This is a genomic window from Methylobacterium sp. E-046 (assembly GCF_022829625.1).
Classification (GTDB): Bacteria; Pseudomonadota; Alphaproteobacteria; order Rhizobiales; family Beijerinckiaceae; genus Methylobacterium; species Methylobacterium longum.
Genome location: NZ_JAKSYP010000281.1, coordinates 1 through 50716, shown reverse-complemented (window position 1 = coordinate 50716; position 50716 = coordinate 1). Strand labels below are relative to the sequence as shown.

The 50716-nt window shown below is 69.7% G+C and carries 56 protein-coding genes and 1 pseudogene; 22 read left to right on the top strand and 35 right to left on the bottom strand.

Features of this window, described 5'->3' with window-relative positions; genetic code table 11:
* The 3 genes from MKK82_RS30940 to MKK82_RS30930 all read left to right on the top strand — a co-directional run.
* A partial coding sequence (locus tag MKK82_RS30940) for a sugar transferase (protein ID WP_243984737.1) occupies positions 1 to 144 on the top strand: 144 nt, incomplete at its 5' end.
* A gap of 89 nt (positions 145 to 233) precedes the next feature.
* Complete coding sequence (locus MKK82_RS30935) at positions 234 to 467, top strand: hypothetical protein (RefSeq protein WP_243987887.1); 234 nt, start codon at positions 234 to 236, stop codon at positions 465 to 467.
* Positions 468 to 581: 114 nt separating this feature from the next.
* Positions 582 to 944, top strand: coding sequence for a hypothetical protein (locus tag MKK82_RS30930; RefSeq protein ID WP_243987885.1), 363 nt, complete (start codon positions 582 to 584; stop codon positions 942 to 944).
* Positions 945 to 1330: 386 nt separating this feature from the next.
* Here MKK82_RS30930 and MKK82_RS30925 read toward each other — a convergent pair whose 3' ends face one another.
* The 6 genes from MKK82_RS30925 to MKK82_RS30900 all read right to left on the bottom strand — a co-directional run bounded on the left by MKK82_RS30925 (position 1331) and on the right by MKK82_RS30900 (position 5267).
* Positions 1331 to 1726, bottom strand: coding sequence for a response regulator (locus MKK82_RS30925; RefSeq protein WP_238293548.1), 396 nt, complete (start codon positions 1724 to 1726; stop codon positions 1331 to 1333).
* 635 nt (positions 1727 to 2361) lie between these two features.
* Entirely contained in the window at positions 2362 to 3333 is a 972-nt protein-coding gene (locus MKK82_RS30920) for a thermonuclease family protein (protein ID WP_243987883.1), read from the bottom strand.
* Positions 3334 to 3336: 3 nt separating this feature from the next.
* On the bottom strand, positions 3337 to 3516 hold the full coding sequence (locus tag MKK82_RS30915; protein WP_238293542.1) for a hypothetical protein: 180 nt from the start codon (positions 3514 to 3516) through the stop codon (positions 3337 to 3339).
* Between the two features lie 534 nt (positions 3517 to 4050).
* Complete coding sequence (locus tag MKK82_RS30910) at positions 4051 to 4284, bottom strand: hypothetical protein (RefSeq protein WP_243987881.1); 234 nt, start codon at positions 4282 to 4284, stop codon at positions 4051 to 4053.
* 466 nt (positions 4285 to 4750) lie between these two features.
* The gene (locus tag MKK82_RS30905; protein ID WP_238293538.1) at positions 4751 to 5107 is read right to left on the bottom strand and encodes a hypothetical protein; all 357 of its coding nucleotides are present in this window, start codon (positions 5105 to 5107) and stop codon (positions 4751 to 4753) included.
* Positions 5100 to 5267, bottom strand: coding sequence for a hypothetical protein (locus MKK82_RS30900; protein ID WP_238293537.1), 168 nt, complete (start codon positions 5265 to 5267; stop codon positions 5100 to 5102). Before MKK82_RS30900 ends, MKK82_RS30905 begins: the two co-directional genes overlap by 8 nt.
* Positions 5268 to 6408: 1141 nt before the next feature.
* On the opposite strand from MKK82_RS30900, the gene MKK82_RS30895 reads away from it, so the two are divergent.
* The 5 genes from MKK82_RS30895 to MKK82_RS30875 all read left to right on the top strand — a co-directional run bounded on the left by MKK82_RS30895 (position 6409) and on the right by MKK82_RS30875 (position 9278).
* Positions 6409 to 6702, top strand: a complete 294-nt coding sequence (locus tag MKK82_RS30895) for a hypothetical protein (RefSeq protein ID WP_243987879.1) — start codon at positions 6409 to 6411, stop codon at positions 6700 to 6702.
* Between the two features lie 450 nt (positions 6703 to 7152).
* Positions 7153 to 7389: a hypothetical protein gene (locus MKK82_RS30890; RefSeq protein ID WP_238293533.1), complete on the top strand. Its 237-nt coding sequence runs from the start codon at positions 7153 to 7155 to the stop codon at positions 7387 to 7389.
* Between the two features lie 798 nt (positions 7390 to 8187).
* Positions 8188 to 8493: a hypothetical protein gene (locus tag MKK82_RS30885; protein WP_243987877.1), complete on the top strand. Its 306-nt coding sequence runs from the start codon at positions 8188 to 8190 to the stop codon at positions 8491 to 8493.
* A 99-nt stretch (positions 8494 to 8592) separates the two neighbouring features.
* A complete protein-coding gene (locus MKK82_RS30880) occupies positions 8593 to 8835 on the top strand; it encodes a DUF6522 family protein (protein WP_238293529.1) in 243 nt (80 codons plus the stop codon).
* A 74-nt stretch (positions 8836 to 8909) separates the two neighbouring features.
* Positions 8910 to 9278: a hypothetical protein gene (locus MKK82_RS30875; protein WP_238293528.1), complete on the top strand. Its 369-nt coding sequence runs from the start codon at positions 8910 to 8912 to the stop codon at positions 9276 to 9278.
* Positions 9279 to 9313: 35 nt separating this feature from the next.
* Here MKK82_RS30875 and MKK82_RS30870 read toward each other — a convergent pair whose 3' ends face one another.
* Positions 9314 to 9502, bottom strand: a complete 189-nt coding sequence (locus MKK82_RS30870; RefSeq protein WP_238293526.1) for a hypothetical protein — start codon at positions 9500 to 9502, stop codon at positions 9314 to 9316.
* 133 nt (positions 9503 to 9635) lie between these two features.
* Between MKK82_RS30870 and MKK82_RS30865 the strand changes: the two genes are divergently transcribed.
* The 6 genes from MKK82_RS30865 (at position 9636) to MKK82_RS30840 (ending at position 15781) form a co-directional block, all read left to right on the top strand.
* Positions 9636 to 9881 (top strand): hypothetical protein, encoded by a 246-nt coding sequence (locus MKK82_RS30865; protein ID WP_238293520.1) that lies wholly within the window; start codon positions 9636 to 9638, stop codon positions 9879 to 9881.
* 784 nt (positions 9882 to 10665) lie between these two features.
* The gene (locus MKK82_RS30860) at positions 10666 to 11754 is read left to right on the top strand and encodes a helix-turn-helix transcriptional regulator (RefSeq protein ID WP_243987876.1); all 1089 of its coding nucleotides are present in this window, start codon (positions 10666 to 10668) and stop codon (positions 11752 to 11754) included.
* 369 nt (positions 11755 to 12123) lie between these two features.
* Positions 12124 to 12318, top strand: coding sequence for a hypothetical protein (locus MKK82_RS30855; protein ID WP_243987875.1), 195 nt, complete (start codon positions 12124 to 12126; stop codon positions 12316 to 12318).
* A 1000-nt stretch (positions 12319 to 13318) separates the two neighbouring features.
* Positions 13319 to 14206, top strand: coding sequence for a hypothetical protein (locus MKK82_RS30850; RefSeq protein WP_243987874.1), 888 nt, complete (start codon positions 13319 to 13321; stop codon positions 14204 to 14206).
* Positions 14182 to 14745: a hypothetical protein gene (locus MKK82_RS30845; RefSeq protein WP_243987873.1), complete on the top strand. Its 564-nt coding sequence runs from the start codon at positions 14182 to 14184 to the stop codon at positions 14743 to 14745. The genes MKK82_RS30850 and MKK82_RS30845 overlap by 25 nt, the downstream gene beginning before the upstream one ends.
* A gap of 487 nt (positions 14746 to 15232) precedes the next feature.
* Positions 15233 to 15781, top strand: coding sequence for a hypothetical protein (locus tag MKK82_RS30840; protein ID WP_243987890.1), 549 nt, complete (start codon positions 15233 to 15235; stop codon positions 15779 to 15781).
* A gap of 36 nt (positions 15782 to 15817) precedes the next feature.
* Here MKK82_RS30840 and MKK82_RS30835 read toward each other — a convergent pair whose 3' ends face one another.
* Together MKK82_RS30835 and MKK82_RS30830 are read right to left on the bottom strand one after the other, a co-directional pair.
* A complete protein-coding gene (locus MKK82_RS30835; RefSeq protein ID WP_243987872.1) occupies positions 15818 to 16123 on the bottom strand; it encodes a hypothetical protein in 306 nt (101 codons plus the stop codon).
* 38 nt (positions 16124 to 16161) lie between these two features.
* Positions 16162 to 16830: a hypothetical protein gene (locus MKK82_RS30830; RefSeq protein WP_243987871.1), complete on the bottom strand. Its 669-nt coding sequence runs from the start codon at positions 16828 to 16830 to the stop codon at positions 16162 to 16164.
* A 199-nt stretch (positions 16831 to 17029) separates the two neighbouring features.
* On the opposite strand from MKK82_RS30830, the gene MKK82_RS30825 reads away from it, so the two are divergent.
* Complete coding sequence (locus tag MKK82_RS30825) at positions 17030 to 17386, top strand: hypothetical protein (RefSeq protein ID WP_243987870.1); 357 nt, start codon at positions 17030 to 17032, stop codon at positions 17384 to 17386.
* Here the strand turns inward: MKK82_RS30825 and MKK82_RS30820 are convergent.
* From MKK82_RS30820 to MKK82_RS30785, 9 genes are all read right to left on the bottom strand, one after another.
* Positions 17380 to 18363 (bottom strand): lytic transglycosylase domain-containing protein, encoded by a 984-nt coding sequence (locus MKK82_RS30820; RefSeq protein WP_243987869.1) that lies wholly within the window; start codon positions 18361 to 18363, stop codon positions 17380 to 17382. The two genes, MKK82_RS30825 and MKK82_RS30820, sit on opposite strands and share 7 nt — an antisense overlap.
* A 24-nt stretch (positions 18364 to 18387) precedes the next feature.
* On the bottom strand, positions 18388 to 19236 hold the full coding sequence (locus MKK82_RS30815) for a CsgG/HfaB family protein (protein WP_243987888.1): 849 nt from the start codon (positions 19234 to 19236) through the stop codon (positions 18388 to 18390).
* A 134-nt stretch (positions 19237 to 19370) separates the two neighbouring features.
* Positions 19371 to 19811, bottom strand: coding sequence for a curli assembly protein CsgF (locus MKK82_RS30810; RefSeq protein ID WP_243987868.1), 441 nt, complete (start codon positions 19809 to 19811; stop codon positions 19371 to 19373).
* Between the two features lie 24 nt (positions 19812 to 19835).
* Positions 19836 to 20375 carry a hypothetical protein gene (locus MKK82_RS30805; RefSeq protein WP_243987866.1) on the bottom strand — a complete coding sequence of 180 codons (540 nt, stop codon included), beginning with the start codon at positions 20373 to 20375 and terminating at the stop codon, positions 19836 to 19838.
* Positions 20362 to 20685 carry a curli-like amyloid fiber formation chaperone CsgH gene (gene csgH / locus MKK82_RS34500; protein WP_409566842.1) on the bottom strand — a complete coding sequence of 108 codons (324 nt, stop codon included), beginning with the start codon at positions 20683 to 20685 and terminating at the stop codon, positions 20362 to 20364. The genes MKK82_RS30805 and csgH overlap by 14 nt, the downstream gene beginning before the upstream one ends.
* A 97-nt stretch (positions 20686 to 20782) precedes the next feature.
* Complete coding sequence (locus tag MKK82_RS30800; RefSeq protein ID WP_243987864.1) at positions 20783 to 22783, bottom strand: beta strand repeat-containing protein; 2001 nt, start codon at positions 22781 to 22783, stop codon at positions 20783 to 20785.
* 929 nt (positions 22784 to 23712) lie between these two features.
* A complete protein-coding gene (locus tag MKK82_RS30795) occupies positions 23713 to 24606 on the bottom strand; it encodes a hypothetical protein (RefSeq protein WP_243987863.1) in 894 nt (297 codons plus the stop codon).
* Positions 24607 to 24617: 11 nt separating this feature from the next.
* Positions 24618 to 25604: an SPFH domain-containing protein gene (locus tag MKK82_RS30790; protein WP_238290945.1), complete on the bottom strand. Its 987-nt coding sequence runs from the start codon at positions 25602 to 25604 to the stop codon at positions 24618 to 24620.
* A 10-nt stretch (positions 25605 to 25614) separates the two neighbouring features.
* A complete protein-coding gene (locus MKK82_RS30785) occupies positions 25615 to 26343 on the bottom strand; it encodes an NUDIX hydrolase (protein WP_238290944.1) in 729 nt (242 codons plus the stop codon).
* A 251-nt stretch (positions 26344 to 26594) separates the two neighbouring features.
* Between MKK82_RS30785 and MKK82_RS30780 the strand changes: the two genes are divergently transcribed.
* From MKK82_RS30780 to MKK82_RS30770, 3 genes are all read left to right on the top strand, one after another.
* The gene (locus tag MKK82_RS30780; protein ID WP_243987862.1) at positions 26595 to 28754 is read left to right on the top strand and encodes a marine proteobacterial sortase target protein; all 2160 of its coding nucleotides are present in this window, start codon (positions 26595 to 26597) and stop codon (positions 28752 to 28754) included.
* Complete coding sequence (locus MKK82_RS30775) at positions 28751 to 29329, top strand: class GN sortase (protein ID WP_243987861.1); 579 nt, start codon at positions 28751 to 28753, stop codon at positions 29327 to 29329. Before MKK82_RS30780 ends, MKK82_RS30775 begins: the two co-directional genes overlap by 4 nt.
* Before the next feature lie 91 nt (positions 29330 to 29420).
* The gene (locus tag MKK82_RS30770) at positions 29421 to 30179 is read left to right on the top strand and encodes a multiprotein-bridging factor 1 family protein (RefSeq protein WP_238290938.1); all 759 of its coding nucleotides are present in this window, start codon (positions 29421 to 29423) and stop codon (positions 30177 to 30179) included.
* 70 nt (positions 30180 to 30249) lie between these two features.
* Here the strand turns inward: MKK82_RS30770 and uraD are convergent, their stop codons facing one another.
* From uraD to MKK82_RS30730, 8 genes and pseudogenes are all read right to left on the bottom strand, one after another.
* Positions 30250 to 30768, bottom strand: a complete 519-nt coding sequence (uraD, locus tag MKK82_RS30765) for a 2-oxo-4-hydroxy-4-carboxy-5-ureidoimidazoline decarboxylase (RefSeq protein WP_238290936.1) — start codon at positions 30766 to 30768, stop codon at positions 30250 to 30252.
* Positions 30768 to 31121 (bottom strand): hydroxyisourate hydrolase, encoded by a 354-nt coding sequence (gene uraH / locus MKK82_RS30760; protein ID WP_238290934.1) that lies wholly within the window; start codon positions 31119 to 31121, stop codon positions 30768 to 30770. Before uraH ends, uraD begins: the two co-directional genes overlap by 1 nt.
* A gap of 37 nt (positions 31122 to 31158) precedes the next feature.
* Entirely contained in the window at positions 31159 to 31689 is a 531-nt protein-coding gene (locus MKK82_RS30755; protein ID WP_238290933.1) for a hydroxyisourate hydrolase, read from the bottom strand.
* Between the two features lie 24 nt (positions 31690 to 31713).
* On the bottom strand, positions 31714 to 33081 hold the full coding sequence (locus tag MKK82_RS30750) for an MFS transporter (protein WP_238290931.1): 1368 nt from the start codon (positions 33079 to 33081) through the stop codon (positions 31714 to 31716).
* Positions 33082 to 33174: 93 nt separating this feature from the next.
* On the bottom strand, positions 33175 to 33924 hold the full coding sequence (locus MKK82_RS30745; RefSeq protein ID WP_238290930.1) for an aspartate/glutamate racemase family protein: 750 nt from the start codon (positions 33922 to 33924) through the stop codon (positions 33175 to 33177).
* Between the two features lie 85 nt (positions 33925 to 34009).
* Positions 34010 to 35509 (bottom strand): NCS1 family nucleobase:cation symporter-1, encoded by a 1500-nt coding sequence (locus tag MKK82_RS30740; RefSeq protein WP_238290929.1) that lies wholly within the window; start codon positions 35507 to 35509, stop codon positions 34010 to 34012.
* 216 nt (positions 35510 to 35725) lie between these two features.
* Positions 35726 to 36847 (bottom strand): annotated as a pseudogene (puuE, locus tag MKK82_RS30735) (allantoinase PuuE); the annotation flags it as partial.
* Between the two features lie 128 nt (positions 36848 to 36975).
* Complete coding sequence (locus MKK82_RS30730; protein WP_238290928.1) at positions 36976 to 37878, bottom strand: LysR family transcriptional regulator; 903 nt, start codon at positions 37876 to 37878, stop codon at positions 36976 to 36978.
* A gap of 201 nt (positions 37879 to 38079) precedes the next feature.
* On the opposite strand from MKK82_RS30730, the gene MKK82_RS30725 reads away from it, so the two are divergent.
* Together MKK82_RS30725 and MKK82_RS30720 are read left to right on the top strand one after the other, a co-directional pair.
* Positions 38080 to 38928 (top strand): bifunctional allantoicase/(S)-ureidoglycine aminohydrolase, encoded by an 849-nt coding sequence (locus MKK82_RS30725; protein ID WP_238290927.1) that lies wholly within the window; start codon positions 38080 to 38082, stop codon positions 38926 to 38928.
* Positions 38925 to 39434 (top strand): ureidoglycolate lyase, encoded by a 510-nt coding sequence (locus tag MKK82_RS30720; protein ID WP_238290926.1) that lies wholly within the window; start codon positions 38925 to 38927, stop codon positions 39432 to 39434. Before MKK82_RS30725 ends, MKK82_RS30720 begins: the two co-directional genes overlap by 4 nt.
* A 50-nt stretch (positions 39435 to 39484) precedes the next feature.
* On the opposite strand, the gene MKK82_RS34115 is transcribed toward MKK82_RS30720, so the two are convergent.
* Positions 39485 to 39610: a hypothetical protein gene (locus MKK82_RS34115; protein WP_279603371.1), complete on the bottom strand. Its 126-nt coding sequence runs from the start codon at positions 39608 to 39610 to the stop codon at positions 39485 to 39487.
* On the bottom strand, positions 39595 to 40032 hold the full coding sequence (locus MKK82_RS30715) for a PAS domain-containing protein (RefSeq protein ID WP_238290925.1): 438 nt from the start codon (positions 40030 to 40032) through the stop codon (positions 39595 to 39597). Before MKK82_RS30715 ends, MKK82_RS34115 begins: the two co-directional genes overlap by 16 nt.
* 190 nt (positions 40033 to 40222) lie before the next feature.
* Here MKK82_RS30715 and MKK82_RS30710 point away from each other — a divergent pair, with 190 nt between their 5' ends.
* The gene (locus MKK82_RS30710; RefSeq protein ID WP_243987860.1) at positions 40223 to 40480 is read left to right on the top strand and encodes a hypothetical protein; all 258 of its coding nucleotides are present in this window, start codon (positions 40223 to 40225) and stop codon (positions 40478 to 40480) included.
* 9 nt (positions 40481 to 40489) lie between these two features.
* Here MKK82_RS30710 and MKK82_RS30705 read toward each other — a convergent pair whose 3' ends face one another.
* Both MKK82_RS30705 and MKK82_RS30700 read right to left on the bottom strand, forming a co-directional pair.
* The gene (locus MKK82_RS30705) at positions 40490 to 40966 is read right to left on the bottom strand and encodes a PAS domain-containing protein (RefSeq protein WP_238290923.1); all 477 of its coding nucleotides are present in this window, start codon (positions 40964 to 40966) and stop codon (positions 40490 to 40492) included.
* A 778-nt stretch (positions 40967 to 41744) separates the two neighbouring features.
* Positions 41745 to 43397 carry a sensor histidine kinase gene (locus MKK82_RS30700; RefSeq protein ID WP_243987859.1) on the bottom strand — a complete coding sequence of 551 codons (1653 nt, stop codon included), beginning with the start codon at positions 43395 to 43397 and terminating at the stop codon, positions 41745 to 41747.
* Positions 43398 to 43583: 186 nt separating this feature from the next.
* Between MKK82_RS30700 and MKK82_RS30695 the strand changes: the two genes are divergently transcribed.
* On the top strand, positions 43584 to 43793 hold the full coding sequence (locus MKK82_RS30695) for a cold-shock protein (protein WP_238290921.1): 210 nt from the start codon (positions 43584 to 43586) through the stop codon (positions 43791 to 43793).
* 320 nt (positions 43794 to 44113) lie between these two features.
* Here the strand turns inward: MKK82_RS30695 and MKK82_RS30690 are convergent, their stop codons facing one another.
* The 5 genes from MKK82_RS30690 to MKK82_RS30670 form a co-directional block, all read right to left on the bottom strand.
* Complete coding sequence (locus MKK82_RS30690; protein ID WP_243987858.1) at positions 44114 to 44836, bottom strand: ABC transporter ATP-binding protein; 723 nt, start codon at positions 44834 to 44836, stop codon at positions 44114 to 44116.
* Positions 44829 to 46877 carry an ABC transporter permease subunit gene (locus tag MKK82_RS30685; protein ID WP_238290917.1) on the bottom strand — a complete coding sequence of 683 codons (2049 nt, stop codon included), beginning with the start codon at positions 46875 to 46877 and terminating at the stop codon, positions 44829 to 44831. Before MKK82_RS30685 ends, MKK82_RS30690 begins: the two co-directional genes overlap by 8 nt.
* Positions 46878 to 46915: 38 nt before the next feature.
* Entirely contained in the window at positions 46916 to 47788 is an 873-nt protein-coding gene (locus MKK82_RS30680) for a branched-chain amino acid ABC transporter permease (protein WP_238290915.1), read from the bottom strand.
* A 109-nt stretch (positions 47789 to 47897) separates the two neighbouring features.
* Positions 47898 to 49109 carry an ABC transporter substrate-binding protein gene (locus tag MKK82_RS30675; protein ID WP_238290914.1) on the bottom strand — a complete coding sequence of 404 codons (1212 nt, stop codon included), beginning with the start codon at positions 49107 to 49109 and terminating at the stop codon, positions 47898 to 47900.
* A 1354-nt stretch (positions 49110 to 50463) separates the two neighbouring features.
* Positions 50464 to 50716 (bottom strand): c-type cytochrome (locus MKK82_RS30670; RefSeq protein ID WP_243987856.1); only part of this gene is annotated, 253 nt, incomplete at its 5' end.

Below are 50716 nucleotides of genomic sequence, written 5' to 3'. Positions count from 1 at the left end.
CAGGTCTCGGGCCGCTCCGACACCACCTACGCCGAGCGCGTCGCCCTCGACCTCGACTACGCCACCCGCTGGAGCCTGCGCCGGGATCTCGCCATCCTCCTGCGCACAATCCCCGCCGTCCTCGCCCAGCGCGGAAGCCGCTGATGCACAGCGTTGTGCGGCCCTGAGCTGTCCTACGTAGTTTACTGAGAGGTATGGTTAAGCCTCATAGGACCGGACCCAGGGACGCGGCTATGAAAGGCCTTCTGCTGAACGCGCTGTTCGGGTTGATGCTGGGCCGGTTCGGTTCGGTGTGGGGGCTCGTTGTGTTTCTGCCGCTCGTGGCGGCCGAGCTGGCCTACGGTGTCTACGTCTATCACCTGGGCATGAACGCGGGCTTCGTACGGCGCGCCTTCGCTCTGACGGTATGCGGCCAGTTCGGCTTTCTGCTCGGGGCGCTTCTCCGTCCGATGCGGGGCGAAACGTAGACGCTGCCCGCACCCGGCCACCCCATCAACCCTGCTGCGCGGTTCCGGAACCCTGGAGGGTCCTGGGCCCGTCGGTGGCTCGTCGACCCGCGACGGCGGGTTGAGGCCCTGAACGTGTCTCAGACCATAAGCGGCGCGATCGAAGCCTTGCCGGTGCGGCTCACATCAGGGCGAAGACTGTTCGCGCGCATGGGCACGATCGCCATCTTGAGCGGCGTGCTGCTCGGGATGGTGGCCCGGATCGGTATGCTGCTCGGGGGACTGTTCTGGCTGTTCGGTTTGATCTCGCTCCAAGATGTGATCCTCAGGCATTACTGGCGCAGTGCGGCACAGACGCCAGAACGCGAGGTAACCCGTGATGTAGGCAGCAGTCACTGCAGCTACCCAATTCATGTCAAGACGCTACACATCAGCGGTGGGCGGCCACGAGAAAGGCAGTTTGTTTCTCCCCTTCAGGGTTTAAGCGGCAGATTATAAAACAGTCATTGATTTACGTTGTCTTATGGAAGGGGGAGCAATTTTCTGATGCCGCCCTTCGCGGTCCGGGCGCCGGATGTTCATTTGCCGATCCGCTTGCCGATCCGCGCGCCGATCACCGCCCGCTGCTGCCCCCAGTCGGCCGCGGCCTCGCGTAGGGCGCCTCATCCTGCCCGCCATCCGTGGCCGGGAGCCCGCTGACGCTCAGCAATCGGCCATCCGCAACCGAGCTCGACCTTGGGCGTTGGGAAAGCACAGCCGTATCGGCATCCCAACAAGGTCTTCACATGCTGCTGATCTCGTCCCTCGTGGCGGGCACGTTCGTGCTCGCCGGATCGTTCTCGCTCCTGGCCGCCCTGGCAGACTAGGGCCGTGGCGGGGGCGGCTCACACGCCGATCCCCCGCGCCGCCAGAACAGCGCCAAGGGCCGCGGCAAGCCCATCGGGCAGGAACGGTTTGCGCAGGAACCTCGCGCCCATGGGCATCTGATCCACGCCCGGCCACTCCACCCCCGACACGATAAGGATGGCGAGTTCCGGCCAGCGGGCGGCCACGGCTTTGGCCAGGGTGAAGCCGCTCAAGGGCTCGCCGGCTAGGTCCACGTCCGCAACCATGGCCACCAGTTCGGGGCGCGCCGCGAGATGGGCCTGCGCCGCTTCGACGGTTGCCGCCTCGGCGACCTCGTACCCCGCATCCCGCAGGGCCGCAGACGCCTCCATGAGCTGCAACGGGTGATCCTCGACCAGCAGCACGGCGAGCCGCGGCGCAAAGGCGTCCGCCATACGGGATCTCCACCAACCAATGCCCCTCAACGCCCTTCAACGCGGCAGGCGCCGATTGCGTCCCGGTCGAACGTCACAAAAGCCGCATCCCCGCGAGGATGTCGCGACGGCGCCGGCTGACAGGCGCGTTCAGCCATCCTGCGCCTGAGCGCCGAGCCAGGAACGGTGCCTGAGTCCGCCGGTTTGCCCTTCGTAAGGGAGGCATCGATGGGCGACACAAACCCCACCAAACCCGGCGACGACGCGCCCCCAGGAACCCCTGGGACCGGCGAGAACCTGTGCCCGGCCTGCAGCGGCACGGGCAAGGTTGATGGCGAGAGCTGCCCGGAGTGCAAAGGCACCGGCAAGGTCACGACTGGCATCGGGGGCGGCTGAGCCGCGGGTCCGGCGCGGGCTGCGGCCGGCCGAGCCGCGCGGCGTCCATCTGGGTGGCGTCGCCGTGGCGGTCGCGACAGGTACGCGGAGCCGGCTCACGGGTGCTGGACATCCGTGAGCCGCGCACCCGGCCCACGAACGTGGCGTCCACCGCGCACCGGCGGGCGGTGTCTCGATCTGCCCGCCCGCACCCTTCCTCGTCCCGCAGAAACTTCGGCACGGGCTCCGGTAGGGGCCGCGCTGTTCGTGGATGCGCCCCATCAACCCCGCGGTGCCCGCCAGCCGGCCGCGTGTGCCTCGGCCTCCGAGCAGAACCATCGTTCACCGTCGGACTCGGTGATGACGGTCCGCGCGTAATCCCGGGACCCGGGCACGTGGTAGATGTGGTCGCCCGTGCGGTTGATGTTGCCCTTGATCGCGCAGCGGGTCGTGCCGGATGCTTCCGGTCCAGGCTTGGCGGGGGCGGGGATCGGCCCGTCTGGACCACCGTTCGCCGCAAAGCCCAGCGCCATCGCCCGCTCACCTTTGCGCCACGCCCAGGGCGGCGTGAACGAGCCGCCCCACAGCCCACGCCGTGCGGCCTTGGCGGCCTCCTCCCGGTCGGCGTAGGCGGTGCTGTAGCGGCGATAGGCGATGCCGAAACCCTCGCCCACGAGCCAGCCGTTCAGATCCTCCGCCCCAAGCCTGCAGATCGCGACGGTGCGCCTGAAGCGATCCGTTGTGATCGGATCGCAGGCGACGTTCCCCGCGCCGATCTTGTCGGCCAGCGCGTTCGCGGCGACCTGACCGCAGCGGTACTCCTTGCCGGACCGATCCCGGCACAGTTGCGCATGCTCGGGGGTATCGACCCCCTGCAGGCGGAAGCGGGTGCCGCGGATCTCGATGGTATCCCCGTCGATCACGGAGGCGCGTCCGACGACCGGCTCCGCGCCCAGGGCTGGAGCGGACAGGCTGACGGCCAGGGCCAGGGCCACGTGTCGGCGGCGCAAGGGCCAGCCCTCAGTGACGCCGATGCCGGCGCCGGTGCCCCCGACGCCGACCCTGTCGGGGGGCGTAGCGGCTTCCGCCGCCGCCTTCGCCGACGTGCTGGCCCGCCATGCCGCGGTGGCGGTGATGGCGACCACCGTGGCCATGGCAGCCAGGGCGATCGGGAGCGCCGGGCTAGCCAGCGCGATGGACGACCCGAGTGAGACGACAGCCGCCGCGGCGAGTGTGATGAGGCTGGCGCGCACCGGTCAGTCCCGGTGCGAGGCGCACTTGCCGTCAGCCTTCCGGTCGCCCGGCCCTCCGCGGGATCCGCAACGGGCCTCGGCGGCGCTGGATGCCAGCACGGTGACCAGCATCGGCGCGGCGAAGGCCGAAGCCGTGCCTTTGACCAGGGGGAGCGCGCGGCGCGCGGTGCGTGTGCGGGGCATCGACTTCCTCCTCGGAAGCCGACACTGCCTCACTCGCCTTCAGGTTGTCGAGCAAGATTGCGGCACGACCTGTACCCATCGGCCCTTGGACGGTCGGCCATCGAGCGTGCGGTCGGTCGCGCCCAGGTCGGCCGCCTCCGCGTCGCGCAATGCCGGGCCCCTTGGATCGCCGTGCGGCCCACGTCGAGGCCTGACGCGTAGGCGTGACCACCGTTCCAGGCCGGAACGGTGCGGTCGCCCCGCTCCTGTGCGGTATCGGCGTCGTGCGGGCAGCCGGCACTGGGCCTGAACTCCGGTGGGCGGCTGCGATGGGCCGCTGCTCGGAGTAGCATTACCCCTGTCGATGTGCCCGAGGCGTTCGTGACATCACAAGGTGGCGTTGCAGGCGGACGGGCGTCGACGGGCAGGTGCGGACGGTTTCCTGTCCCTCGCCCGTGACGCCTCGCCCGTGACGCTTTGGCCGGGCCGCCGTGGGAGAGGCGGGGCATGCGGGGGGATCTGAACACCGTGGGGCGCCGACCCACGGTCGTCGTGTCACCCCGCTTCGGCCAGCAGTTCGGCGCTGGATGCGACCGTAAACCCCTCGCGGTCGAACACGTTGTAGAGGACGCCCGCGGGATCGAGCCCGAGCCCCGCTATGTGCGAGACCGCGGCTTCCTTGGCTTCGGCCAATGTGCTGAACGGATCCGGCAGCTGGTACAGCCTTGCGGGTTGTTCCTCGCCGTCGACCTGCACCGGTGGCGTCGTGATCTCGACTGTGTAGGGCATGATGCTGGCCTACCGGCGCTCAGTGGAACACGCCGAAGAACCACAGCAGCAGCAGGATCGGCAGCGGGATTCCCAGCAGCCATAGCAAACCACCGCGCAGCATTCGCCTCTCCTCTATGTCGACAATCGTACCGGAATACCGGTCCGTTGATGATTAGAACGCGCCAACACGGGAAAGCGATGCAAATAATCCGCATCAATGCTGGGGGAGGGGTGTCGGTAGTACTGCAAGCGGCCGGCGCTTGTGGCTGCGGAAACCGGTTGGATCGCTCTGTCCAGGCGATCCTGGGGCTGGGCCGCGGCACACGCAGGTCCACCATTTGCCCGGTGAGGGGGGAGGATCATCATGGCCGCCATCTCGCGTGAGCGTGCCGCTCGAACGTCGGCCGGTGGCGGCAGGATCACGGCCATCCGTGCACGGGCGCACAGCGGGTGAACCGCGGGTCGACTTCGGCTCCCGGTGGCCTCAGCGCCGAAGCGCCTCAATCCACGCCTTCACCGGATCGACCACGAAGGCCACGTATGCCGCCCACGTCCGTGCCCAGCCGTGCACGGGCATGTCGGGATCGTCGGGCCGCGCCGCCATCAAAGCCGCCACGTAGGCGTCCTCGCTCGCCTTGCATTCCCTCAACGCATGACGCCCGCGGCCGGACCGGCTGCCGTTCTCGGGCTGGCGGTCGTAGGCCGCGCGCAAGCACCCGTGCCACGCGCGCTCCATGGCCGGCAGTTCGGCCGGCTCGACCTCCAGGGCCGAGGCCGGTCCGGCACCCGCGAGCGTGAGGACCAGGGCCAAGCCGCGGATGTGCGCCGTGCGGCTACTCATCGGACGCGTCGGCCAGCTGCGCGCCCGCCGCGGCAAAGGCCATCTCGCCCGTGGCCGTCTGCAACTCATGACGCGCTGTGGCGTCCGCCAGCGCGATCAGACCGGCGAGCATCAGCCCGACCAGCAGGCAGCGACGAACGGTGAGTACGGGGAGCAGCATGGAAGGCGCCTCTCGGAGACGCGAGCACCCTAGCCAAGCTTTACGGCGCCGGCTGCCGCGCCGGCGACACAGCGGTACGAAATGCGAACGCGACGCATGAAAAAACCCGCCGTCAGGAGGCGGCGGGTTCTTGCAGGGTCCACACTCTTCAATCCGGCCAGCCAATCGCCGCTCGAAGAGTCACGATCCCTGCCGGTCGTCGTTGGGCGGACTGTCCTGGTCTGCATCGGCGGCGCGCGATGCTCGGGGGCTGGTGCCGTGATGTCTCATGGCGAACCTCCTCTCCGGTGTCGGCGCCGCATGCGATGCGCGCCGAGGTCCTCAGGCTAGGAGCGTCCGGCAGGGATGGCAAGAGCCCCCATGCGGTCTGTCGGCCTCGCGAACGCGGACCCTGGCGCCAATGGTCGCCCCGCCGGGATCCCGGTGGCGTCCGTCCCCGCCCGGATTGGGCAAGGCGCTGACGGGTGTGGCCGTGCCGACCGTATCGGGGACCGGTCCCTGGGCGGCGGCAGGCGTTCGGCGGATGCGCCGACGCCTGCCGCGGAGATGGCTACTGCGGGTCGGCGCAGTCCTTCATTCCGGGGCGTCTACGCACCGGCGCTCAGCGCGCGCCGGCGGCGCCTGCGGCCGACCCACCCGCTCCGGCGCCCGCTGTGCCAGCCGAGCCACCGGCCGTACCGTTCGCGCCCATCGAACCCGCGCCGGCTCCGGACGACGGGCCGGTTGTGATGGTCGAGCCTGTGGTGGCCCCACGACGTGCCGTGTCGGCCGCCGATGATCCCGTGGTGGATCCCCCCGCGATGTTGCCACCGGAGCCGTTGCCGCCGGGAGCGCCCTGCGCCCAAGCCGAGGCCGGAGCCGACAAGGCAAGCGTAGCGACTGCAAGTACCGTTGTGATGCGCATGGATTTTCCCTTCTGGCGTTTCCAGTAACGGTAACTCTGCCTTGTGCCAGGAAGATCCAAAGAATAGCCGGCCGCATCTGAGGCGGGGCATCGCCCGGGCGCTGGGCGTGCGGGGATCCCGGCGGCGCGGGCCGGGGTGTGGACGGTCACACAGGTGCGACGAATACAGCAGTGAGGATCAAAGGCCGATCGCCCGACGTTTGCTCTGGATCCCCAGCTTTCGGGAGGAGGGTCCCCATGGGTCTGATCGCCTTTATTGGTTTCGTCGTACCTTGGATGATATTCGCTGCATGGATGTTCCGCCTGCCCAGCGCCATTCGCCTGGGTGCGCCCTCTACCCCCTGGCGCCCGCTCACGGACTTCGCCGGGCCCGCCCGTGACCAGCGGCGGGAGACCAACCCTTACAATTCTGGGCGCAACGATGGATCGGGCCGGACCGGCGGCGACAAACATAGCCCGATCGGGATGGCCGGAGGCGGGGCGCTCGGCACGAGCGTGGAGCCTACCGAGCCGACCGACAAAATCGGCTAGCGCGGCGTAGGGAACGGCGCGGTCTGAAGATCCGGTTGGGAACCGGGGTCTGGACGAGTGGCGCCCGTCCAGGCGCGTCCCGGACGGGGTCTCTGCGACCGCGGCGGCGAGGCCGCACCGAGGTCTCACCGAGGCTGGGGATGGCAGGCCCCGGTGCGGGTCTTCCGGCGCAAGCCCCGGGCCGGACGCTGCGGCCATCCTGGCACATCGTGGTTAAGGGTTCGTCAACGGGTGCCGTTCTGTTCGCGGTGGCCCGTGACAGGCGGCTGACCGATGCCGGCGTTCTCAATCTGCGGCCTGGGATCGTTCGCGGCCCGTTCTAGATGTGCCTGCGGACGCCGGTCTCGACGCCGCGGCCCGCTAAGTGGCGCCCGGTGGAGCGATCCGCCTGCCGGGGGTATCGCTGAGCCCGGCGCGCGATCGTCCGTTCCTGTGCTGGAGGCGGCCTTGATGTTCCGATTTGCTCTCACGGTGTTGCTCGCGGCCACGCCAGCGATTGCGGCTCCTGCTCACCGGCAGCCGACACCAACCACCCTGCCGTCGAGCGGCGATCCCGGCAGCGGCACGGGGATGGATCCGAAAAGAAAAGCCGAGATGGACAAGGCGGACCGCGCGCGGGACGCTCAGAAAAAGACGTTCGATACTAAAATGAACAGGACGATGAATACGATCTGCCGCGGCTGCTAGACGGCGCGATCCCTCACGGACGGCGCGGCGCTCATTCCCTCGCCCTCGGCCCGCGCGACGTGCCGGTGCGACGTGCTGGCCGGGCGCCCCGTCGCACGTTCGGGTGCGCCGCCGATCGGCGCGCTGTCCTCGGGTAAGCGCTCCTCGAGGCGCTGACGTGTCGGTCGACCCGGTGCGGATGCCGCCGTTCCGCAGGCGATGCGGCGCCGCGCGGGCCTGCTCCTCCGGTCCGCAGGACGGGGCGTCGGATACGGCGCTGCCCGGAGCCTGCGCCATCCGGTACCGGGCTCGCGGGCTGCCCGCATCGAGGCCGGCAACGGAGCCCCGCCAGCAGGGGCATCGCGCTCACGTCGGGCGCGCTCACCGTCCGCGAAGATCGGCGCCGAGGGTCTTGGGTTCAGCCGGAGTCACCGGCTGCGGGGCGGTCCCCCTCAAGCCGCGAGGGCGGAGCGGACGGCGGGATGCGCGCCCAGGCCCGGCCTCGCGCCCGCCCAGGGTTTGGCCGCGCGGCCGGCCGGAGGCTTCCGCAGTTCTGGCCCAGCGGAAGGAGGCCTGCCGCCGAAGCAAAGCATTCCGCCGCGGAGGGCGCGCCAGGATGTCGCGACGCCGCGCTCACGGCGTGGCTAGAACTTTGGGTTGATTTTCTTCGGTCTACAGGCGCGATCCCGCGGACTTCAAGGATCCATCAGGTCGACGCCGCCCCACATGGTTGTGTACTGTTGCCCTTTGTAATATTGACTTCCAAGATACAATGCAAATATGCCGCAGCTTGATTGTCCAGATTTGCGTAGGGCAGCCATGACTGAACAGGTGCCGCGCGTGGCGAGAGAGTTTCACGTCGGTCCGGCCGGCGACCGCTATGCTCTGACGCGCGATCTCAAAACCGGTGAGCCTTACGTGCTGCATCGTCCCTGCGAGAGCGATCCGGAAGTCCAGCTGGACCTCGGCTCGTTCCTCGTGCTGTTCCGCGGCCAGGAAAGGGACGACCTGCTGCAGCTGATCGGGTCGTTGCTGCCTGACGATGAGCAGCCGGTGCGGGACGGCCTCGGTAATGTCCGGCCGGCGCGGTTCATGTCGCGCTGGATGCCCAGCCGGCAGGATTGAAAGGTCTGTCCCGGCGGGAGGGCGGTTCGGGCGGACGCGAACCGTGCTACCGTCAATCTCAGCCCCGCATCTGCTGCCGAGCTGATGGAGGTCCACTCCATGCGGCTCACCCTCGATTACCGAGGCGACTGGATCGTCGATCCCCGCGAGCTTGCCGAACGTCTCGGTGTGAGCACCGCTTATCTGAGGCGCATGGAGCAGCAGGGGCATGTCGATGCCCGCATCCGGGCCAGTGCGGACGAGGAGCCGGGGCACACGCGCGTCACCGTGCGGTTGCTCAACAAGGGCTGGCGCGGCGTCTTCGATCAGAGCGGCACACTCCTCAGCGAGGACGCGTGGTGAGGGCTCGCCATCCGGCGAAGCGTGCTACCATGAATGGTCAGTTGCGCTCCGCACCGCCTGATCGGGAGATCTAGATGCCGTTCCTCAGCTGGTTGATCTCCAAGATCCTGCAGTTCTTCATGGGAAGCGCGCACAATCGCAGGGCCGACCTGATTGCCCGGGAAAAGGAAGCCGGAGCCTTCGAGAGCCGGTCCAGCGGCAAAACGAGAAACTTCGCGGACGACTACAATGCCGCTGCCATGATGCTCCGGGAGCGAATGGACCGGAAGTACCCGAACGGCCATTACGCGCGACTGAGATCGAACGAGAACAGCCCCTACGATCACGGCGAAGATCGCGCGCACGCCGTGGATACGATGTCGACCGCGATAGCGATGGCGCTGCGGGACGGAGCCAGCGTGCGGCAGGCCGCCGAGGCGGGGGCGGCGAGCGTGGGCATCTGATCGGCGCGGCGGCACCTCAAGGGTCGGGCCGGTCCTCAATGCCGAAGCAGGGCAGCGGCCACGCCGACGAGCGTCCCGCCAGCGATGGGCGCGAACAGCGCCAAGATCGACACCAGGATGATGAGCGTGATGGCGGCGTTCTCGCCCCGCTTGGAGTCTCGCGACGGACGCCGCGGCGGCTCCCAGGGCGGTGGGACGGATCGCTGATCGGGTGGGACGAACATCGGCACCCATCGGTACGCGGGCCATAGACGGGGGCGAGGCTAAGCGCGAACGACGGGCGCGTCACCGTGACGATCGCCCGCTCCCGGATCGCCTCCTGCCGCGTTGTCCCTCCGGAACCGCAGGAGGAGCCGCATGGCCTACGTGACGATCGAGAAGGATGGCGAGCCTTGGATGTTCTGCCATTCGACCCATGCTGGTGAGCTTGAGAAGCAGATCGAAGCAGCCAGGGCTCAGGCGCCGACAGCGACCTTCACGCATCGGCTGTCGACACCGGTGGAGAGCCAGCACTGCGCGGACGCGATGGATGCGCAGGGCGGGCTGGTCGAGGATCCGTTCAAGTTCTTCGCCGTGCCGGTAGCCGACGACCAGGCGGCCTGAGCGTCTCGGCCGAGCGCCGCGGACAGATCGAACCTGTCGGACGGATGTCCCGGTTGTCCGGCGTCCGGACCGGCGGTCAGTCGACCGCCTCGGTCGGCCGGAGGTGGTCGCGGCCGGCAAGGCCACGTTGCCGGTCAGGCTGCGGCCGAAGCAGGCTTCCACGGCGCGCCCGAAGGCCCTCCGCTCCGCCGCGGCGCGCCGTCTCTCACCATCGCCATCAGCCGGGCAGATCGGGCGGAATCCCCTCGCGGCGTCTGCGGAGGATCTGCGGAACAGCGTCACAGATGTCGGCCGGCGCTCCTTGCGGGCGGGCCGCGTCGCGAGCCTAGTCCCCGATCTGCGCGCCGCGGTGCGCCGGGCCCCGGAGCGGTGCCGAGGATCCTTCGGCCGGAATGCGGACGCCCGAAGGTGGCGCTCGCGCCGCCCGGGAGGGGCACGGGCGCACCCGCGGCTCGAAGCTGCGCGCGGCGCCGGCAGGCGCCGTACAGCAGGCGGCCGGAGACTGTTTACGCAGATGCGACAATCCCATGGGCCGTATCTTTTACTACCTTGAATGAGCGGCTGGAACGTCCGACACAGACTTTACAGAAATGTCAGGGTGCGGACATGGTCCCGGGCGGAATGCGCGGTCTTCTGCTGCCGGCGGCCGCTGTCGCATCGGCCGGCCCCGTCTGTGCGCGGGGCCGGCCACCCGACGGGGCCGGCGCCCTCCTTGAGGCCCGGGCGGGCCGCCTCGCCCCGACGCTCCGCGCGACGGAGTCGGCCCGACGCGGTGCCGACGAACATGTCTGACGCGCATACGCAGCTGGTCGACCGGATCTACGAGGCCGCCGTCCTGCCGGAGCTATGGCCCGAGGTCCTCATGGATCTCGCGCGCTACGGCGGCGCGGACGCAGCCGTGCTGTTCGCCACGGACCTGGACAGCTCGCGGTTCATCACCACGGCGAATTTCGCAGACACCATCCGGGCCTACATCGAGGAGGGCTGGTTCGCCCGGACGGATCGCACGCGGCGCCTGCTCGCGAAGCGGCATGCCGGGTTCGTCACGGATCTCGACGTCTTCACGCCGGAGGAGTTCGCCCGGGAGCCGGTTTTCCGTGAGTTTCTGAACCCGCGCGGTTTCGGGATGGGCGCGGCCAGCGTCATCACCGTTCCGACGGGCGATCAGCTGGTGTTCGACGTCGAGCGCCTCACCGAACGCGGTCCCATCCCGCCGGATGCCGTGGGCCGCCTCGACAGCGTGCGCCCGCACCTCGCCCGGGCCGCCACGCTGTCGGCCCGGCTGCGCATGCAGACCGTGCGCGCCGCCGCGCAGGCGCTGGAGACGGTTGGTCTCCCGGCTGCCGTTCTCGGGCGCAGGGGACGCGTCCTGGCGATGAACCGCAGTTGCGAAGGCCTGCTGCGCGACCTGATCCTCGACGGGCCTCGCCTCGTCCTGACGGATCCGGCCGCGGATAGGCTCCTCGCTGACGCCCTCGACGCGGTGTCGACCGAGGGAGGGAGGCCGGCGCGATCCATCCCCGTGGCGGGCCGGGACGGTCAGCCGCCGACCATCCTGCATCTGCTGCCCATCCGACGGGCTGCCGCCGACCTGTTCGCGGCGGCCGAGGCGATCGCCGTGTTCACGCCTCTGGCAATGAACCACGTGCCGGGCCTGTCGATCCTCGAAGGGCTCTTCGATCTCACGGCCGCCGAGGCGCGTGTGGCACGCGGCATCGCGGGCGGCAGCACGGTCGCCGGCCTCTCGGCCGAGTTCGGGACTTCGTCCGCGACCGTGCGATCGCAGCTCAAGGCCGTCATGGCGAAGACGGGCACCACGCGGCAAGCAGAACTGGTGCAGCTTCTGGCCGGCGCTGCCCTCCCGGTTCGATGAGCGCGAGGGCCGTTCCGGCGGCATCACGGAAACGGTCCGGACCGGTCAGCCCCGGCGATCCGTCCGCTGTCGGAGTCACCGGTGGTCACCGCCGATCGGCCTCCTCGAGACGGATCGCGCGCGGGCGGTGGCGAGGCTCGGCACGAGGCGCGCAGCAGGGTTCGCCGGCGCAAGCGGCGCGGCAGAGGCTGTTGCACTCCCGGATCATATCCAACATACATAATCTCGCATACAAGTTGAACGCACGCATCGCTGCAATCCGCGGTGCAGCAGGGCCGCACCCTCGCGAGGCGGCGGGACGCGCGGAGGCGCCCCTTGTCGGACAGTGTCGTTGAGCCGCTCGCCACCCCGTGGATATCGAAGCGCGATGTGATCCGACGTATCGCCGAAGCGATCGGCCAGCCCGAGGCGGTGTTCTACGACGCCGCCGGCTGCACCTCCGCCATCGCCGAACAGGCCGAGTTGCTGCGGATATGGGACGGCCTGACAGACCCCGCCGACCGCCGGAAGGTGCTGACCTTCGTGCAGGCGGTGGCGTCCGGGCGCAGCCAAGCCCTGCCGTGATCGTCGTCACCGATGCCCAGGGACGGGCCGCCCGCGTGAGCCCGCAATAAACGGCGTTCACCGGCCCATCGCGCGAGGTGGTCGCGGGCTTCGGCCGGACCGAGGTCGCGCATCCGGCGGATCGCGGGGTCTCCGGCAAGGTCGTCGCAGGCGCCCTGCGCCGCGATGGAGAGACCCTGCGGGTGGCCGCGGGAGCGGTGCCGTCCCTCGGCCCACCGGACCGCAGCCTCCTGGGCTTTCCCGGCTCGATCTACCGGATCGCCGACGATGTCAGGCCGGCTCTGCAGGCTACGGTTCGCGCGGGCGCTTCGTGCCGCCGCCTCCGCATCCTGCACCGAAGTCCGCCCCGGCGCTGGAACTGAGCGCCGATCACCGGCCCGCGCCGTCTTGAGGCGGGACCGGAGGTCCGTTCGTCTTCGAGGGTCACGCGCATCGGCGGCGGCAAGCTTGGCTGTATAAAACGCCTGTGACTCAATATCGTTAACGACGTTTTAGGGTTGCTACTACGGAAATAAGTGTGATGTATGAATTCATGGCCGAGTTATTGAGTATTTGCCATGAACTACGTAGGTATATGCTTTTTCAATGATGTCGGGCGGTGCTTGTGCGGCCCTGTGGCCGCCGGCGGAGGCAGTACCCTCGCGGCTAACCAGAGCAGCTCCGCGACCGTGAACGACGTTCGATTGAGCGTGCCCGGCGGATCGATGGTCGCGGCGAGTACACCCTTGGCGTCGGCATCGGGTGGCGGCGCGGGCAGGACTGCGGCTTACACGATGGCGGGCCGGCGTTCCGGCGACTCCGTCTCCGATTTCAGATCGGGGACTGCGGCGAGTCCGAGCTGGAGCGGCGGAAGCGGCTCCGGTGGTGCCCCCGCGCCCGAGGTGAATGCCGGCCTCGGCCTGCTCCTCGCGGGCATCACGGTCGCCTATCTGCGGCGGAGGCGCGACCGCCGGCTCGCGCAGTCCCCGGTTCGCGCAGTCGGGCTGGACGGCACGCCCTGATGCGTGACGGCCGCGCGCAGCGGGAGGTAACCCTCCCTCGGGCCATTCGCGGCTTCGTGTCCGGCCGGGCCGTCTCCGCCTCGTGCGGGGCCCTGCTGGCCTTCACGGCCGGCACCGTCCTGTCGGCGATCCTGCAGCGGCATCTGCTCGAAGCGCCGCAATCCGCCCAGCGTCTCGTCGAGTTCAATGTGGGCGAGGCGTTCGGGTTCGCCGCAAGTCTGTCGCTGATCCTGGCCGATTCCTCCCGGCGCGTCTCGCTGACCGGACCGGACATCGCCGTCCTTCTCCTCGCGGCGCTCGCTTGGTTCGTGCCGGAACATCACGGGGTCTATCTCGCCACGACGCTCGCGGGAGCCTGGTTTCTCCTCGGCGGGCGCACCGATCGCCGAAGGGCCGACCTCGGTCAGATCTGGCTGGCACTGTCCATTTACGAATTGTGGGCGAAGCTGATCTTCAAGGTGGCCTACCAGATGATCGAGGTCATCGAGGTAGGCCTGATCTACAGGATCGGGCGCCTGTTCTACGGCCGCCTCGGAATCGCCGGGGCGAGCCTGAACGTCCGGGACGACTGGTCGATCGTGATCCTGGAAGGCTGCTCGTCCTTTCACAACCTGTCGCTCACCGGGCTGATCTGGCTCTCGATCCTGAAGATCGCCGAGCGAGCGGTCGGCCCGGCGGCATTCCGCGCGCTGGGCGTGAGCGCCTGCGCCGTGGTGGCGATCAACATCGGGCGCATCCTGGCGATGCTGCCGTCGCGCGAAGCCTACCAGTTCTGGCACGACGGGGCGGGGTCGTCCCTGGTGGCGCTGGGTTCCGTCGCGGCGGCGATCCTCCCCATCCTGGTCTGCGTGGAGCGGGACGCATGCCGACTCAGCCCGCGAACCTGACGCCCTGGGTCCGCAGCGGCCTCGCTGCCCTCTGCATCCTGCTCGCCGTCTCGGTGTCGGTCCGGTCCTATGCCTACTGGCAGCGGTTGGCGGATGGCGCGCCGGCGTGGGAAGCGTCCGGGCAGCCCGTGGACCTCGGCGGGGGCGCAACGCTCCCCCGGGCCGCCGCCGCGCCCTTCACCATCCGGGTCGCGCCCTGCGCATCACCGGTGGCCGTCGATTTCCTCCGCGCGAGTCCCTACGAGCCGGACCCGTCGCTCGTCGGACGGCCGCAACCCGGAGATCGGGTCTTCTACGTCTATCGCGGCCGGGACCTCGGGACGCGCTTCGTCACGATCAGGCTCAACGCGATCTACCTCGCGCGCCTGGCCTATGCCCGATTGACCGGGCAGGACGTTCCCGCAGCCGACGATCTGGCCCTGAAGATCATCGTGCCCGCGGGGTGCGAGGCCTCGGCCGACCACGTGATGGCCGTCCTGCGAACCGCCTACCCTCCGCCCGCGCCGTCCGCCCTCCGCGACCGGGCACCGCCTCTCTGAACGGGTCGCCGGAGGCGGGGCTGCGATCTCCGGCCCGGTGTTTCGTGCGGCGGCGCTGCCCCTCGTGCTGCCCCCGTCCCATCCACCCGAACGTCGATCAGGCGCGGGAGGGCTGAGGGCGGTCCCGGTCGACGCGGCGGCGTGCGCCCGGACACCCACGACGTGCAACGCGCGATGTCCACGCCCCGGGGGCAGTCCACCCGCCCGGATGGCCGGTCGTTGTAAAGAGGAAGGCATCCTGCTTCCGCAATCGATCCTCGACTATCGCGTCATCAGCGGGCGATCGATTTGCCGGTCGACTCCGTCCACCGGGATCCGGGTCGGACTTCCTGTAAAACAAGGGAAAATGATTTATCGATCTTTAATCTATGTCGGATAGTCTTCGGAGACGTGCGTGCGTAATCAACAGGCGTAGTAATCGATGGCCGTTTGCTTCGGACTGGCAGGTCGCCGGCGTCGTGTCCCGTGCGGCGCGGCCCTGTTGCTCGTGCTGCTCGCGCAGCCGGGGAGCCCCTGCCGCGCGGCCGAGGCCGGTCAGGACGGCGCCGCGACGATCCGGGGCGACCTGTACGATCTCTCGTCGCGCGTGGCGGCGAAGAACGCGGGCGACGCGTACCGGGACCTGAGGATCGGCGCGCCCGCCCCGGCCAATCAGCTGTTCAGGGTGACGACCGGGAGGGGCGACGCGTTCGACGTCTCCCAATCGGGGCGGGACAACGACCTGCGGTCGGATCAGGGCGGCCTGAACGCCAGCCTGAGAGCCGCGCAGTCGGGGTCGCGCAACCGCCTGTCCAGCTCGCAGAACGACCTCGCCATGCTGGTCGTCAGCCAGCGCGGGGATCACAACGAGATCCAATCCGCCCAGAGCGGCCGGGACAACCTCGCCAAGCTCGATCAGACGGGCGCGTACAACACCATCGTCGGGGTGCAGAGCGGGTCGGGCAACACGGCCATTGTCACGCAGGCCGGCCAGTACCAGACCGTCGTCTACGCGCAGAGCGGCATGAACGCGACCCTCACGGTCCGCCAGCGCTAAACCGGTCGCCGGGCGCGGCCCGCGCCCGGCGACGCGTCAGTCGTCGAGCCGGATCGCGTTCGGGTTCGACTTGTCCCGCTTGGCGGCCGGCACGGTCTCGTGCAGCCAGTCCGCCGAGGGTCGGGCGACCGTTGGGGGCGGGACCGCGCCGCGGGGCGCCGGCACCGCCTCGGCCGCCGCGTCGGCCGCCGGGGGAGGCGGGGCCGGCGACGGCAGGAGCGCCGGCCGCTGGTTCTGCGGTCCGAAGCCGTCGACGCAGCGCCGGAGCGCGACCGGATCGGGCAGCAGCGTGCAGTCGTTCACGTTGGTAGGGGCCTGGGCCGAGGCGGGGGTGTACGCCAAGCACAGGATCGCCCAGACACGGCAGCGTGGCCTCATCCTCATCGCCCCGACGGATTGACTTGCAGGATCTCGATGCTGCTCGGCTCGCCGGGCTTGGGCTTGCGCTTGGCCGGGGGCGGCGCGGGCGGGAGCGGCTGAGCGCCCTGCGGCGGTCCCCCGGCCGCGACCCGCCCGGCATTGCCGGGCGGCGGCGGCAGGCCCCGGCCGTTGAGCCGGCCGAGCCGGACCACGACGCCCTCGACGCGCTGGGTCGCGGCGTTGAACGCGCACTCGTAGGTGATGCGCACCCATTCGCGCTGCGGGTTCATGAACCGGATAGAATCACCCTTGTAGCGCACGATCATCCCGCCCGCGGCGGGCGGGTCGGCCTCCTGGAAGATGCCGCCGTAGGGCCGCGTCAGCCATTCGAAGTCGAACGGCGCCTCGTTCTCGACCCGCGGGGCGCAGACCTGCGAGGCGCGGTCGGCGCTGGTCCGCACGCAGGTCGCGTCGCAGGTGGCCGGCCGGGCCTCGCCGGACGCCGCCGGGGCGGGCGCCGGAGCCTCCGTCCTGGGCGCGTCCGCCTTGGGCGCGTCTCCCTTAGGGGGCGCGGCGCCCTCCACGGCCCGCGCGGCCGCCGGCCCGAACGCCGACAGGGCGAGGGCCAGGACGAGCGGGATCGCGCGGCGGGGGCCCGGCGCGGCGGCGTCCCGCGTCCCGGCCGTCACCGACCCCGCTCCGTAGTCACGCCTCGGCTGCACCGTATTCACGCGCTCACTCCCGCTCGACGACTTGTCATGCCCGCGCGCCGCGCGGAGGAACTTCCGTGCAGACCCGGACGTTTGAAGTCGTCCGGATCCGGAACCTTCAGGTCACGCGCGCCCATCCCGGTCGACGCCGTGTGCCGCGCGCGAAACGAACGGCGCCATGCAAGCACGGCTCATCCTCGCCCTCTGCCTCGGCTTCGCGTCCGTGCCGGACGCCTACAGCCAGCCGCGTCCGGGCGGCAAGCCGTCCGCGAACATCAATGACTGCACGTTCGTGCGCGACCCGACGGCGCTGCGGGATTGTCTCGATTTCGCCGAGGGGCAGCGTCTCGGCCCGGCCATCACGCAAAGCCCGCCCGATCCCATCGTCAGCCCCCAGCTCCTCAAGCAGGCCAAGCCCGATCCCCGCAGCGACGGCAGCGCCGCGGCGCGCCGTCCGGCGCTGCGGCCCGTCCGCTTCGATCCGGTCCGCGTGGAGCAGGCCGAGCCGCAGCGCCGGCGCACCCTCCGTCAGTAGGTTCGCCGGACGAGGCATCGGTTTTCGCCACCGCCGACCGCCGCGCAGAGCTCGTCCTCGGACCGCGCGATCACCTCGTGCCGCCGCGGCCCGGCTCCCGCCTTGGCGGCCGGGATCGTCTTCAGGGTCGCTCGGCGCCGGCCGACCGGGAATTCGGCCGCGAGCGCGGCCGACACGGTTGTCGAGGGGGCGGCCGGGGGGGCGGCGAAGAGCGGGGAGGCGGCCAGCAGGGCGGTCTCGGTGCCTCCCGGCGCGCGCCTGAGCGAGGCCCAGCGGCCCGCCGGCGCCCACTCCTCCACCACCCGGCCGGTGATGATCTGGACGTAGTCGCGGGTCTCCTGCGGCATCCCGGAGGCGCCGGCCAGCCAGCGCTCGACGCGGCCGGGGCCGGCATTGTAGGCGGCCGCCGCGAGGCCGAGATTGCCGAAGCGGGCCGTGTGGTCGCGCAGAAGCTCCGCCGCCTTGATGACGGCCTGGCTCGGGTCGAACGGGTCGGTCAGGCCGCGCTCCAGCGCGGTCGCCGGCATGAACTGCGCGATGCCCAGCGCCCCCTTGGGGCTGACCGCGTCCGCGCGCAGGCCGCTCTCCTGCCGCAGGAGGCGGTAGAGGAAATCGTAGGGCAGCCCGGTGCGCGAGGCGGCATCGGAGATCAGGGGACTGTAGCTCGCCGCAGGCCGGCCCGTGCCCCAGGAATCCCACAGCCGGCTTGTCGGCGGCAGGGCGGGAGCCCCCGTTGTGAGGACCAGGTCGGAGACCGGGGCGGGCCAGAGGCCGGCGGACGGGCCGGGAGCCGCGTCGGCGGGCCCCGCGAGGTCGCGCAGGTTGACCACCGTGTCCCGCGCCGCCGCGGCCATCGGCGCGGCGCGCTCGACCGCGCGCCGCGGCGGCGCCAGGTCGTGCGCGACGCCCTCGACCAGCGAGATCAGCATCAGCCACCCGGTCAGGAGGGCCAGCAGGCACTGGAGGCAGGGATGCATGGCCTGTTCTCCCGCAGTCCGGCGTCAGTTCTTCGCCGCGACGACGACTTCTCCGGCCGGCACCTGGGCCACGGCCTCGACCGGCACGTCGCCCTTGTCGCGGAGCAGGTATTCCTCGACGAGGTGGCGGCCGACCGTCGGATCCCGGAACCGCCACAGACCCCGGCGCACGCCCTCCATCACGGTCGAGTAGACCGCGAGCTCGATCGCCTCGCGCACCGCCATCTGGGTCGGCTCGTTGCGGGTGATCCCGGCATCGACGGCGAGCAGCTTGTTGAGCGCGGTGTAGCGGTAGGTGCTGCTGTCCAGGGCGACGGAGTAGATGGTCTTGGTCACCGTCACGCTGTCGAGCACCTCGCCGGTCTGGACGGAGACGATCCGCATCCCGACCGTCACGATGTCGCGGCGGTACTTCACGTCGCCGCCGATGCCGAGGTAGCGCGCGCCGAGGCCGCCCGTGATGGTGTTGGCGTCGTAGGCCAGGATGCCGCCCTCGACGATCAGGCCGGCGAAGCGGACGGGCGGGAGCGGCTTGACGTTGTCGGGGGCGAACTCCGTGCGGGTGGCGCGGATGAGCTGGCGCTCCTGCAGCACGTCGGCCAGGCCGGCGCGCTCGACGACGCGGAACCACGAGCCGTTGCCGGCCCGGCGCAGGGCGTCGACCACGAAGGCCGCGCCGCCCTGCGTCACCGCGCGCGAGTACTCGGCGATGTTGTCGTTGGGCTTGTTCTGCCCGGTCAGGTCCGGGAAGTTGTAGACCGCGATGTCGACGCTGCGCAGGGGCGGCGGCAGGCTCGTCAGGTTGAGACCCGTGGCCGAGGGCGGCGTGATCGTCGGCGCCTGCAGGAGCGGGTCGCTGAGCCACGACGGCATGCAGGCAGCCGAGGAGAGGAGGATCGCCGCCGTCAGGGCGCGACCCAGCAACTTGCAGATCAAAACACTAATCCCCCGCTTGATGCTGTTTTGACAGTTCGTTCTACCTATAGAGCATCAAGTTTTAGATTTTATTATGGCCCCGACGGGACGGTGACCTGCGTGACTGTTTGTCCGTCGTTAATCGTGACCTGCACATCGGTGCCGATACGCTGGAACGAGATGTTGGTGCCCTGGAAGCTGAAATTGCCGCTGTTCTGCGCGTTCTCGCCGAAGATGGCCGAGGTGATCTTGTTGGCCAGCGAGCTGTAGAGCTGGGACTGAAGCTGCTGGGCGAAGAGCTGGCCGGGGCTCTGCCGTCCAGTGTTCTGCTCTAGCGCGCTCTGAATCTGTGACCGACGCTGCTCCTCGCGCTGGTAGAAGTTCTGGGCGGTCGCCTCGGATTGCAGCCAATTGCCGTTGAGTGGGCTGCCGCCGAAGGCGGGATTGACGGGCTGATAGATCAGGTTGCCCGCCTGCGCATCGAACGTGGCGAGCGCGAGCAGCGCCGTGACGGTGATAAGGCTGGTGCGCATCCTCAATCCCTTTTCAGATCCGGCCTATCGGCTCTGGACGACGGTGACCGGCTTGCCGGCCCCGCTCTGGGTGATCGCGTTGCTCAAGTTGGAGCCGTCCTGCCGGCTCATGGCCGTGGCACCTTGACCGTTGAGCGTGATGTCGGTTCGGTTGTTGTTTCCGTTCTGCTGAACGCCGACGGTGTTGGGGCCGCTTGTCGTGACGGTAGCCGCATTACCGGAGCCGGACTGGACCAGGAACAGGACGTTCTGGTCGCCGCGCATGGCCACGTTCGCCGTGTTGGAGGTGCCGAACTGCTGCGTCGTCGCGACGGAGCCGCCCTGCTGGTCGAGGTTCAGCGCGTTGGACTGGCCCGACTGCGTGATCGAAGCTTGGTTGCCGCCGATCGAGAGGAGCGGGATCGGGATCGTTTCGTGGCCGATCACCGCGTATTCCTGGGCTGGCTTGGCCATCCGTGCTTCGGGAGTCATCGTGGCCTGCGCTGCTGCCGGAGAGGCCCAGACCGCTGTGAGCAGGATCAGGACGACCGAGGGCGCGACGTTCAACTTCCTAGAGCCGATCATGACCGTCCTCGCACTCAGCACTGATCTCGCCTGACGCCACCTTGAGATGGGCCTTGTAGTTCGCTCCAACTTCGACGCTGAAACTCAGATGCCCGACCGCGCTTGCCTGAGGTGGGACGGTTTGGAAGGCGCCCCCTTGGTTAAGCACTGAGGAGCCTGATGGTCCGTTCTTCACGACGCGCAACTGGTAGGTGCCTGATCTCGGATCTGTCGTGAAAACCAATCCCGTAAGGGAGACCGTGCCGGCGGTCACTTGTCGAGTCAACTCACAGCGGATTGCGGGGGGTTCGATCGCAGCCGTTACGGGCATGATGTGACCTCGCGGTTACAGTAACGGATGAGGGCCGCGCTGTGCAGCGCGGCCCTCACTCGCCTCGTGATGCTCGCCCGCTTCGCGGGCGAGAGGCTTAGCGCTGCCGGGCGTTGATCGTGTTGTTCACGCCGGACTGGGCGCTGTTCACGACGTTGCTGCTGGCGATCTGGGCCAGGTTCGCGACGTTGCCCGAGCCAGACTGGGTGTAGACCGCGAGGTTGTAGCTACCGGTCTGGTCCACAGTGGCCTTGTTGTTGCTGCCGGTCTGGTTGCCGGTGATCGTGTTCCAGCTACCGGTCTGGGTCAGCGTCGCGGACACGCCGGTGAGGCCAGCCGTTCCCATCTGCGTGGAGGTGATGGTGTTGTTGGCGCCGGTCTGGGTCGACATCAGCATCGCCATGTCGCCCTGCGTGCTCGTCAGGCTGTTGGAATTACCGCCCTGTTGAACAGCGTTCAAGGAGCTGTTGCTGCCGGTCTGCGTGTAGTTAGCGGTATTGTAGCTGGTCAGCTGCGTAACGTTTGCAGTGAGAGTGGAGCCGACTTGCGAGCCCACAATCGAGTTCCGATCGCCGGTCTGCGTCAGGGTTGCGAAGATGCCAGTGGCGGTGTCAGTGCCAGTGCCATTCTGCGTGCTGGAGATCACGTTGTTGTTGCCATTCTGCACCGAGGTGAGGTTGGCATACATGCCGGTCTGCTTGTTGGTCAGCTCGTTGCTATTCTGGATCTGGCTCGCCGAGGCAAAGAGATTCGAGCCGTCCTGGGTGTTGCTCAGCTTGTTCCCGTCGCCGTTCTGGAGCGCAGCCGGGCGATTGGAAACCTGGGCGCCGGTGAGGGTCTGAGCGTAGACGTCCCAAGCCGAACCCGGACCGCTGAGCGTGTTGCTCCCGCTTCCGCTCTGCGTCGACGTCGCCGCATTTCTGGAGCCCGTCTGCTCCAAGCCTGCGTAGTTCCCGGTGCCTTTGTTCTGGGTCACGGTCGCCGTGTTGCGGCTACCATTATGCTGGCGGACAAGCGCCTCGCTGGAGGATCCGAGCTGATTGACGGCCATCGTGTTGTCGCTGCCCTCAACCTGCACGAGGGAAGCGATGTTCTTGTTGCCCAGCTGATTCAGCGTGAGCGTATCAGCCGCAGAGTACTGCTGACCAGTGCGAGCGTTGTTGTTGCTGCCAACCTGGTTGACCGAGAGCGTGCTGTTGTTCACGCTCAGGAACTGCGCGCCGTAGGCATAGTTGCCGGAGCCGAGCTGGCCGAACGAGAGAGAGCTGCTGGCAACGCCGACGTTCTGCGTGCCGACGACGGTGTTGTCGGTGCCGCCCTGAACGCTCTTGATCGAGCTGTTGTTGCTCGCGCCATTCTGATTGAGCGTGGCATTGTTGCCCGAGCCGACCTGTGCAGCCTCAATGGTGCTGGAGGAGGTGTTTGACTGCGTCGCGGTGACGAGATTGGGCTTCGAGGAGGAGGTGCCGATCTGACCGACCGTGATCGAGCTGTTGCTCGTGGTGGCGTCCTGACCGGTGACAACCTGGTTGCCGCGGCCCGCCTGCCGCACCGTCTGCGTGTTGTAGCTGCCGCTCTGCTGCAGGTTAAACTCGCCGTTGGTCGAGAAGGTCTGGCGCAGGTCGATGGTGCCGTTGTTGGACGTGCTGTCCTGCTTGATCCGGTCGCTGCCCGAAGCTGCGCCGTTCTGACCGGTCAGAGCCGAGCCCGAGGACGACTTGCCGTTGTTGGTGCCGCGCTGCTGAAGCTCGACGGTCCCGCTGCGACCCGCCTGGAGGACGTTGGCGCTGTTGCCGTTGCCGTTCTGGAGGCCCTGTACGGCATCGCCGAGCCTGTTGTAGCTGCCGGTCTGGCTGACAGTCAGGTCGTTGCCGCCACCGTTCTGCGAGAACGCTGTGCCTTCCTTGCCGACCGTGTTGTTGCCGCCGCCATTGGTCTCGGACAGCGCGCCGCCGTCATCGTTCTGGTTCAGCGTGATGGTGTTGGTCGCCCCGGTGCCGTTCTGGCTGGTGTAGGCCCGGTTGTTGTCAGCGTAGGCCGAAGCCGCGATCGCGCAGGCGGCCACGCCCATCGACAGGCCGAGAATATGCTTTTTCATGGAATGCGACTCCCTCGAAGTGCTTGAATTCGCTGGACGTGCCATCTTCTGCGGCGCGTCAGGTCTCGTTTCGGAACATCAGTCCCGGGGAGAACCTTGACCTTTTAGTAACTGATCTCGCCGGCCCGTCTAGTGCGGAAATGCAGGCTAAGCAGTTTTCGCTGGGGTTGTGTGCCTATTTACCACAATTCAGATCGGTAGTGGACTGCAATTCATGATGAATAGGGCCGAATGACGGCGCGCAGCACTCTTCAGCCCGCACGTTTTACGGCGTACGGACCAAAGACATCCCGTTCAGTACAATTGAAGACAGTCCTTAACGCGTTCAGGCCTGGGCAGAGCCCTCGGCTGAACAGACTTAAGGGTCTGATAACCATTGCGGGCCGGCCTGTCCAGCCGATTCTGACGATTTTGGATACAATCCCCTGGGGGCCAACAGTGGAGGCCCCGGCGACAGCTTTGGCCGGACCGCCGAAGTAGGTCGTAATGTAGTATTAGCCTCGTCGTCCTGCGGCCGGTGAATTTCGGATGGTATACGCTTCGATCCGATTGCGGCCGTGGCTATTCATGCTGGCGCGGACCGTCGGATTACGGCCAGGGCATCGGAATCCTGCCGGCGGTCAAGGTTCGAACCGGCTCCCGAATTTCAATCTGACATTGAAATTCGAGGCGCCGGCATCCCCCCGGAGCGGTTCTGCTTCGCCGAGACCGCCCGCCGTCCCGGCCGGAGGACGGGCCGGGGGATCGCCGGCTCGCCGGTCGGGCATTCTGGGCGGCGCCTGTGGCCGTCCCGCAACGATCCGGCCGCGTGCCGCCGCGTGCGTCGCGGCGGCGCGGATGCGCGGACGTCCGCGGGGGCGCGGGGCGGCATCCGCCGTAGTGACCTCAGGATGCAGGCCCGCTGCACCCGCCGGAGGCGCGGCGCCCCGCTAGGCGGCGACGAGGTTCAGGATCCGGGAGGCCGGCGCGAGGTCCACCCGCCGCCCCCAGTCGAACGCGAGGAAGTCCTGCTCGATCCCGTCCGCGAAGATCACCCCGCCCTCGTTCATGCGCGACGTCACGGTGAGCGGGGCGCCGGCGAACTTCCCCGCGCGCAGCGCCGTTCCGGTGGCGATGCTGGGGAAGGGCTCGCGCACCCAGTAGCCGACCGCCGCCTCCTCGATGCCGACCGCGAGGGTCAGGTGCGTCGCGTCGCTGATCGAGCGGGCCCACCCGGTCAGGCCCGTCCCGGAGGCCACGATCAGGCCGCTCGACGACTGCTCCTCGGCCCGGCCTCGGTCCTCGATCCGGTAGCGCGCGGATTGATGGCTCCGGTGGCCGACGAAGATCTCGTTGAGGGCCAGCAGCCGCTCGCCGCCGTCGAGCACCGCCTGAACCATGGTGCGCCGCTGGAGCGGCACGGCCCCGGCCCCGCTGGCGGGCAGCAGGGCGCGCAGGGCCTCCACCCGTGCCGTCGCCAGGACGCCGTCGTAGAGATCGGGCGCCGGGTTGACGCCGATCACCGGCTGCCCGTCCAGGTACTTGGCGACGTTGGCCACCAGCCCGTCCTGACCCAGCGCCACGACCACGTCGTCGGGGGCGAACAGGAACCGGTCGAGATCGGGACGCCGCACCAGGGCCTGCCGCCAGTCCAGGGGCACGGCCGCCCGCGCCTCGGCCAGCACCGCCTGGAAGCGGGCGTGGCGCGCCTCGACCTCGGTGATCGCCTGCCCCCGGCTCTCCAGGAAGAACCGGACTTGGCCGCGGGTCGCGTGGCGGGCGAGGAGCAGCTCGTAGTCGGTGTCGCGAATGACGAAGACCGCGCGGGGCGTGGGGGCCGGCATGGATCGCCTCGTCAGCGCGGCGCGACGCGCGCGGGCAGCACGCCGCGGATCTCGCCCAGGAACGCCGCCATCAGGTCGGGCGTGACGTTGACGTGCTCGATCGTCTCCAGCTTGCCGGCGAGTTCCCGCGCCGCCAGACCGAGGAGGACGGCCGGCGGCATGTCCCGGTAGATCGCGGCGCGCCGCTGCTCGGCCTCGGCCCGGGCCCCCTCCACCAGCCGGATCCGCTCGGCCTCGGTGCCCGCCTCCAGGCCCCGCGCCTCCGCGAGGCCGGCGGCGCGGTCGCGGGCATTCTCCGCCTCCTGGGCGATCAGCACCGTCTCGCGCCGGGCCAGTTCGGTCTTCGTCGCGAGCTCGTTCTCCGCGATGGCGCGCTCCTTCTCCACCGCCAGGGCGCGCCGGGCGAAGGTCGCCGCATCGGCCTTCTGCTGCAGGGCCTCGAAGGTCGGCGTCTGCAGGGCGCGCTCCAGCTCGCTGGTCGGGGCGAGATTGGTGAGCCGCACCGACACGGCCGCGACGCCGATCTCGGCGAGCGCCGGGGCGGCGAACAGGACCTGCTCCAGGACGGCGCGCAGCGGCTCCGGGCCGGCATCGAGGAGGGGGCCGATCGGGCTCGCCCCGAGATACTGCAGCGCCGCCTGGCCGGCGATGCCGCTGAGGCGCGCCTCGATCCGCTCGATCGGTTCGCCCTGCAGCCGCCCGGTGCCGAGGTTGATCGAGAAGTCGATCCGGCTCGCCAGCAGTTCGGGATCGACCACGCGCCAGCCGATCGTCCCCTGGAGCACGACGGTCTGGAAGTCCCGGCTGCGGCCGCGGACGAACAGGGTCATCTCGCGGTCGTCCACCGGCACCTCGCTGATGCTGGCGGTCTCGGGCCTGAACCAGAAGACCAGTCCCCGGCCGCTCTGCCGGAGGCGGCCGTTGCGGAAGCGGATGACGTGGCTGCTCGCCTCGCTCCGAAGCTGGGCGATCACACCGATGTTGCGGACCGTAGCCATGATGGTCTCCTCAAGACTCGCGTGACCTGTCGAACCGGAAGAATTCGGCCGGGCGGAACGCCGTACCGGCCTCGCGGGCGCCCGTCGGCGCGATCCAGCCGCGGTCGCGCATGCGGCGGCGGAAGGCGGATTTGTTGAGGGGCGCGCCCAGGATCGCCGCGTGCACGTCCTGCAACTGCCGCAGGGTGAAGTGGTCGGGCAGAAGCGCGAAGGCGACGTCGGTGTAGTCGAGCTTGCCGCGCAGCCGCTTCACCGCGAGCGCGAGGATGTCGGCGTGGTCGAAGGCCAGGGCGAGGGCGGCGCCGTCCTCGGAGACGGCCGAGATCGCGCCGCCGGTCTCGCCGGCCCAGGGCACGATCAGGGAGGCCGCCGCCAGGCCGGCCTTGGCCCGGGCGTCCGCGACAGCCGCCTCCGGCAGCAGCGCCAGATAGGCCACCGAGACGATGCGCATGCGCGGATCGCGGTCCACGGCACCGAAGGTGTAGAGCTGCTCCAGCCGCGCGCCGCCGATCCCCACCTTATCGCGCAGGACGCGCCCCGCCGCCGCGTCGAGGGTTTCGGCGACGCCGACGAACCCGCCCGGCAGCGCCCAGAGGCCGGCCTGCGGGTGCTGCGCACGGCGCATCAGGAGAGCGGCCAGTCGTCCCGCCTGAATGCCCAGCAGGACGAGATCCACCGCCAGGGCGGGCCGTTCGTGGGCCGCGGGATCGTAGCCCGCCAGGAACTCGGCTTCGGTCATCGCTCGATTTATGCACAATCTGAGCATAACTAAGACGCATGGTGCGCATATGTCAAGGAGGGTGCCGGAGCCGCCCCGCAGCGCCGCAGGACGCACGAAACCGCACCGCCACCGCACAGATCCGCCCGAGAGCGTCCGGCACGTGCGCCCCGCGCCTGCAAAAGGGCGAAGCTTCTCGTGGCGATGGCGCGCCGGGCGGGGGAGCTTCAGCGGCGAGCCGGCCCCGATCCGCCGGTGCAGGAGGTTCTCCGATGCCGTTCACATCGCCACGACCCATGATCGACACGCCGCGCAACGCCGCCCTGTCGCCGCTCTTCCTCGGCCTGCTGGCGCTCCTCGTCATGCTCGCCTCGGCCCATGCGGGGCCGGTCCCGGCGCGGGGCGGCCTGATGCTGCGCGGCCCCGTCGGCACGGCGCCGGTCGAGGCGGTCCGGCTCGCCACCGACATCGGCGTCGAGGTGAGCGGCCCGACCGCCCGCGCCGTCGTCACCCAGGCCTTCCGCAACACCACCGCCGACTGGGTCGAGGGCACCTACGTCTATCCCCTGCCGGAGGACGCGGCCGTCGACGGGATGAAGCTCGTCGTCGGCAACCGCGTGATCGTCGCCGACATCCGCGAGCGGGCCGCGGCCAAGCACGCCTACGAGGCCGCGAAGGCGGCCGGGCAGGCGGCCGCCCTGACCGAGCAGGAGCGGCCCAACATCTTCACCAACGCGGTCGCCAATATCGGACCCGGCGAGACGGTGCTCGTCCAGATCACCTATCAGCAGACCATCCCGGTCTCCGGCGCCGCGCGGACGCTGCGCCTGCCCCTGGTGGTCGCGCCGCGGTACACTCCTGTCCCCCCGGCTTTGGGTACGGTCGCCCTCGACGGGACCGCCCACGACCCGGTACCGGATCGCGCCCGGATCAGCCCCCCGGTACTCGATCCGGCGGTGTCCCGGCCGACCAATCCGGTTGCCGTCACCGTGCGGCTTCAGGCGGGCTTCGCCATCGGCGCGGTGCGCAGCGTGACCCATGCGATCCACGTGACCGTGACCGGACCGGAGGCGCGCACCATCACCCTGGCCGAGGGCGTGGTGCCGGCCGACCGCGACCTTGAACTGACCTGGGAGCCCGCACAAAGCCGGATGCCGGGCCTCGGCCTGTTCCGCGAGACCGTGGCCGGCCGGACCTACCTGCTCGCCGCGGTGAACCCGCCCGCGCTCGAGGCCGATGCGCCCGCCCGCCCGGCGCGCGACGTCACCTTCGTGATCGACAATTCCGGCTCGATGGCCGGCGCCTCGATGCGGCAGGCCAAGGCCGGGCTGCTCGCAGGCCTTGTCCGTCTGACGCCCCGGGACCGGTTCAACATCATCCGCTTCGACGACACGTGGGACGCGCTGCACCCCGCGTCCGTCCCGGCGACGCCGGAGGCCCTGCGCGGGGCCGAGGGGTTCGTCGCCGCTCTGGAGGCACGCGGCGGAACCGAGATGCTGGCGCCCCTGAGGGCGGCCCTGGCTGATTCCCAGCCCGAGGACGGGCGGGTGCGGCAGGTCGTGTTCCTCACCGACGGCGCGGTCGGCGACGAGGAGCGGATCTTCGCGGCCATTCACGCCGGGCTCGGACGCTCACGCCTGTTCATGGTCGGCATCGGTTCAGCGCCCAACGGTCATCTGATGCGCCACGCCGCCGAGATCGGCCGTGGCACCTTCACGGAGATCCGCGACCTCGCGCAGGTCGGCGAACGCACCCGCGCCCTCTACGAGAAGCTGGAAGCCCCGGCCGTGACCGACCTCACCGCGACCTTCTCGGTTCCGGGCGTCGAGGTCACGCCGGGGGCACTGCCCGACCTGTATCGCGGCGAACCCCTGGTCTTCGCCGCCCGGCTCCCGCAATCCGGCGCGGGGAGCGTGACCGTCTCGGGCCGTGTCGCCGGCCGGACCTGGACCCGCACGCTGCAACTCGACGAGGCCGCCCCCGGCGCCGGCATCTCGAAGGTATGGGCGCGCTCGCGGATCGGCGAGACCGAGACGGCGCGCATCACCGGGCGCCTCGACCGCGACGCGGCCGAGACCACCATCCTGGCCCTCGCGCTGGAGCACGGCCTGACGACGCGCCTGACCAGCCTCGTGGCGATCGACGCCACCCCGCGCCGCGCCCCGGGCATGCCCCTCGTCGCCGCCGACCTGCCGCTGAACCTGCCGGCCGGCTGGGACTTCGCCGAGGTCTTCGGCGGCGATCACCCCGGCGCCGCACCGGATCACGGGGCCGGCGCCCGCGTGGTGCCGATCAACGCCGCCGGCACCGGTATCGATCTGCCGCAGACCGGAGCGGGGATCCTGCTGCAGCTCGGCCTCGGGCTGCTGATCGCCCTCCTGGGCATCGCCCTGTCGCGGCCCGGCGGCGGGCGCACCGGGGTCGTGCGATGAGCCGCCGTCGCGGCAATCCGCCGAGGAGGGCCGTGGCGGCCCTCCTCGGCCTCGCGGGCCTGGGGCTGGCGGCGCAGGCCGCCTGGATCCCCGTCAAGGCCGCCCTGGCGCAGGCTCTGCTGGAACGGGCCTTCACCCGTACGCTGACCGACGGTCGTCCGGCCAAACCCTGGCCCTGGGCCGACACCGAGCCGGTCGCCCGGCTCGCCCTGGCCGGCCGCAGCTTCGTGGCGCTGCGGGGCGGAAGCGGGCAGGCCCTGGCTTTCGGCCCCGGCCAGCTGGATGGGACGCCGGAGGCGGGCGAACCGGGGACCGCGGTCTTCGCCGCGCACCGCGACACGCAATTCGCCGTGCTGGGCGACCTCGCACTGGGGGATCCCGTCGCGGTCACGCGGCGCGACGGCCGGACGATCCGCTTCCGCGTCAGCGGCGTGCGCGTGGCATCCTGGGACGCTTCGGGGATCGACCCGCAGGCGCCCGGACGGCACCTCGCCCTCGTCACCTGCTGGCCGCTCGCGGCGCTGCGGTCCGGTCCGCTGCGCCTGATCGTCGAGGCGGACGCGGAGACGCCGTGACCCGGTGGCTCGACGCCCCGTGCACGGCCGCTTGCGCGAATGTGCGGTTTCGTGCGGATCTGTGCGGGTCGAGCCCGTGCGAGCCCTGCCTGTGAGCGAGATCGAACTGTCCGAGGCGCAGAGCCGCGCCATTGCCCAGACCGTCCGCGAGGCCCTCGCCCGGCGGCGCATCTCCCGGCAGACCCTGGCCGAACAGGCCCGGATCAGCATCTCCACCCTGGAGAAGGCGCTCGCCGGGCGACGGCCCTTCACCCTGGCGACCACGATCCGGCTGGAGGAGGCGCTGGGCCAGCCCCTGCGGCACGACGCGAGTCGCGCGGCAATCCCGGAGCCCCCACGCTACGCACCCGACGCCCTCGGGTCCTACTCGCGGGAGGGCGTCTCCTGGCTGGAAGGCCGTTACCTCACCCTGCGCCCCTCCTTCGGAACGACGGGCGCGATCTTCGCCTACCGCACGGAGATCGCCTGGGACGCGAGCGAGGCGCGGCTGGTGTTCCGCGAGGCCGAGCGCGTCGATGCGCCCTTCGCTCAGTCGGGCAGCGTCGCCGTGCCGAACCAGTCGGGCATGATCTACCTGGTGACCAACTGGCACGGGCAACATCGGCTCGCCGTGCTGTGCCGACCGAACATCCAGGGCGAGATGTACGGAATCCTGACGACGCTGCACGCAGGCCGCGGCACCCAGCTCACGCCGGCCGCGGCACCGCTGGCCCTGCTGCCCGAGGGCACGGCGTCCGAGAACCAATACGGACGCGTCGCCCCGCCGGAGCCGGCCTACGAGCGATACCGGTCGCAACTCGACCGGGTCCGCGCGGACGGATACGCCACGTTCTTCATGGGCGCAGACTGACCCGGGCGGCCCACCTCGCAGGCCCCCCGGCGCCGCAGGATCGAGCCGAGGGCCCGGGAGATCCGCCGCTTCAAGCCTCCCGCACCAGCCGGTCGAGGCGCATCCGCGTGATCGCGCTGATCTCTTCCAGCGCGGTCGCCTCCTCCTCGGCCGGCCCGCGATCGAGGCGTCGCTCGAACAGGACCAGGATCTCGCGCAGGTCGCGGCCGCGCACGGCGACGATGAAAGGGAACCCGAACCGCTGCCGATAGGCGGCGTTCAGCCGGTCGAAGGCTTGCCCGTCCGCCTCGGTCAGCCGGTCGAGCCCGGCGCTGCCCTGCTCCTGCGCGGATTCGGCCGTCATCGCCCGCGCCCGGGCTTCCGGGCCGGCGAGTTCCGGATGGCCGTTGAGGAAGGCGAGGCGCCTGTCCGCCGACGCCTCGCGCACGGCCGCCATCATCGCCGCGTGGAGGTCCGGCACGTTGGCGAAGGGACCTTTGCCGTGGGCCGCCCGCGCGACCCAGGCCGCGTGCTCGAACACGCCGCCGAACTGCGCGACGAAGGCGTCGCAGGTCAGGCCGTTGACGCGGTGCAGGTCGATCATCGTCATCAGCTTCCGCGATAGGTGGTGAAGCTCGACGGCGCGCACAGCATCGGCACGTGGTAGTGCTGCTTGGCATCGAAGACCGCGAAGCGCACCACCGGGTTGTCGATGAAGATGTCGGCTTCCGACGTGCCGGAGCGCGCCTTGAAATAGGGCTCGACGTGAAACTCCAGCTGGTACTGACCGGTCTCGGCCTTGTCGGCCGGGAGGATCGGCGCGTCGGTCCGGCCGTCGGCATTGGTGACGACGCTCTTCACGAGGCGCCACTGGCCGTTATCCAGGACGGAGAAGTCGATGCGCACCCCGGCGGCCGGACGGCCGCGGTCGGTGTCGAGGACGTGCGTGGTGATGCCGGCCATGGCGGACCTCCTGAGTGAATTGTGGGGACCCGGCGGCCTAGCTGCCGCGGTAGTACGAATAGCCCCAGGGCGTGAACAGCACCGGCAGGTGGTGGCGCTGGCCCGCGTCGCGGATCTGGAACCGGATTGGCACGAGGCTGAGGAAGTTCGGGCTGGGCAGCTTCACGCCGAAGGTCGCGAAATACGCCTCGAAGTGCATCACCAACTCGTAGCGCCCGGCCTTGAAGGCGTCATCGACGAGGAGCGGCTCGGCGGTTCGTCCGCTCGGCGCCGTGGTGACCGTCTTGAGCAGCCTGTAGCCCTCGCCGTCGTGCATCGCGAGGTCGCAGACCATGCCGGCGCCGGGCGTGCCGTGGAAGTTGTCGATTGCGTGCATGGTCAGCCGCGGCGAGAGGCCGGCCTGCGAGACGGGGGCGGTGTTCAGCGTGCCGGGCTTGGCCGGAGCCCCGGCCGGCGCGGGCGTACCCTGCGCCAGGGCGGCGCCCGTCGAGGCCGCGGCCGCGGCGCCGAGCCCGGTCGCGACCAGGCCGCGCCGCGTCAGGACGTAACGATCCGGTAAGTGGTCCAAAACGGGATCCTCCTCGGGGTTCAATCAGGCCGGTTCGTGGGCCGCGCGGGCTCGGGCGCGCCGCTCCATCTCCCGCGTGGCGGGCGGGACGAAGGCGAGGATCAGCACGAGCGCCGCGGCCTCGACCGCCGCCACCAGCCACAGCCCGGTCGAGACCGAGCCGGTATGCTCGCGCAGGTAGCCCATCACCGCCGGGGCTCCGAAGCCCGCGAGGTTGGCCACCGAGTTGATCAGCGCGATCCCGGCCGCGGCCGCCGAGCCGGCCAGGAACCGGCCCGGGATCTGCCAGAAGACCGGGATCGCGCTCATCGTGCCGACGACGGCCAGCCCGAGCATGATCAGCGCGAGGATGGGCGCGCCCGTGACGAAGACGCCGGTCAGCGCGATGGCCAGCGCCCCGATGAAGGCGGGTACGCCGCAATGCAGCCGCGCCTCTCCGGTGCGATCGGAATGGCGCCCGTTGAGGATCATCCCGGCCCCGCCGCACAGGTAGGCCGCCGACATGATCCACCCGACCGTGAGCGGGTCGGTGAAGCCGGCGTCGCGCACCACGCTCGGCCCGAAGAAGGTCAGGGCCGAGTTCGCCGTGACGATGCAGAAGAAGATCGCGATGCAGTGCCAGACGCGCACATCCTTCAAGGAGGCGAGGATGCGGTGCTCGCGGTGGCCGAGGGCGGCGGCATCGCGGGCGAGGTCGGCCTCCACCAGCGCTTTCTGCTCCGGCGTCAGCCAGCCGGCCTTCGCCGGGCGGTCGGTGAGGTAGAAGAGCGTCACGACCCCCGCGAGGATCGAGGGGATGCCCTCGAGCAGGAACACCCACTGCCAGCCGGACCAGCCGTTGACGCCGTGCATCCCCGCCATGATCGCGCCGGCGAGCGGGCCGCCGATGACGCCGGCCAGCGCCGAGGCCGACATGAACAGCCCGAACACCTTGGCGCGCCGCTCGCTCGGGTACCAGTAGGTGAGGAACAGGATGACCCCGGGATAGAACCCCGCCTCGAAGACGCCGAGGAGGAAGCGCAGCACGTAGAAGAACGTCGCCGTCGTGACGAACATCATGGCCACGCAGCACAGGCCCCACAGCAGCGTGATGCGCGCGATGGTCTTGCGCGCCCCGACATGCTCGAGGAGCAGGTTGCTCGGCACCTCGCAGAGGAAGTAGCCGATGAAGAAGATGCCCGCGCCGATGCCGTAGACGGTCTCGCTGAATCGCAGCTCGGCGAGCATCTGGAGCTTGGCGAAGCCGATGTTCACCCGGTCGATCCACGACAGGACCCAGAGGAACATCAGGAAAGGCAGCAGCCGCCACGTGATGCGCCGGTAGGTGTCGTCGAGGGCACTGGACGCCGCGATGGCCGTGCTATCGGCGGCTCGCTGCGCCTCGATCGTCATGGCTTGCCCTACACTGAAAGCGTGGCTGGACTGCATTGGACTGTGTTCGACAATGAGCGGTCGCGCCAGTCTAAAAGGCGACGGCGGCGCGATTTATTCAATGTCTTGGCCTCCGGTGTCTTGGGGCTTGAGCAGGAACCCGAGGTCCTCTCCGAGACCGGTCGTGTCGAAGGTGACGGCCGGCGGCCGTCGATACGGCGCGCGGGCCGCGGCGATGACGGCCCGCACGCCCGTCTCGACCGAGCAGAGGACCGGCACCGGCACGTGCGGCTGCAAGAGTGAGGCCAAGCCTACGAGGGCGGCGCCACCGAGGATGACCGCCTCGGCGCGGTCGTGTTCGACGCAGGCGCGGCAGGCGGCGGCCAGTTCCGGCATCGCCGCTCGCGGGTCCCTGGCGATCTCGCCGCCGGTGCGCGCGATTGTCCGGATGCCCACGAGGCCGTCGCCGAGGCCCAGGCCGGCGACCGCCTCCGCCAGCATCGGCTTCCACAGGGCGCCGCCCGTCACGATGGCGTAGCGCGACGCCACTCCCTGGGCTTCGAGGCACGACGCTTCGAGCATCCCGACCACCGGGACCGGTGCGATCTCCCGCAGGGCGAGCAGGCCGGGATCGCCGAAGCAGGCGAGGAACACCGCGTCGCAGCCGCGTCCGTGCTCCGCGAAGGCGTCGAGGGCGGCGTGGCCGGCGATCGCCAGGGCCGACCGGCTCGCGATGTAGGCGGCGCCGAAGCGCGCCGTGACCGGGACGAAGGTCGCGGCCGCGCCGGCGATCTCCGCCACCCGCTCGGCCACGAGGGCCGTCACCGAAGCGCTGGTATTCGGATTGAGCAGAAGGATCCGCATGGGGCGCCCTCGCGTGGCGGTGGGGGAAATCGGCGGATGCGGCGCGGATCGTGCCGCGCCGCCGCGATGGGTGCGCAGCCCCGGCTTAGGCGGGGCGCGCCGCGAGGGCGGGCCGCCGCCGCATGATGAGGGCGTAGATCCCGAAGCCCAGGGCGCAGCCGATGAACCACGTGAAGTTCGCCACGCCCTCCAGGCCGGGGAGGATCACGCACAGCACGGGGATCAGCGCGGAGGGGATGATGGCCCCCACGGCGGCGAGGTTGTAGCCGTTCTTGTACCAGTACGTCCCGAGGGGGCTCATCGTGTAGAGATCGTCGACCACGACTTTCTCTTTCTTCACGAGGTAGAAGTCGGCGATCAGGATTCCGAACAGCGGACCGATGAAGGCGCCGAGGATGTCAAGCGTGTAGTGGATCACGGCCGGATTGTTGTAGAGGTTCCAGGGGGTGATGAAGATCGAGCCCACGGCCGCGATCATCCCGCCCATCCGCCAGGAGATCCGCCTCGGCGACACGTTCGAGAAGTCGAAGGCGGGCGACACGAAGTTCGCCACGATGTTGATCCCCACGGTCGCCGTCATGAAGGTCAGGGCGCCGAGCACCACCGCGAAGGTGCTGTCGATGCGGCTCACCGTCTCGACCGGGTCGGTGATCAGGTGGCCGAAGACCGGCACCGTGGCCGAGGCGGTGATGACCGTCAGGAGCGAGAACCCGAGGAAGTTCACCGGCAGGCCCCAGAAGTTGCCCCGCTTCACCGCCTCGAAGCTCGAACCGTAGCGCGAGAAGTCGCCGAAGTTCAGCATCGGGCCGGAGAAGTAGGAGACCACGAGGGCGACGGCGTTGATCATCACCGGCAGGGCGTCCCAGCCGGTGTACTTCACGGTGCCGAGGGTCAGCCCGATCTGGCCGATGCCGGCCTTGGCGACGAGGTACCCGGCCAGCGCGATCATCACGACGTAGACCGCCGGCCCCGCCCAGTCGATGAACACGCGGATCGCTTCCATGCCGCGCCAGAAGACCAGCGCCTGCAGCACCCAGAGCGTCATGAACGCGGCCCAGCCGAGGGCCGACAGGCCGGCGAAGCCGTAGTGCCTGAGATCGGCGTAGGTGGCGAGTTCGGGGAAGAAGCGCAAAGCCACCACGGTGAGGGCCGCCGAGGCGAGGTAGGTCTGGATGCCGTACCACGCGACCGCGATCAGTCCGCGGATGATCGCCGGGATGTTGGCGCCCTTGACCCCGAAGGAGGCCCGGCAGATCACCGGATAGGGCGTGCCGGTCTGCTGGCTCGGCTTGGCGACGAGGTTGCAGAAGACCTGCACGATCACGATGCCGACCAGCAGGGCGATCAGCACCTGCCAGCTCACGAGGCCCAGCGAGAACAGGCTGCCGGCGGTCACGTAGCCGCCGACGCTGTGCACGTCCGACATCCAGAAGGCGAAGATGTTGTAGGTGCCCCAGGTCTGCTTCCGGAGGGGGGCGAGATCCTCGTTGACGAGATTGGGGTCGTAGCTCGGCTTGATCAGAACCGTCTCGCGCTCGTCGGATACGGCCGTACTGGCTCCGGCGGCCTCGATGTGTGCGTACATCGCGTTCCTCCCTGTTCGATGCAGCCCTGTTGCCGGGCCTTCTCGTGGACGTGACGGCCTGTCCCGGCGCGCCACGCAAGACTTGTGCTCCGCTGCCTGGAAACTCTGCGCGCCTGGATCGATGACCTGTTTCGAACTGCAGAGACGGTCCGGGCCGGTCCGGAAGACGGAGTTGATCTATCGGTCGATCAAGACTTCCAGCCTGCCGCGGATCGCCCGCTCGTCGGCCGGCGCTGACGCGGCCTCGGCGAGGCGCCGGGACAGGTTCGGGACCGTATCGTCCTCCGGTCCGAGGCCGGTCGCGTATACCCGCTCCGCCGTCGCCGCGCCGGCCTCGGGCGACCCGGACACGTCGGCGCAGACCGCACCGAAGACTTCGCGGAACAGGGCCGGACCCATGCGGCTCGGGCGATAGCCGCCGCGCGGCGGGTGCGCCGCGATCCAGTGCCGGGCGATGTCGAGCCGGGTGGTCACCCAGGCACCGGGATGATCGCCAACGTAATCGAGAAACCGTTCCAGGGCGGCGGCGCGGCCCGGACGTCCGACCAGGCGGCAGTGGAGCCCCACCGACATCATGCCGCCCTGCTGCATCCCGCCCTCGCGGTACAGCACGTCGAACGAGTCCTTGAGGTAGGTGAAGAACTGGTCGCCGCTGTTGAAGCCCTGCGCCGTTGCGAACCGCATGTCGTTGGCGTCGAGGGTGTAGGGGACCACGAGTTGCTGACGACCGCCGGCCGTCACCCAGTAGGGCAACTCGTCGGCGTAGGAATCGGCGAGGTAGAGGAAGCCGCCCTCGGCCGCCCCCAGGGCGAGCGTGTTGGTCGACGTGCGGCCCTGGTAGAGGCCGAGCGGCCTGCGGCCGGTCAGCTCGGTCTGGAGGGCGACGGCGGCGTCGATGTCTGCGCGCTCGGCCTGCGGACTGTAGTCGCGGTAGTCGATCCAGCGCAGGCCGTGGCTGGCGATCTCCCAGCCGGCCTCCACCATGGCCGCCACGGCCTCGGGGTTGCGCTGCATCGCGGAGGCGACGCCGAAGACCGTCACCGGCAGGTTCCGGCGCGTGAAGGCGCGCCAGAGGCGCCAGAAGCCGGCGCGCGCCCCGTACTCGTAGATCGACTCCATGTTCGCGTGGCGCTGGCCCAGCCAGGGCAGGGCGCCCACGATCTCGGACAGGAAGGCTTCCGACGCCGCGTCGCCGTGGAGGATGCAGTTCTCTCCGCCCTCCTCGTAGTTGACGACGAACTGGACGGCGACGCGCTTACCCGCCGGCCAGCGCGGGTCCGGCCGGTGCCGGCCGTAACCCACCATGTCGCGGGGATAGTCCTGGTCGAGATCGAACATGGTGTCAGCCCTCGTCCCGACGCGTGATAAACGCCTCGGCGTTCCGTGGTCCAATATGTTGTTCGGCTCGATTGATAGATTGCGCGTTTGAATCCCGCTGCGGCGCGGGCCGTCCGGACGGCTTCGCGTCACCGGCCCGGAAGCCGCTCCGTCCATCGCGACGCCTCCTCGCGGATCACGTCCAGGAAGTTGTCGACCACGGGATTCTTCCGCTTGTGGTGCAGGGCGTAGACGTCCGCCGACAGGAATGGCGGATCGATCGGGAGGATGACGACGTCCGGATGCCTCAGGCGACCGACGAATTCCGGGATGATGGCGAGGCCGAAGCCGGCGGCGACCAAGCTCACCAGGGATGATGCCTCCCGGACCTGCTGCGAGATGTCCGGCGTGAAACCCCTGAGGACGCAGCCCTGATAGATCTCGTCGGCGAAGCGGGAGCTATCGAGGCGCAGCGAGATGAGACGCTCGCTCCGGAAGACGTCGATCGGCACGCTGCGGCCGGCCGCGAGGGCGTGCCCTGCCGGCAGCGCCACGCACAGACGCTCCCGCCACGCAATCTGTCCGACGAGGTCCGGATCCTCGGGCGGGCTGCGCAGGAAGCTGAGATCCGTCCTGTGCGCCTTCAGGGCCGCGATCTGATCGGCCGGCGCCATCTCGTGGATGCGCACATCCACGCCCCGGCATCGCTGCTCGAAGGCGCGGATCAGGCGCCCGAGCGGTCCGACGAGGACGGAGCTCGTCATGCCGATGTTCAGGAGGCCGGCCGTGCCCGTGCCGATGGTCCGTGCCCGATCGACGGCGTCGGCGGCTTGAACGAGGATCGCCCGCGCGTTCCGGAGGAAGTCTTCCCCCGCAGCCGTCAGGGTGACGCGCCGGCTCGACCGCTCGAACAGATTGACGCCGATCTCCAGTTCGAGGTCGCGGATCTGCTGACTCAGCGGCGGCTGCGAGACGCCCAGGCTGTTGGCGGCCGCGGTGAAGCTGAGATGCTCGGCGACCGCCACGAAATATCGGAGGTGCCGAAGCTCCATGCACCGAAGCCATATGTATTTGGTATCAATGAGAACACAAAAGGTATTTGACGTCTAGACCGCGGCTGCGGATTGTCGGCGCACCCGATCCCGCTTCGGATCGCGCCGTCGCTGCGGGCGGTTGAATCTTGGGGGTGCAGGCATCCGCTTCCCCCCGGAGCCACGTGCGGCACCTGCAGCCCTGGAGCCCGTGAGAGAGCGATGACGCATTCGCCCGACAACCCGCCCTACAACCCGCCGTGCGGCGGCCTGCCCCCCCAGACGGCGCTGATGACCGGCCGGGCGGTGTTCACCGAGAGCTACGCCGTCATCCCGAAGGGCGTGATGACCGACATCGTCACCAGCGTCCTGCCGTTCTGGGCGGACACCCGGGCCTGGATGCTGTCCCGCCCCCTCTCCGGCTTCTCCGAGACCTTCGCGCAGTACCTGATGGAGGTCGCCCCCGGGGGCGGCAGCGAGCAGCCCGAGCCGGATCCCGAGGCCGAAGGGGTGCTCTTCGTGGTCGCGGGCCGCCTGCGGCTCGTCCTCGGCGGGCAGGCGCATGCCCTGCGCCCGGGGAGCTACGCCTACCTGTCGCCCGGGGCGGCCTGGAGCCTGCGCAACGATGGCGACGCGCCGGCGCGCTTCCACTGGGTCCGCAAGGCCTACGAGCGCCTGCCGGGCCTCGACGCCCCCGATTCCTTCCTGGCCCACGAATCCGACATCGCGCCCGCCGCCATGCCGGGTACGGACGGGGCCTGGGCCACCACCCGGTTCGTCGGCTCCGACGACGTGCGCCACGACATGCACGTCAACATCGTCACGCTGCGTCCGGGCGCGTCGATCCCGTTCGAGGAGACGCACGTGATGGAGCACGGCCTGTTCGTGCTGGAGGGCAAGGCCGTCTACCGCCTCAACCGCGACTGGGTCGAGGTCGAGGCCGGGGACTACATGTGGCTGCGCGCCTTCTGCCCGCAGGCCTGCTACGCGGGCGGCCCCGGCCCGTTCCGCTACCTGCTCTACAAGGACGTCAACCGGCACGCGGCCCTGCGTCCCCGGGCGTCGCGATGACCGGGCGCAGCGTCACGGCGCAGCCTCTCACCGCAGAGGCCTTTGCACCCTTCGGCACGGTGATCGACAAGGCCGCCACGGCGCCGCGTCCGATGAATGCCGGCATGGCCCGGCGCTTCCATGACCTCGCGACGGTGCGGGTGAGCGGGGACGATGCCCAGGTCGTCGTCGGCCTCGTCGAGGCCCAGCCCTACGTCCTGCCTCTCGTGGTCCGCCTCGTGGAGCGTCATCCCCTCGGCAGCCAAGCGTTCCTGCCCCTCAGCGCGGCTCCGTTCCTCGTGGTGATCTGCCCCGACGAGGCCGGCCGGCCGGGCCGCCCGCAGGCCTTCGTCACGCAGCCCTGGCAGGGCGTGTGCTACGCTCCGGGAACGTGGCACGGCGTGCTCACGCCGTTCGGGCAGGCCCAGGACTTCGCCGTCGTCGATCGCGGCGGCGCGGGGGTGAACCTGGAGGAGCACCGGTTCGACGAACCCTGGACCGTCACCCTGGCGGCGCCCGCCCGGTAGCGGCGCGGCGGGTTACGGGACCCGGCTTTGCCGCCTCGGGCTGCGCCGCGTCAGTGGAGCCAGCCTTCTCCCGTCCCCTTCGCCCGGGCGATCGTGGCACCCATCCGGGTCAGAGCCTGCCGCAGTGGCGGCGGGATCCCATGCGCATCGTCCGCCTCGATCAGGCCGTGGGCCATGAGCAGGTGATCGGCCGCGAGTTCGAGGACCGACTGAGGCGGCGCTCCGCCGTCCCGCGGCGGTGGTACATATCGTCCGATCGTCCCATCGGCGGCCAAAGCCTCCGTGCGCTCGGACCGATCCGCGTGACCGAACCGAGATAGCCCAGAAACGTCCGTTCGGGCGGCCCGAATGACGGCACCGCACCGGCCGCGACCCAGACATGCCCGCCATCCGGAGTCCGCACCCGGTAGCGGCCGTGGAACTCCGCGTGCTCGCGGACCGCACCCTGCAGGAAGGTCCGGATGATCTCGCGATCGGCGGCGTGGAGGCACGCCAACCAGCCCGATCCCACAGCCTCGCTCAAGGGCTGCCCGGTGAGGTCCGCCCATTCCGGGCCGACATAGGCCAGGGCGCTCCGCGCGTCGGTGACGAAGATCATTCGGCGCGGTCCTGGCAAGCACGTCGCACGACCGCACGCCGGGTATACAAGTCGCGGGGCAACCGATCACCCGTATGGCGCATTAACCAGTCGAAGTGCCCGCCCAGGTTGCGAGCACCGGATACCGGGCGGTGTCCGTCGACATGACTCGGTCAGGTCTGAAGTTCGTTTCGCCCCCTCCAGCGGTCGCGTGCCGACGACCGGTGCCCGGGTCGGGAGCGCGCCGGTGATGAACTATCGAGACAGCAGCCGTCAGACCCTGCAACGCATCGCCGACGCGCTCGCAACCGACGTGGCGGTCTTCTCGGATGCGGCCGTGGGTGAACGACACGACGTTCGAGAGACGCTGGAACTCCTGGCCGCGTTCGCGCGCATCGCGGACGCGAAGGATCGGCGCGCCTGCGTGGATTTCGTCCGCGCGCTGGCGACGCGTCAACGTGCTTCCTGAAGGCGTTGCTCAGTGGCGTTCGCGATCGGGCTGCGCGTCCTGCGCAGCCAATAGCCTGCCGAATTCCAGCAGCGTCGCGTCGATCAGCAGGCGCAGCACCGGCGAGCCGACTTCGGTCACCAGCGGCCGGACCGCGATCAGCGCATCCACCACGCGGTCGATCGCGCGCATCCGCCGGGCCGCCTCGGTGGCGTCGTCCCACTGGGTCTCGGTGAGGTCCAGGACCACGCCCCTGCAGCGCTGGCCGCGGCCGTGAGCGTCCGCCTCGATCCGCCCGCGCGCGGCGACGCTGCGGGTGCCACCGACGCCGCCATTGGTCTGGAAGTCGGCCTCGAAGCGGCCTGCCGTGCGGTGTGCCTCCTGGATGAGATCGGCCACACGCTCGCGATCCTCGGGATGGATGCCGTCCAGGAACGCGGAGATCGGCACGCCCGTCGCAGCCTTTTTCGCGTCGACGCCGAGCAGATCGGGGAGGGCGCCCGTCAATTCGATCGTCTGAGTCGCGAGATCCGTCTCCCAGAAGCCGACATACTCGGAGGCCGCCAGAACAGATCGAAGCGATGGCGCCATCGGCAACCCCCCGGGTTGTGTCGACTTGCTAAAACGCAACTTGAGGCTTCAACGGTAGCCCCGCGCATCTGTTCCACCCGTGATCGCCAGCCGATAAGGCCGTTCTCGTCGCCCCCGATGGGACGCGCGGAGCGCAGGACGCCGTGACGCCGGCCGTCGGGATCCCAATACGCCGCGGCCGGTCTCCGGCCCGCCGAGCGACGTCCGGAACGGGCGGCGGCACCCAGGCCGGCGAGAGGGGACCGCGAAGGAGCGACGCACCGCGCACGCCACGTAGAGGGCGGCGGACCGCGAGGACCGTGAATGGCGAGGAGCAACCCGCTGCCTCGGTGCGATGGTCATTCTGCCGCACAGCACAGATCTCGTTCTCGGCCTGTTGAATCCTGAACTGGCTGGGAGTTTTGCGATTGTGTCCCTGTCTTGCGGTATCATGCTCACGGCAGCGGTCGGCGCCGTCGCGCTCACCATTGCGGCCCTGCCGGCCTTCGATCGCTTCCTTCGGTGGTGAATCCACCGTCCGCGCGCGCCGCGCAGCATCGGTGCGACCCCGGGTCGGGGCGATCCCGCGAAGCCGGGCGGCCTCGAGCCGTCGTCCTCCTCGTGGCCGGGGCCACAGACCCCGCGGTGACCCGGAGCGAGCGCGTCGCCCGCGCGCGTGACCCCGACCGACCGGTCCGGTCAGTCGGGGGATCCGTCACTCATCGGACTGGAAATCCGCGAGATTGGCCGTCAGCTCACAGATCGCACCCTCGGGGGGGTAGGCCAGCCGCACGGACGCACTGATGATCCCGGACAGCCCCCGTTCGATCAGGCGGCTGCCGAACCCGCGCTGCTTCGGCGGCACGACGCGCGGGCCGCCCTGCTCGATCCAGCGGATTTGGACTGACGGTTCTGCGCCCTTGGCCTCGATCACCCAGTCGACGGACACGTGGCCCTCCGATGTGGAGAGCGCTCCGTACTTGCTCGCGTTCGTCGCCAGCTCGTGGAGGACCAGCGCTAGCGAGAGGGCGGCTTTGGACCCGACGCGGACCAGCGGCCCCCTCAGGCGCAGACGACCGAGCTGGGCGTCGTCGTGGATCGCCAGGGCGGCCCGGACCACCGCCTCGAGGTTGGTGTGCTCGCTGGTGCCGCTGAGCAGGATGTCGTGTGCCCGGCCCATCGCGATCAGCCGCGCCGACAGAGCCGTCCCGGCGGAGGTCAGGTCCGGCGCGGTGCGGATGGTCTGAGCGGCGATGGCCTGCACCATCGCCAGAGTGTTCTTCATGCGGTGCGACAACTCGCGGTTGAGCAGTACCTGCTGCTCCTCCGCGCGCAGGCGGCCGATGCCGACCTGCACCCGATCCGCGACGTTGCGGGCGAAGGCGATCTCCTCCGGTGCCCAGGTGCGTACCTGCGGGCTGTGCACGAACAGGACGCCGACCGTCCGGCCGGCTTCGCGTACCGGCACGTTGACCTGGGCGCGGATGTTCAGGGCGACGAACCGTTCCGCATGCCCGGCGGTGCGCGAATCGGCGGTCACGTCGGGGATGGCCAGGGTCTCGCCACGCTCCAGGGCGGGCCCGAACGTGCCGTAAGTCGAGAAGTGGTGGCGCCCGACGACGCTGGTCCCGTCAGGCGCAGTCCAGTCCCGCGGGATCGTGATGATCTGACAGGCGCCGTCGACTTCGCCGTACCCCGCGCGACTGGCATTCAACGTTCGCCCGACGATCTCGGCTGCCTTGGCGGTCATCTCGGGGATCGTGGAGAGGTCGCGCAGATGGTCGCCCAGCTCGATCAGGGCCATGCGACGCGTCGCGGCGGCCTTCGCCAGCACCTCGGCGACCTGCATTTTCGCCATCTGCCGGCGCTCACGCAGCAGGATCATGATCTGCCGGGACAGGCGCCGCAGGGCATCCTGCTGCTCGTCGCTCAGACCGTCCGGTCGGGGCTGATGGTCGATGACGCAGAGGCTGCCGAGCGCGCGCCCGCGCTCGGTCCGGAGGGGCGCTCCGGCGTAGAAGCGGATGTGCGGCTCGCCCGTCACCAGGGGATTGCTGCGGGTCCGCGGATCGGCGGCGAGATCCGGGATGATCAGCAGGTCCGGCTCGTGGAGCGCGTAGACGCAGACGGATCGACTCAGGTCGGTCTCGCTGGCCTGGAATCCCACCCGCGCCTTGAACCACTGCCGGTCGGCAGCCACGAGGCTGATCAGCGCGACAGGCGTCTGGCAGACCAGCCGGGCGATCTGGGCCGCGTCATCGAAGCTCTCCTCCGGCACCGTGTCCAGGATGTCGAGCGCGTCCAGCTCATCCAGCCGGGCCGGATCGGAGGTATCTGGCCGGACGCTGGTATGGGAGACGGGAACCATCACGGGAGCTTGAGCTGGACGGCCCGGTTGTACCGCTCCCGGGACCGGCTGTCAGCAAACTTAAGTTGCCTCTCCGTTCGATGCCTCGCAGCGCGATGAAACACGGGCGATGGAACACTTGGCCCTGATGGCCGGTTCGAGCCTGCGGCGCGCCACGTCTGCGCCGGTGATGATCAGGGCTTCGCGATGGCGACAGGGACTGTGAAGTGGTTCAACGAGACCAAGGGTTACGGCTTCATCCAGCCGGATGACGGCGGCAAGGACGTCTTCGTCCACATCTCGGCGGTCGAGCGCGCGGGTATGCGCAACCTCATCGAGGGGCAGAAGATCTCCTACGACGTCGAGAACGATCGGCGGAGCGGCAAGGAGAGCGCGGCAAACCTCAAGGGCGCCTGACGGGCGCCTGAGCGCTCCCGCTTCGGGATCGCCGCCGAGGCCAGAGGTGGCTCTCAGGCACCTGCGCCTCGGCCGCGCCGCGTTCCGGGCTTGAGGAACGGCGCTCAGAGCCCCGTCCGCCCGGCATCCGATCGGGCGGCGGGGCCGCTGGCCGGCGCGCGCTGCACGCGCGCGACGATCCTGCTGTACCGGCAGGGCGCTGCGGCCGGCGCGTCCGAGCCGTGCTCCAGAACGCGCCTCAAGGCGCACCGGGTGCGACCGCGCTGGACACGGTGCGCCCGGCATCCAGGGTTCGGCCGGACAACCGGGCCGTCGGCGCCCTAGTGGCTGCCGCCGAGATACGCGGCCCGCACGGCCGGATCGTTGCGCATCTGCTGGGCCGGGCCCTGGAAGCGGATCCGGCCGTTCTCCAGCACGTAGGCGTGGTCGGCGACGCCGAGCGCCGCCATGGCGAACTGCTCGACGAGCAGCATCGTCACCTGCTCGGCCTTGAGCAGCCGGATGATCCGGAAGACCTCCTCCACCAGCTTGGGGGCGAGCCCCATCGAGGGCTCGTCGAGGAGGAGGATCTCGGGCCGCAGCATCAGGGCCCGGCCCATGGCCAGCATCTGCTGCTCGCCGCCCGAGAGCGTGCCGGCGAGCTGCGTGCGCCGCTCCTTCAACCGCGGGAACAGCTCGAAGGCCCGCGTGCGGTCGGCCGCGACATCGCCCTTCGGCCGGGATCCCGTCAGCCGGGGGAAGGCACCGAGGGTCAGGTTGTCCTCGACCGAGAGCGTCGGAAACACGCGCCGGCCCTCCGGGGAATGCGCGAGGCCGAACCGGGCGACGTCGTGGCTGTCGAGGCCGCCGATCTCGCGCCCGTTCAGGCGGATCGAGCCGGCGCGCGGGCGGATCATGCCGGACAGGGCGCGCATCGTGGTGGTCTTGCCGGCGCCGTTCGAGCCGATCAGCGCCACCACCTGTCCCTTCGGGACCGTGAAATCGAGACCATGCAGCACCTCGACCTGGCCGTAGCCGGCCGACAGACCCGTGACCTCAAGCATGGGCCGTCTCCTCGTCGGCGACCGGGCTGCCGAGATAGGCCTCGACCACCTTCGGGTCGGCCTGCACCTCGCGGGCGCTGCCCTCCGCGATCTTGTGGCCGAAATCGAGGACGCTGACGCGGTCGCACAGGCCCATCACCACGTCCATGTGGTGCTCGATCAGGATCACCGTGATTCCGGCATCCCGGATCTTGCGGATGATCGTCGTCAACTCGGCGATGTCGGGCGCGGTGAGGCCCGCGGCGGGCTCGTCGAGGAGGAGCAGAACCGGGTCGAGGGCGAGCGCGCGCCCGATCTCGAGGAGCCGCTGCTTGCCGTAGGGCAGGTTGCGGGCCTCCACCTGCGCGAGGGCGCCGAGGCCCACGAAGTCGAGGATCGCCATGGCGCGGGCGCGCTGCTCGCGCTCCTCCCGGCGCCGGCGCGGCGTGCCCAGGATCGCGTCGAACAGGGTGCCGCGGAAGCTGTGGTGCAGCCCGACCAGCACGTTCTCGAGCGCCGTCATCTCGCGGAACAGCTGCACGTTCTGGAAGGTGCGGGCGACGCCGGCGGCGGCGATCTCGGAGGGCGTGCGCCCGTCGAGGCGCTTCGAGCCCTGGCCGCGGGCCAGGGTCACGCTGCCGCTGGTCGGCCGGTAGATGCCGGTGAGCACGTTCATCATCGTGCTCTTGCCGGAGCCGTTCGGTCCGATCAGCCCGTGGATCGTGCCCGGCCGCACCGTGAGGTCGACGCCGGCCAGGGCCTTGAGGCCGCCGAACTGCATCAGGGCCTGATCGACCGTGAGCAGCGGGTCCGCGCCCGCGCCGCCGCTCTGAGCGCTGAGCGCCGCGCCCTCGGCGTGGAGGCTCTTGCCCTCGGCGGTGTGGGCGGGGCGCAGGGCCGGGATCTTCTCGCGGACGAAGCCCACGATCCCGTCCGGCAGGTAGTACACCACGAACAGGATCATCAGGCCGAACACCGTCAGGCGGAAGTCGGTGACGGATTCGAGCAGCAGGGTCGCGGGGAAGAAGGCGAGGCAGAGCCCGACCGGCACCAGCAGGGCGAACCGGTTCTCCTGGCGGCGCAGGAACGCTAGGCTGCCCACGACCAGGGCGGCGAGGGCGATGATCCCCGCCATGATCCGCACCAGCGCGATGTCGGCCAGCACGTTCGGCATCATCACGATGATCGCAGAGCCGATGATCGGCCCCGCCCGCGACTTGCGCCCGCCCATCGTGACGGCGAGCAGGAACAGCACCGTGAGTTCGAACCCGTAGGAGTTCGGCGCCACGTAGCGCTCCGACCACGCGAACAGCGCGCCCGCGAGGCCCGCCAGCGCCGCCGAGATCACGAAGGCGTAGACCTTGTAGCGGTAGACGCTGACGCCCATGCAGTCGCAGGCGATCGGCGAGTCGCGCAGCGCCTCGAAGGCCCGGCCGTAGGGCGAGCGCACCACGCGGTTGACGACCAGGATCGTCGCCAGCAGCGCGAGGCAGACGAGGTAGTAGAATTCCAGCTTGCGCCCGGCCGCGCCCCAGGGCGCCTGCATGCCGATGAGCGAGAAATCCAGGACGCGGGCCGGCGGCAGGGTGATGCCGAGGGGGCCGTTGGTCAGCGGCGTCAGCTCGTTGATGAAGATCTGAACGATGGTGCCGAAGGCCAGCGTCACCATGGCGAGATAGGGGCCGGTGACCCGCAGGGCCGGCACGGCGAGCAGCACGCCGAAGGCCGAGGTCACGCCGATCCCCGCCAGGATGCCCCACCACAGGCCGAGCTTGAAGTGCAGGAACAGCACCGCCGCCGCGTAGGCGCCGACGCCGAACAGGCCGGCATGGCCGAGGCTCACCTGCCCGGTATAGCCGACCACGATGTCGAGCCCGAGGATCAGGATCGCGTAGATCGCGATCACCACCATCAGGTGGACGTAGTACGAGCTCGTGACCACGTGCGGGAAGACGGCCAAGCCGACGACCAGCAGCACGGCGCCGAGGAGGCCCACGTGGCGTGACAGGCTCGGAGCGGCGGCCGGGGCGGGCGCTTCGGCGGGGGCGAGGGTCTGCGCCATGGCTCAGGCTGCCGTGAAGGATGCGCGGGAGGTCAAGCTCAGACCTTCTTGATGACCGCCTTGCCGAACAGGCCGACGGGGCGGATGGAGAGGACGACGAGGAGCAGGATCAGGCCCGGCACATCCTTGTAGCCGGTCGAGATGTAGAAGCCGGTCAGCGTCTCCGCGACGCCGAGGATCAGGCCGCCGACGATGACGCCGAGGCCGGATTCCAGGCCGCCGATGATCGCCACCGCGAAGGCCTTCAGCGCCAGCACGGAGCCCATCGTGGCGCCGGTCAGGGTGACGGGCGCCACCAGCACGCCCGCGAAGGCCGCCGTCATGGCGCTGATCGAGTACGACAGGGTGATCACCTTCTGGGTGTTGATGCCCATCAGGCCGGCGGCGTCGATGTCGTTGGAGGTGGCGACGACGGCCTTCCCCCAGATCGACTTGCGATTGAAGATCTCGACGGCGAGCATCATCAGCAGCGCGCCCGCGACGATCAGCAGCTCCATCGGCAGGATGCGCACACCGCCGACCTGGAGGGCGGTCTCGGGCAGCGGCGAGGGGAATTTCAGGTCGTCGCGGCCCCAGATGTTCTCGGCGACGTTCTTGAAGATGATGCCGAGCGCGATGGTCGCCATGATCCACCCGTACTCGGACTTGATCTTCACGGCCGGGCGCACGCCGAGGCGTTCGACCACGGCCCCGAGGGCGAAGCCGAAGACGAGGACCAGCGGGATCATCAGCCAGTAGCCGATGAACGGCACCAGGGTCAGGCCGAACAGGGCCCCGAGGGCCAGCGCCTCGCCCTGGCCGAAATTCAGTGTCTTCGAGGTGGCGAAGGTGAGCTGATAGCCGAAGGCGATGGCGGCGTAGATCATGCCGACCGCGACGCCTGAGGCGATGAGCTGAAGCAGGATGGCCATGGGTCTACTGTCACCGGAGGGACGGCCGATCCCGCGGCCGGGGCCGCGGGATCGTCGGGCAGTCTGCTGGCGGCCGCGCTGAGGGAGGCTCGCGCGGCCGTGCGGGACCTCAGTTCGAGGACTTCTCCTTGACGCGGACGACGCCCGCGTTCTTGGCGTCCTCGTCCTTGGCGTAGACGATCTTGCCGTCCTGCACCTTCCCGAAGACGACCATGTTGCGCGAGATCGCGTTGTGGTCCTTGGCGGTGAAGGGCTTGTCGTAGGTCGTGACCACGCCCTCGACCTTCTCGTTCAGGTTCTCGAGGGCGGTGCGGATCTTCACGCCGTCGGTGCCGCCGGCCTGCTTGATCGCCGCGGCGAGGAGGTAGATCGAGTCGTAGCCCTGGGCACCGGCCACGGGGGTCGGGATCTTCGTGACGCCGTAGGTCTTGTAGTAGTTCTCCAGGAACGCCTTGCGCTTCGGCAGGGTCTGATCCTCGATGAAGGTCTGCGGCATGATCACGCCGTTGCCGTTCGCGCCGGCGATATCGATGAAGCTCTGCATCGAGGAGGGCCAGCTGGTGATCATCGGCACCTTCCAGCCGAGCTTGGCCATGCCGTTGGTGATCTGGGCCAGTTCCGGCCCGATCCCGTAGGCGAGGATCACCTCGGCGCCGGCCTGCTGCGCCTTGAGCAGCTGGGCCGTCATGTCGACGTCCTTGATGTTGAACTTCTCGACCGCGACGGGCTTCACGTTCTTCGTGGCGAGATACTTCTCGATATCCTCGCGCCCGAGCTGCCCGTAATTGGTCGAGTCCGCCAGGACCGCGATCTTCTTGTGGCCCTGGGCGAGGGCCTCATCGACCATCAGGCCGGCCTGGAGCACGTCGTAGGCGGAATTCCGGAAGACGTAGTTGGCGTCGTAATCCGGCTCCTTGAATTGGTTGGTGATGATCGTCCCGGTGGCGACGTTGTTGAACACCGGGATCTCGGCTTCCTGGTAGAAGCGCTGGGCGGCGAGCGCCACGCCGGTGTTGATGAAGCCGACGCTCGCGACGACCTTCTCCTTGTTGATGAGTTCCTGCGCGACCTGCGCGCCGACCTCGTTCTTGGCCTCGTCGTCGCGCTCCACGAGCTGGATCGGGCGGCCGAGCACGCCGCCGGCCTTGTTGATCTCGGCGGCGGCGAGCTTGGCGCCGTCCCGCATCGAGACGCCCATCGACGAGGAGCCCCCGGTAAAAGGACCGCTCAGCCCGATCTTGATCGGATCCGCGGCCTGCGCCGGGAGCATCGCGACCGAGAGCAACAGCGCGGCGGCGACCGCGCGACCTGCGAAGACCATCGTTTCCTCTCCAAGCTTCCGCTCGTGCGGTGTGCCCTTCCCCGGGGCACTCTGTGCAGCGGTCTCTTCAACTTGCGACGGGCCGTCAAGCTGCGACCCTGATAAAGCTTCGACGATGAGTACGGATTGTCCGGAATCCGTCGTCGCGAAAGCAACATCCTGGCCGAATCCGGCCCCGCTACATAGGCGAGCGGATTACCGGCCGACCCTGTTCGTGGTGGACAATTTCGGTTCTCTGCGCCGAAACTGATCTTTCAGCTCGCCGAGCCGATGTCGCGCAGTGATCGGCCTTGCGGCGTGCTGCGCAGCCCGATGGGCCCGCACTCCCGGTGGATCCGCGGGTTCCTTCAACGGAGGACCGCCCCGGAGGACGTCCCTCCGGCCGGCAGTGAGATCGGCGGCGCCACGCGCCTCCTGGCCGCATCGCCACCACCCGCCAGCCGCGGAGGGCTGCGCGCTGCGGTTGAGGATTGCGGTCCGCCACTGGAGGCCGCAACGCAAGCGTGGATGAGGTTCCGGACGAACCTCAGCCCCTGCAACAACCGCGAGTGTCGGGGTGCCGAAGCGCAAGCTCATCCCGGTCAGACCGCCGCGACGGCGTAGCAATGGGCGCTGGATGGGGTGGCGCTAGCGGGGCCTCGGGACTGGGACAGCGTATCGGATCGGCTGCGCGCCGGACCTTCGTCGCGTTGCTGTTCAACGTCGATGCGGATCAAGCTGCCGCGGGTGTTCCCCTGTCGGCTTACATCGACGGCTTCCGCTCGCACGACCAGGAGCATGCGCACGCCCTGATCCGTCGCAGCATCGACGAGGCTATCCCGTTCGTCGCCGCGTACCGGGCGCTCTCGGCCGACGGCCTCACGCGGCGGGTCCTCGGCGGCGACGCCATCCGCGACACGGCCGGGCGTCCGGTGCGCGGTCGCGGCCGGACACCCGTACATCCGCCAACGGGGCAGGGATCATCCCGGTCAATCGTCTGGAGCACCCGGCGAGCATCGCCTGGCCGCCCAGCAGGCGATCGCCGGTTTGCAAAACCGGGATCTGAAGGCCCGCGCGGATGCGCTTCGGCTGGAGTTGGGCCGCAAGCTTGCCCAGGAGGAGGTGCCGGACCGGCGCACGCACATGAACGGGGCGGGGGCACGCCGCCCGATCGCTCAAACGCGCCGATGGCGTCCGTTCGCGACGGCGCCACCCGGCCCGCGATGCCGCTCAGGGCGGTGCGGCACCCTCGCGGGGGCCGGGTTGCGGGCGCGCACGAAACGGCCCGCCGCGGTCGGGCCGGGCGGGCCGAAGATCGCGTGGGCCGGCCTCGTCGGAGGATGGAGGCCGGCGGTCGATCGGGCGGGGGTTAGCGTTACGACTGCGTCTTCAGGTAGGCGATGACATCGTTGATCTTCTTGTCGTCGGTGTAGCCCTGGAAGATCATCTTGTTGCCCGGTACCTTCGCCTTCGGGTTCTTCAGCCATTCGTGGAGATTGGCCTCGTCCCAGGTGATCCCGGAATTCTTGAGCGCGGCGGAGTAGCTGTAGCCCTCATAGGTGCCGGCCTTGCGGCCGACGACACCCTTCAGGTCCGGGCCGACGCCGTTCTTCTGGAAGTTGTGGCAG

Excerpts from the sequence above, each read along its gene's own strand:
- MKK82_RS30935 (WP_243987887.1), top strand. The coding sequence starts at position 234 with ATGAAAGGCCTTCTGCTGAACGCGCTGTTCGGGTTGATGCTGGGCCGG.
- MKK82_RS30925 (WP_238293548.1), bottom strand. The coding sequence starts at position 1,726 with ATGGCGGACGCCTTTGCGCCGCGGCTCGCCGTGCTGCTGGTCGAGGAT.
- MKK82_RS30915 (WP_238293542.1), bottom strand. The coding sequence starts at position 3,516 with ATGCCCCGCACACGCACCGCGCGCCGCGCGCTCCCCCTGGTCAAAGGC.
- MKK82_RS30910 (WP_243987881.1), bottom strand. The coding sequence starts at position 4,284 with ATGCCCTACACAGTCGAGATCACGACGCCACCGGTGCAGGTCGACGGC.
- MKK82_RS30905 (WP_238293538.1), bottom strand. The coding sequence starts at position 5,107 with ATGAGTAGCCGCACGGCGCACATCCGCGGCTTGGCCCTGGTCCTCACG.
- MKK82_RS30900 (WP_238293537.1), bottom strand. The coding sequence starts at position 5,267 with ATGCTGCTCCCCGTACTCACCGTTCGTCGCTGCCTGCTGGTCGGGCTG.
- MKK82_RS30895 (WP_243987879.1), top strand. The coding sequence starts at position 6,409 with ATGGGTCTGATCGCCTTTATTGGTTTCGTCGTACCTTGGATGATATTC.
- MKK82_RS30890 (WP_238293533.1), top strand. The coding sequence starts at position 7,153 with ATGTTCCGATTTGCTCTCACGGTGTTGCTCGCGGCCACGCCAGCGATT.
- MKK82_RS30885 (WP_243987877.1), top strand. The coding sequence starts at position 8,188 with ATGACTGAACAGGTGCCGCGCGTGGCGAGAGAGTTTCACGTCGGTCCG.
- MKK82_RS30880 (WP_238293529.1), top strand. The coding sequence starts at position 8,593 with ATGCGGCTCACCCTCGATTACCGAGGCGACTGGATCGTCGATCCCCGC.
- MKK82_RS30875 (WP_238293528.1), top strand. The coding sequence starts at position 8,910 with ATGCCGTTCCTCAGCTGGTTGATCTCCAAGATCCTGCAGTTCTTCATG.
- MKK82_RS30870 (WP_238293526.1), bottom strand. The coding sequence starts at position 9,502 with ATGTTCGTCCCACCCGATCAGCGATCCGTCCCACCGCCCTGGGAGCCG.
- MKK82_RS30865 (WP_238293520.1), top strand. The coding sequence starts at position 9,636 with ATGGCCTACGTGACGATCGAGAAGGATGGCGAGCCTTGGATGTTCTGC.
- MKK82_RS30860 (WP_243987876.1), top strand. The coding sequence starts at position 10,666 with ATGTCTGACGCGCATACGCAGCTGGTCGACCGGATCTACGAGGCCGCC.
- MKK82_RS30850 (WP_243987874.1), top strand. The coding sequence starts at position 13,319 with ATGCGTGACGGCCGCGCGCAGCGGGAGGTAACCCTCCCTCGGGCCATT.
- MKK82_RS30845 (WP_243987873.1), top strand. The coding sequence starts at position 14,182 with ATGCCGACTCAGCCCGCGAACCTGACGCCCTGGGTCCGCAGCGGCCTC.
- MKK82_RS30825 (WP_243987870.1), top strand. The coding sequence starts at position 17,030 with ATGCAAGCACGGCTCATCCTCGCCCTCTGCCTCGGCTTCGCGTCCGTG.
- MKK82_RS30820 (WP_243987869.1), bottom strand. The coding sequence starts at position 18,363 with ATGCATCCCTGCCTCCAGTGCCTGCTGGCCCTCCTGACCGGGTGGCTG.
- MKK82_RS30815 (WP_243987888.1), bottom strand. The coding sequence starts at position 19,236 with ATGCCGTCGTGGCTCAGCGACCCGCTCCTGCAGGCGCCGACGATCACG.
- MKK82_RS30810 (WP_243987868.1), bottom strand. The coding sequence starts at position 19,811 with ATGCGCACCAGCCTTATCACCGTCACGGCGCTGCTCGCGCTCGCCACG.
- MKK82_RS30805 (WP_243987866.1), bottom strand. The coding sequence starts at position 20,375 with ATGATCGGCTCTAGGAAGTTGAACGTCGCGCCCTCGGTCGTCCTGATC.
- csgH (WP_409566842.1), bottom strand. The coding sequence starts at position 20,685 with ATGCCCGTAACGGCTGCGATCGAACCCCCCGCAATCCGCTGTGAGTTG.
- MKK82_RS30800 (WP_243987864.1), bottom strand. The coding sequence starts at position 22,783 with ATGAAAAAGCATATTCTCGGCCTGTCGATGGGCGTGGCCGCCTGCGCG.
- MKK82_RS30795 (WP_243987863.1), bottom strand. The coding sequence starts at position 24,606 with ATGCCGGCCCCCACGCCCCGCGCGGTCTTCGTCATTCGCGACACCGAC.
- MKK82_RS30790 (WP_238290945.1), bottom strand. The coding sequence starts at position 25,604 with ATGGCTACGGTCCGCAACATCGGTGTGATCGCCCAGCTTCGGAGCGAG.
- MKK82_RS30785 (WP_238290944.1), bottom strand. The coding sequence starts at position 26,343 with ATGACCGAAGCCGAGTTCCTGGCGGGCTACGATCCCGCGGCCCACGAA.
- MKK82_RS30780 (WP_243987862.1), top strand. The coding sequence starts at position 26,595 with ATGCCGTTCACATCGCCACGACCCATGATCGACACGCCGCGCAACGCC.
- MKK82_RS30775 (WP_243987861.1), top strand. The coding sequence starts at position 28,751 with ATGAGCCGCCGTCGCGGCAATCCGCCGAGGAGGGCCGTGGCGGCCCTC.
- uraD (WP_238290936.1), bottom strand. The coding sequence starts at position 30,768 with ATGACGATGATCGACCTGCACCGCGTCAACGGCCTGACCTGCGACGCC.
- uraH (WP_238290934.1), bottom strand. The coding sequence starts at position 31,121 with ATGGCCGGCATCACCACGCACGTCCTCGACACCGACCGCGGCCGTCCG.
- MKK82_RS30750 (WP_238290931.1), bottom strand. The coding sequence starts at position 33,081 with ATGACGATCGAGGCGCAGCGAGCCGCCGATAGCACGGCCATCGCGGCG.
- MKK82_RS30745 (WP_238290930.1), bottom strand. The coding sequence starts at position 33,924 with ATGCGGATCCTTCTGCTCAATCCGAATACCAGCGCTTCGGTGACGGCC.
- MKK82_RS30740 (WP_238290929.1), bottom strand. The coding sequence starts at position 35,509 with ATGTACGCACACATCGAGGCCGCCGGAGCCAGTACGGCCGTATCCGAC.
- MKK82_RS30730 (WP_238290928.1), bottom strand. The coding sequence starts at position 37,878 with ATGGAGCTTCGGCACCTCCGATATTTCGTGGCGGTCGCCGAGCATCTC.
- MKK82_RS30725 (WP_238290927.1), top strand. The coding sequence starts at position 38,080 with ATGACGCATTCGCCCGACAACCCGCCCTACAACCCGCCGTGCGGCGGC.
- MKK82_RS30720 (WP_238290926.1), top strand. The coding sequence starts at position 38,925 with ATGACCGGGCGCAGCGTCACGGCGCAGCCTCTCACCGCAGAGGCCTTT.
- MKK82_RS34115 (WP_279603371.1), bottom strand. The coding sequence starts at position 39,610 with ATGGCCCACGGCCTGATCGAGGCGGACGATGCGCATGGGATCCCGCCG.
- MKK82_RS30715 (WP_238290925.1), bottom strand. The coding sequence starts at position 40,032 with ATGATCTTCGTCACCGACGCGCGGAGCGCCCTGGCCTATGTCGGCCCG.
- MKK82_RS30700 (WP_243987859.1), bottom strand. The coding sequence starts at position 43,397 with ATGGTTCCCGTCTCCCATACCAGCGTCCGGCCAGATACCTCCGATCCG.
- MKK82_RS30695 (WP_238290921.1), top strand. The coding sequence starts at position 43,584 with ATGGCGACAGGGACTGTGAAGTGGTTCAACGAGACCAAGGGTTACGGC.
- MKK82_RS30690 (WP_243987858.1), bottom strand. The coding sequence starts at position 44,836 with ATGCTTGAGGTCACGGGTCTGTCGGCCGGCTACGGCCAGGTCGAGGTG.
- MKK82_RS30685 (WP_238290917.1), bottom strand. The coding sequence starts at position 46,877 with ATGGCGCAGACCCTCGCCCCCGCCGAAGCGCCCGCCCCGGCCGCCGCT.
- MKK82_RS30680 (WP_238290915.1), bottom strand. The coding sequence starts at position 47,788 with ATGGCCATCCTGCTTCAGCTCATCGCCTCAGGCGTCGCGGTCGGCATG.
- MKK82_RS30675 (WP_238290914.1), bottom strand. The coding sequence starts at position 49,109 with ATGGTCTTCGCAGGTCGCGCGGTCGCCGCCGCGCTGTTGCTCTCGGTC.